The following is a 57384-nucleotide window of genomic DNA, read 5'->3' as shown; positions in this document are numbered from 1 at the left end:
ACGAAGAAGTCGGTTGCCTGGGTGTGCGCTCGATGCTGGCGGCGCTCGAACAACGCCCGCACAAACCGCGCCTGTGCCTGATTGGCGAGCCTACCGAGCTCAAGCCGGTGCTGGGGCACAAGGGCAAGCTGGCGATGCGCTGCCAGGTGCATGGCGCGGCCTGCCACTCGGCGTATGCGCCGTATGGGGTGAATGCCATCGAGTATGCGGCGAAGCTGATCGGCAAGCTGGGCGAGATTGGCCAGGTGCTGGCACAGCCGCAACAGCATGATGAACGTTTCGACCCCCCGTTCTCCACGGTGCAGACCGGCGTGATCAAAGGCGGCAGGGCGCTGAACATCGTACCGGCCGAGTGTGAATTCGATTTTGAAGTGCGCGCCTTGCCAGGGTTCGAGGCACAGACGGTGGCCGACCAGTTACAGACCTACGCCGAGGCCGAATTGCTGCCGCGTATGCGCAAGGTCAATGCAGCCAGCGCCATTCACCTGGAGCCGCTGAGTGCCTACCCGGGGCTGGCCACGCCGGCAGACAGCGAGGCGGCGCGGTTGCTGGCGTTGCTCAGTGGTTCGACTGAGTTCGGCACGGTGGCGTTTGGTACCGAAGGCGGGTTGTTCGACCAGGCCGGGATCCCGACCGTGGTGTGCGGGCCTGGCAGCATGGAGCAGGGCCACAAGCCGGATGAGTTCGTCACTGTCGAGCAGTTGCAGGGCTGTGATGCGATGCTGCTGAGGCTGGTGGATTACCTCAAGCAGGGCTGACTGTGCTGGCTTCTTCGCGGGCTCGCCCGCTCCCACAGGCCTGCGCCAGTCTCAATGTCTGTGCAGTACCTGTGGGAGCGGGCATGCCCGCGAATGGGCCGCGACGCGGCCCCGGCGACTCAGAAGGTAGCCTTGACCTGCAGGCCAACCACCAGCGCGTTGTCGATGTCCTTCCCGGAGAACGCCCCCGGCTCGATGATGTACTGCACATCCGGGCGCAGGTTCAGCCAGGGCGTGGCCTGGTAGCCGTAGCTCAGTTCGATCAACTGCTCGGCGCTGTCGATGTCGGGGAACTGCTGCCCGGCATTGAACGCAGCATCTTCCAGCACATCGCGGCTACGCGGGTTGGGCACGGCGCGGCCATATCCCAGTGCCACGGTATCCTTTGGGCGGCCTTCGAACGGCTTGTACAGCACCACGCCGGCACCATACCACTTGGTGAACGGCGAGGCGGCCTTGCTCGATGCCGAATACTGGCCGAAGGCATGCAGGCTGCGACCCGGCAAGCGCTGGTCGTTCCATACTGCCTGGTCGATCAGCAGGTAATGCCCGCCACGGCCGGACACTTCCTTGTCGCTGCCGATACGTTTGACGTCGGAGCTATCGTAGTAGTAGCCCAGCTTGTACTCGCCTGGCAGCTCACTCTGCAGCTTGTACACCAGTTCCACCGGTACCACGGTGCCGGTGGTGTGCTTGGGGCCCAGGTGCCAGGCGCGGCTGGAATTGCCGTTGCTCTCGGGGTCGACATTGAATGCCGCCACACGCAACTGCCAGGCCGGTGACAGGTCGTACTTCACCCGCATACCCAGATGGGCGTTGGGGTAGTTGGTCCAGCCGCTGCCGCCGGACATGTTCAGCGGGTGGCCGCAGAAGCCGGCGTTCATGAAGTTGCACAGGATGCCGCTGTCCAGGCCGCCAAGGTCGTTGCCCATGGCCATGTAGCCGAGCTTGACGTTGAGCGCCGGGGTGAACAGGGTGCGCTCGTAGCTCAGCTCGGTCAGGCGGGTGTACAGGCCACCGAAGTTTTCCTGGATCGGCAGGCGGTTGCCCACCAGGTCTTCCGAGGCGCTGTTGCCGCGGCGGTCGTTGATGGTCAGCTGGACCTTGCCGCCGTTGTCCAGGCCGTACAGTTTCGACAGGTCGAACTGTACGCCCAGCTTCAGGTTCTGCGAGTAGCGCGCCGAGCGGTGCAGGCCACCGTGGGCGTTGTAGGCGGTTTCGCCGCTGTAGTCGCCGGTGAACTTGACGCCGTCTTCTTCCAGCTGGTGGCGCAGGCCACCCCAGTTTCCGGTCAAGGTGTTGCGGGTCAACAGGTCGTCGTTGGCGAGGGCGGTGGTGCTGGCCAGGGCCAGTAGCAGGGCGGGGGGGATGCGAATTGCGGATGGCATTGCTGAATCTCGGGTTGTCTGTTCGGGCCTCTTCGCGGGTAAACCCGCTCCTACAAAGGGCGGTGTGGGCCCTGTGGGAGCGGGTTTACCCGCGAAGCAGGCGACGCGGTCTTATGGCAAGGCGTAGGAAATCACGTAGTCGCCACGGTCAGTCGACTGGCGCGCACCGCCAGCGGTAATGACCACATACTGCTTGCCGGTCTTCGGCGATACGTAGGTCATCGGGCCGCCCTGGCTGCCCACCGGCAGGCGAGCCTTCCAGATTTCGTTGCCGGTGCTGCTGTCGTAGGCGCGCAGGTAGAAGTCCTGGGTGCCGGCGATGAACACCAGGCCGCCTTGGGTCGACAGGGTGCCGCCGAGGGTGGGCAGACCGATCTTGATCGGCAGGTGCATGCGGATGCCGAGCGGGCCTGTGTCCTCGACGGTGCCGACCGGTACCTGCCAGGCTACCTGGCGGGTCTTCATGTCAATGGCGGTCAGGGTACCGAACGGTGGCGCCTGGCACGGAATGCCGGCTACCGACAGGAAGCGGTTCTTGTTCACGGCATACGGCGTGCCTTTGAGCGGCACTGCACCCATGCCGGTGTTCAGCGCTTCGCCACCGGAAGCGGCGTTGCCTTTGTTCTGCGACGGGATCATCTGGATCCACAGGCCCAGGCGCATGTCGTTGACGAAGATGAAGCCATGCACCGGGTCGGTGGAGATGCTGCCCCAGTTCATGCCACCCAGCGAACCCGGGAAGCTCAGTGACAGGTCGGTGCCCGGCGCAGTGTACAGGCCGTCGTAGCGCATCTTCTTGAAGTCGATACGGCACAGCAGTTGGTCATACGGGGTGGCGCCCCACATGTCCGACTCGGTCAGGGTCTGCGCGCCGATCTGTGGCATGCCCACCGATTTCGGCTGGGTTGGGGAGTACGGCTCGTTGGGGATGTTGCTTGGCTTGACCGGTACTTCATCAACCTGGGTCAGCGGCTTGCCGGTGGCGCGGTCGAGCACGTAGATCTGCCCGGCCTTGGTGCCGATGACTACTGCAGGTACCGTCTGGCCGTCGTCCTTGGTGAAGTCGATCAGGCTCGGCTGCATCGGCAGGTCGAAGTCCCAGAGGTCGTTGTGCACGGTCTGGAACACCCACTTCTGGTTGCCGGTGGTGGCGTCCAGGGCCAGCACCGAAGCGCCATAGGTGTGGTCCAGCTGGCTGCGCTCGACGCCGTAGATGTCGGTGGACGACGAGCCCATCGGCAGGAACACGGTGTTCATCGCTGGGTCGTAGGACATCGGTGCCCAGCTGTTCGGGGTGCTGCGCACATAGGTGCTGTCGCCCTGCGGTGCCTGGCGGTCTTCCGGGTTGCCCGGGTCGAAGGCCCAGCGCATTTCCCCGGTGATCACGTCGAAACCACGGATCACGCCGCCTGGCATGTCGGTCTGGACGTTGTCGGCGACGCGACCGCCGACCACCACGGTAGTACCGGCCATCAACGGCGCGGAGGACAGCTGGTAGTAGGAGTCCGGTACATCGCCCAGGCCAGCCTTGAGGTCGACCTGGCCGTTGTTGCCGAAGCCTTGGCAGAACTCGCCGTTGTCGGCGTCGACGGCGATCAGGCGGCCATCGATGGTGTTGGTCAGCAGGCGACGCTGGCAGTTGGCACCGGCCGCGATGCTACCGCCGGTGACCGGCGAGCTGTGCGGTTGGGTCGGCTGGACGATGGCGGCAGTGGCATCGAAGTAGGCCATGCCACGGCAACGCTGCCAGACTTTGGACTGGGCGTTGATCGCGTTCTTCCACAGCTCTTTGCCGGTGTCGGCATCGAGGGCGATCAGGTTGTTGTGCGGGGTGCAGATGAACACCTTGTTGCCGACCTGCAGCGGGGTCAGCTGGTCTTCGGCACCGTTGCCATCGCTGATGGCCACGTCGCCGGTGCGGTAGGTCCAGGCCACTTTCAGCTTGTTGACGTTGTCGCGGTTGATCTGGTCCAGCGCGGCGAAGCGGCTGCCACCTTCGGTGTTGCCGTAGTGGGCCCAGTCCTTCTGCTGCTTGTCGGCTTCGACCGGGGTCATGCCTGGGCCTTTGCCGGTTGGGGCGACGCTTGGGTGGGCAACGAACATGTTGCCGGCAGCGATCACCAGCAGCACGGCCATTACACCGGCAATGCCGTAGGCACCGCGGCCAGCGCTGGCGCCGTTGGCACGGGCCAGCAGCGGATAGACCAGCGCCACCACCATACCGATCGCGCCGAACATGAACAGGCGCGAGAACAGCGGCCAGAACACCAGGCCGGCATCGACCAATGCCCAGACCACGGTAGCGGCCAGGAACACGGCATACAGCCAGGCCCCGGCTGGCTTGCGGCGGGCAATGAGGGCACCGGCGATGGCCATGGCCAGGCCGCCGATCAGGAAGTACCAGGAACCGCCCAGGCCGGCCAGCTTGACGCCGCCAGCAGCCAGGAGAAGGCCGAGCAGGGCGATGATCACGCCCAGCCCGATCAGGATGATGTTTGTGGCGCCAGAGGCGCGCGGTGTTTCTTTCATGCCAGGGATCTCAGCAGGTGGAATGCGCGCAGTCTAAGCCCTTAGCTTGCTAATTAACAAGTTGGTACATAATTTTGCGAGGCTGATTGTCGCAGGGCTGAACTGGCCAAGGTGTGGCTAAAAGCCTAGATCAGGTAGCGAAAAATGGCGTAAAAAAGATATTCATGCAGGTAGCGGAGACTGCATGAATACTTTGGTCGAATGGGATGTGTGCTGGTTTCACGCTGGCCATGGGTTGGCGCTGCTGTAGAACAGCGCAAGCCAGATGGTGGCCGTGCCGGGGGCTGTCCATTCCACGCGGTGGCGGTGATGCGGCGGTATGTCCAGGCAATCGCCCGGTGCCAGCAGGCGAGTGTGGTTCTCGTGTTCGAAACGCAGGCCGGCGGCGCCACTGAGCAGCACGATCCATTCGCCTTCGGCCTGGTCGTACCAGAAGCCGGGCGGGCTGGCCTGCCCGCTGGAGACGATACGCTCCACACGCACGCCCGGGCGGCTGAGTAGTTGGTCGACACGTTCGGCACTGGCGGGGTCGCAAGGGGGCAGGGTAGTCAGCAGGTTGTTCAGTGTCATGGCATGCCTCATTGGTAGGGGGTGATTCCACTATGGACGCAATTGCTTTGCGGCGCGCTTCTTGACCCGCCCGGCTGTTTGTAAGAACTTTCTGGGTTTTGGAAGACGGCCTGCACATGGACAAATTCCTCGCGATGAAAATGTTCGTGGCCACCGTCGATGCTCAGGGCTTTTCGGCTGCTGCGCGCAGGCTAGGGCTGGCGACATCGTCGGTGACGCGCCTGGTCGATGCCCTGGAAACGGCGTTGGGGGCCACCCTGCTCAACCGTTCGACACGCCAGGTCAGCCTGACGGAGGCGGGTGCCCGCTACTATGAGCGCGCCCGGGGCATCTTCGAGGCGCTGGAGGACGCCGATGCCAGCGTCGCTGATCGCGGCGAGGAGCCAGTAGGCGTATTGCGCCTGTGCCTGCCGGTGGAATTCGGCAGGCGAGTCATTGCCCCGCACCTGGGGCCGTTTCTGGCACGAAACCCGGCGTTGGAGCTGGACATTGACCTCAGCGACCGCCTGGATGACCTGCTTGACGGGCGCTATGACCTGTCGATTCGCCTGGGCGACCCGTCGCCCAACGACGAACTGGTTTGCCGCCAACTGGGTCGCTTCCAGCGCTGGCTGGTGGCCAGCCCGGCCTATCTCGCCGGGCGAGCACCGCTGCTGCATCCTCGACAATTGCTCGAGCATGCCTGCCTGCGCTTTCGCTACGGGCAGAAAGCGCGCTGCTGGCGCCTGACCTGCGGCCAGGAAAGCCTGGAGCTGGACGTAAGCGGGCCTTTACGCAGCGCCAATGCCGACATGTTGCGCGAAACCGCACTGGCGGGCGGTGGCATTGCCCTGCTGGCCGACTGGCTGGTGCGCGAGGATGTGCAAGACGGGCGCCTGCAGCGGCTGTTCCCTGACTGGCAGGCCAACCCTGGGACGGCCAATGACAGCATCAACGCTCTGTACCTGCCCAACCACCGGGGCTCGCGGCGGGTCAATGCCTTCATCGAGTTTTGCGAAAATGTGCTCAAGCGCAGCGCCTAGCGTTGCGCAGTACGCAAAGCCGCATTGCGCCAGCGTCCGATTCTCGGCGGTGATGCTCACAGGTAAGGTGGCCGACATATTCCACCCTTGTCGAGGAACCTCGCATGAATCCTTCCCTTGCCGCGACCCAACCGGCAGCCGCGGGCCTGAGCCGGGCCCTGGTCGCGCTGCTAGCGTTCTGCTGCGGCGCAATCGTCGCCAACATCTACTATGCCCAGCCCATCGTCGGCCTGATCGCTCCGGATCTGGGGTTGTCTACCGAGCATGCCAGCCTGATCGTCTCCCTCACCCAGTTGGGCTATGCCTTGGGCCTGTTGCTGCTGGTACCGCTGGCCGACCTGCTGGAGAACCGCCGCCTGATGGTGGCCACTGCTGTTCTGGCTTGCATCAGCTTGTTACTGGCAGGCACCAGCAGTAGCGGCCAGGGCCAGCTGTTCCTGGTTTACGCACTGTTGATCGGTTTCAGTTCGGTGGCAGTGCAGATGCTGATTCCGCTGGCGGCACATCTGGCGCCCGAGCAGCAGCGCGGCCGGGTAGTCGGCAACATCATGGGTGGCCTGTTGCTGGGCATTCTGCTGGCGCGGCCTCTGTCGAGCCTGGTGGCCGACCACTTCGGCTGGCGTGCAGTGTTCATTGGCGCTGCCGGGGTCATGCTGGCGATCATCTTGCTGCTGGTGCTGACCCTGCCGCAGCGTCGGCCCGAGCACAAGGCCAGCTATGCCGGGCTGATGCTGTCGCTGTTCACCCTGCTGCGTCGGTATCCGCTACTGCGCCAGCGGTCGCTGTACCAGGCTTTGATGTTCGCTGCATTCAGCCTCTACTGGACGGCGGTGCCAATGGCCTTGGCCGGCGCACATGGTCTTTCGCAAAGCCAGATCGCCGTGTTCGCCCTAGTCGGGGCGGTGGGGGCGGTTGCCGCGCCCATGGCCGGCCGCCTGGCGGATGCCGGGCATGCACGGGCGGGTTCGCTGTTGGCACTGCTGCTGGCGCCGGTGGCCTTGCTGTTGGGGCTGACGGTTCCGGGTTACAGCGTGATTGGCCTGGGCCTGACGGGTGTGTTGCTGGACTTTGCGGTGCAGATGAACATGGTGATCGGCCAGCGTGAAGTGTACGCGCTCGACCCGGCCAGCCGCGGGCGGCTGAATGCGGTATACATGTCCAGCATCTTTCTTGGCGGGGCCTTGGGTTCGTCGGTGGCCAGTGCGCTGTTCAACCAGTTTGGCTGGCAGGGGGTGGCGCTGGCGGGGGCCGCATTGCCGGGTATTGCCTTGATCATCTTCCTGGCCAAAGCACGCCGTGGCTGAGGGGATGCGGCCTTGTAGGTGCGGCCTGCTGCAAATGTCATCGGCTTAGCGGCAAGGCCACGCCAATCAGGGCAAACAAGCTGCCGCAGCAGCGGTTGAAGCCCTTGCCCCCCTTGGCCAGCCAGGGCCGGACGCGGAACGCCAGTCGTGCCAGCAGGTATTCCACCAGAAACTCGACACTGGCAAAGGTCGCCGCCATCACCACGAACTGCAGCAACAGCCCACGCTGCGGGTCGATGAATTGGGGCAGGAAGGCGCCATAGAACAGCAATACCTTGGGGTTGGCCATGGCCGACAGCAGGCCTTGGCGGAACAGGCCGGCGTTGCCAAGCCGTGCGCTACGCTCGGTCAGTTCGAGGTGCAGGCTTGGGCTACGCCACAGCTGGATACCCAGCCAGACCAGATAGGCGCCACCCACCCACTTGAGCACGCTTAGCACCGAAGCCGAGGTCTGCAGCAACGCGCTGAGGCCGAACATGGCCAGGGCGATGAGGGCGCTGAAACCGAACACCCCGCCGACGATGGTGAACAACGTCCGGCGCGCGCCATACAAGGCGCCGTGGGTCAGGGCCAACAGGCTGTTGGGGCCCGGGGTCAGCGACAGGCCGATGCTGGCCAGCAGGTAGATGAGCCAGGTGTCGAGTGCCATATGGGGAAATGCCTTGTTGGTAGGGACGGCGCCAGTCTATGCGGCAACGCTGTGCTTGCCAGGGTATGATCTGGACATTGAACGGTCTTTTCTGGACGCAAATACCATGCTGCCTGACATCCGCCTGCTGATCTTGCCGCTACCGGATTTTGCCTTGCTGCCGTTTGGCGCCTTTCTCGACAAGTTGCGCTTCAGCGCCGACGACGAGGACTACAGCCAGCAGCGCTACTGCAGCTGGACCGTGGCCGGGCTCACCCTCGACCCGGTGCCGTCGAGCAGTGGCGCGGTGCTGCAGGTCGAGGCCGTCGCCGGCCAGCTCGAACTGTCCAGTTTCGACTACCTGGTGGTGTTCGGCGGGCGCAACGCCATGGCCTCTGCTGCGCTGGCGCCGCGCTACCAGGCTTTGCTAAGGCAGGCCGGCAAAGCCGGCGTCAAGCTGGTGGGGGTCGACAACGGTGCTTTCCTGCTGGCCGCATGTGGGCTGCTGAAGGGGCACAAGGTGGTGGTGCACTGGCGTCACGAAGCCGAGTTTCGTGCCGCTTTCCCCCACTTGCAGGTGCTGCGCGAGCAGTTGTATAGCATCGACGGCAGTCGCATCACCTGCGCTGGCGGTACTGCCGCCATCGACCTGGCCGTAGCGCTGCTGTCACGTGCCTGTGGCCGAGCCCGCGCGTTGAAGGGGCTGGCCGACATGCTGGTGGACGAAACCCGCGACAGCCGCCATGCCTTGCGTTCGCTGGAGCTAGGTGCCGGGCAAGGGCGGCAGGTGCAGCGGGCGCAGGCACTGATGCGTCATCACCTGGGCACGCCATTGGCGGTGGAGCAACTGGCCGCCGAGCTGGGCATCAGCCGGCGCCAGCTGGACCGGCAGTTCCAGGCCAGCCACGGCATGAGTGCCAAGGCCTGGTGGCTGGAGATGCGCTTGCAGCAGGCCCGCTGGCGCTTGCTCAACTCCAGCCACAGCCTGGCGCAGATTGCCGACGAAGTGGGTTTGGGCGATGCCAGTTACCTGGGCAAGTGTGTGCGGCGGCGGTTTGGTTGTACCGCGCTGGAACTGCGCACGGGAAGGCACTCAATCTGAAGCCTTGCACAGTTCGCTGTGGGAGCGGCCTTGTGTCGCGATTGGGCCGCAGAGCGGCCCATCGCCGGCAAGCCGGGCTCCCACAGGAACAGTGCAGACCTCAAGCTTTGCGCGGTCCCTGTGGGAGCTGGCTTGCCGGCGATGGGCTGCAAAGCAGCCCCAATGGCTTAACTGACTGGCATTAGGCGCTGTGCGCCCCTTTCGCGACACAAGGCCGCTCCCACAGGCCATTCCCACAGGCGACTTCTAGCCAGGCTTATTGCGGTGTGCCAAACAACCCCGTCCAGTAAATGCCCGCATCACTCTTCGGGTCCACTGCATAGGCGGCGCCTAGCTCACGCAAGTCCGGGTTCATCAGCGTGGCGCAATGCCCTGGGCTGGCCAGCCAGCCGTCGACCACCTTGTGCGCGGTGTCACGCCCGGCGGCGATGTTTTCGCCGATTTGCTGGTACAGGTAACCGGCCAGTTCCGCCCGGTCACCGGGGGTGCGACCGTCCTTGTCGATGTGGTCGAAGAAGTTCTGGTTGGCCATGGCCCGCGTATGGTTGGCCGCCACCCCGGCCAGCACCGTACTCCAGCTTAGCGCGGGGGCGGCAGCGAAGGGCTGGCCACCGCATTGACGCGGCACCTTGCGCGCGGCGTTGATTTCCTGCAACACCTTCTGCCCCTCGGCCTGCCAGTCGCCCAGGCGGCCGCTGAGCAGCGGCCGGGCGAGCACGATGCGCCAGTCGCGGCCTTCCTGGCTGACGCCGATGTCGACGAACTGCGGGTCGAGCACTACCTGGCAGAAGCTTTCTTCGATGGCGTGCATGGCGGCGCGTGCATCGCGTGGCCCCGACAGGCTGATGGCCTGGACGTTGACCATCGGGTAGGCGGCGCGGGTCATGGCCTGCTGCAGGTCGCGGGTGCCCTCCGGCGACAGCGCCAGGCGGGTATCGCTGTTGAGCGGCGGCAGCTCCAGCGACGCCTCGCCACCGCAGGGTTGGGCCTGGCTGCGGTAGACATTGATCGAATCGATCAGTTGCGCCTCTTCGCCGGTGGCAGCCAGTGCCCCGGTCGAGATGACCAGGCCCAGCGACAAGGCGGCAACGGATGACAGGACGCGCATGTGGATCTCCCTATGGCTGGCAGCGTCGTGGTGTGCGCTGCTCATCCTACACAAGCCCGCGGCTTTTGGCCCGGGATCGAGCAAAGCAATGAAAACGCCGGCAATCGTTGCGGGCGGCAAAAGAGGGAGTAGACCACTGGTCGGCGTAAAAGTGCGAGCACTTGGTAATCATTCCTAACATCGACTAGAAACAATACTCAATCGCCAACTGTTCCCAACCTGCCAGGAAGGCCATTACCCCACCATCGGGAGGCTTTCATGGCACGCGTCCGTTCGTATCAATCGACCTTGCTCGCGGTCTGCTGTTCCGTTGCCGTCACGGCCCAGGCGGCTGACGGTGTCATCGAGCTGGATGCTACCGCTGTCAATGCCGAGGCCGCCAAGCCCAAGGGCGAGCCTCCAGAGCCCTTCGCCGGCGGCCAGGTAGCCCGCGGCGGGCAGATGGGCATCCTGGGCAACCAGGACATGATGGACGTGCCGTTCACCATGACCAGTTACACCGCGCAATTGATCGAGGACCAGCAGGCCGAGGATATCGGTGACGTGCTGCTTAACGACCCGTCAGTGCGCCAGTCGTTCGGCTTCGGCAACCAGTCGCAGGTCTTCGTCATTCGCGGGTTGCCGCTTAACGGCGATGATGTGGCGTTCAATGGCCTGTATGGCGTGCTGCCGCGGCAGATGATCGCCACCGATGCCATCGAGCGGGTCGAGGTACTGAAGGGGCCCAATGCCTTCCTCAACGGGGCCAGCCCCACCGGTACTGGCTTGGGCGGCAACGTCAACCTGCAGCCCAAACGCGCCGGTGACACACCCACGCGTCGTTACACCCAGGACATCAGCACAGATGGCAGGCTTGGCGAACACCTGGATCTCGGCCAGCGCTTTGGCGAAGACAACCGTTTCGGCGTGCGTCTGAACCTGGCACAACGTGAGGGTGAAACCGCGGTTGATGACCAGCACCAGCGCAGCAAGCTGTTCATCGTCGGGCTCGATTACCGCGGTGACAATTTCCGCCTGTCCACCGATATTGGCTACCAGAAACAGCGGGTCAACCACATGCGTAACAGCGTGCGCCTGGGGGCCGGCCTGACCGACATCCCGCGGGCGCCGGATGCGGACCACAACTATGGCCAGGATTGGGCGTGGACCGAGACCGAGGACACCTTCGGCATGGTCCGGGGCGATTACGACTTCAACGACAACTGGAGCGCCTACCTGGCTGGTGGGCTCAAGCACACCCACGAGAACGGCTTCTACGGCACGCCGATTCTCACTGATGCGGCCAGCGGCAGTGCTACCATCGGCGGCTCGAAGATTCCCCACAATGAAGACAACAGCACGTTGATGGGCGGCATCAATGGCCGCTTCCAGACCGGCCCGGTCAGCCACCAGCTGAACCTTGGTGCGGCCAGCATCTGGACCCAGCAGGAAAACGCCTTCGTCTTCTACAACTCGCAAAACACCAACATCTACCACACCGAGCCATTGCCCAGGCCGACCACGCCGACCTTCACCGGGGGCAAGCTGGACGACCCCGGGGTTACCGGCAAAACGCGTAACCGCAGCCTTGCGCTGTCCGATACCGTCGGGCTGTTCGACGACACCTTGCTGCTCACCGTGGGCGTACGTCGTCAACAGCTGAGGGTCGAGGGCTATGCCTACGATGGCGAAGGCCCGGACCTTGGGCGCAATGCCTTCTACGACGAATCGGTCACCACCCCTGTGTATGGCATCGTCTACAAGATCAACCCGTCGATCTCGCTGTATGCCAACCGCATCGAAGGCCTGGCCCAGGGCGCGACGGCCTCGGGGCAGGGCATCGTCAACGTCGGCGAAGTCTTCCCGCCGGCCAAGACCAAGCAGGTCGAGGCGGGGGTGAAGCTCGACTACCAGAGCTTCGGCGCCAACCTGGCGGTATTTCGCATCGAGCGGCCCACCGACGGTTTCGTCCAGGGCAATGTGTTCGTCCAGGATGGCGAGCAAGTCAACAAGGGCATCGAGCTGAGCGTATTCGGCGAACCGTTGCAGGGGCTGCGCCTGATGGCTGGCGGCACACGCATGGACACGGAGCTGAAGAACACCCAGAACGGTGCCGACGACGGTAACCATGCCGTCGGGGTGCCGACCTTCCAGCTCAATGCCAGCGTCGACTGGGACGTGCCGGGCTTGCAAGGGCTGGCACTCAACGCCCGCATGCTGCGCACCGGCGGCCAGTATGCCAACCCGGCCAATACCCTCAGCCTGCCCACCTGGAACCGCTTCGATGCAGGCGCGCGTTACCGCTTCAAGGTACAGGACAAGGCCGTAACCTTGCGCATGAATGTAGAGAACCTGACCGACAAGAACTACTGGGCATCGGCCAATGGCGGCTACCTGACCCAGGGCGAACCGCGGCTGGTCAAGTTCTCGGGGACGATCGACTTCTGATTCAACCTAGAACGACACATGACTGATTGACTAGCAGGGCCTCTGTGGTCGATCCCCTATAAAGAGCCCTCATCAATGCGCCAACGCCTGGTTCGGCTTGTAGAACAGAAAGTGCGTGGTCTGGGCTGTCCTGCGGTAGGCCTTGGCCCAGTCCGGGTGCACATTGCGGTCATGGAAGTACAGCGCACCGCCGGTAGGGTCCTTCAACTGCTGGTTGAGCGCCTTGCGCGCGATCTCCTTGGCAATGTCGTAGCGTTGCGCTTCCTCGACCTGGTCGGAGCGCCCGTCGCACCACCAGGAAAACTGGCAGGCCTTGCTCTCCACACCTTGCTTGACCACGGCGCAGATGGTATCGGGGAAGCCATCATGGCCCAGGCGGTTGAGCACCACGCTGGCCACAGCGGTCATGTCTTCGGCGTCGGCACCCTTGGCCTCCCAGTAGATGGTGCGGGCCAGGCAGGTGATGCTGTCGTCCAGCGGTGCCTGGCCGGCCGGGTCCACCGCCTGTGCTTCGCTCGGGGTCAGCGTCTGCGCTTTTTTCGGCGCAGGGGCACCTTCGACCACCTTTTCTTCAAGCACTTCGGCCTTGCCCTCGGCGACTGCGGCCTTGGCTGGGTCGGCCGCGTGCAAGGGGCCTGCGAGCAGGGCCGAGGCCAAGCCGATCACCATCCACGATAGGCGCATGGGCACGCTTCCGAACTGTGGGCTGAACCACAGTCTAGACAAGCGTAAGCATTAATACCAAAGGCAGGGTGGCGGCGGCTGCTACGGTCTGCAGGGCGATGATGGTGGCCATCAGCGGGGCATTGCCGCCCATCTGCCGGGCCATCACATAGGAGGACGAGGCCGTGGGCAGTGCCTGGAACAACACCGCCACCACGGCGGCCTGGCCCCCCAGGCCGAGCATGCGACACAAGCCCCAGGTGGTCAGCGGCATGATCAGGAACTTGAACGCCGAAGCCGCCACCAGCGGACGTACCTGGTGGCCCAGGCTGGCGCCACCCAGGGCCGCACCGACGCACAGCAGGCCCAGCGGCAGGGCCGCCTGGCCCAAAGCCTTGACCGTCGGCTCCAGGCCTGGCGGCAGGCCAAGCCCGGTGGCCCGCAGCGCCAGGCCGCCCACGCAACCGACGATCAAGGGGTTGGCAAAGATGGCTCGCAGCACTGTGGCTGGCGAACTGTGGCGAGCGCTGAAACGGGCGAAAACCAGGACGCAAAGCAGGTTGACCAAAGGCACGATGGCGGCATTGGCCACCGCCGCCAGGGCAATACCGGCGCTGCCGTAGATGCCAGCGGCCAAGGTGGCGCCGATGTAGTTGTTGAAGCGGATACCGCCCTGGAATACCGAAGTGAAGTCGGCGCCATCGTGGTTCATCGCGCCTTGGTACAGCACCAGCAGCACGGCCCCGGCCAAGGTCGAGAGCATCAGCACGCCCACCATGCCCAGCACCGGCACACCGTCCAGGTTGGCGGTGGCCAGGCCGTGGAGGAACAGCGATGGGAGCAGGATGTAATAGCTCAGGCGCTCGGCACCGGGCCAGAAGCCGTCGGCCAAAAAGCCGCGTAGGCGCAGGAAAGTGCCCAAGGCAATCAACAGGATGATCGGTAGCAGGGTGGTCAGCAGCAAGTGGAGCATGGTCGACGTTCCGTGGTCGGGTAGCGGCACAGACTACTGATGAGGACCGATCTGTAAAAACGTTGTTTTCTGCACTGACTGTTGAGAAAAAATGCATGTTTTGGCTGGGGGCGCTTTGCGCCCCTGTGGGAGCTGGCTTGCCGGCGATGAGGCCCGTCCAGGCAATACAAGACAATCAGGTGGCTCTACTTCGCGGTCTGCCACTCAATGGTCATAAAGCTGTAACACAGCTATTGCAAAGTGTGCCGGCCATCACACGGAGCGCTTTTCCATGATACGCCTGATGAAGTCTGCTGCACTCGCCGTTGCCGTTTCCCTCTGCGCCACTTCGGCCTTTGCTGCAGAAAACGTCCGCCTGACCGGTTCCGGCGCCAGTTTCCCTGCACCAATCTACCTGACCTGGTTCAAGGACTTCAGCAAGAACACTGCTGGCGTCACCGTCGACTACCAGTCCAAGGGGAGTGGGGCGGGTGTTCAGGACTTCCTGAACAAGACCGTCGATTTCGCCGCCAGCGACTCGGCCATGAGTGAAGCAGACATCGCCAAGGTTGGCGAAGGCGTGCAGTTGCTGCCAATGACCGCCGGTGAAATCGTGCTGGCTTACCACCTGCCGGGCAACCCGCAAGGGCTGAAGCTGCCTCGCGATGTATATTCCAACATTTTCCTGGGCAAGATCACCAAATGGAACGACCCGCAGATCGTCGCGGCCAACCCTGAACTGCAACTGCCTGACATGCCGATCACCGTGGTTGTGCGTGCCGACTCCAGCGGCACCAACGCGGTGTTCACCAAGCACTTGTCGGCCATCAACCCAGCGTTCAAGCAAGAACTGGGTGAAGGCAACACCGTCAACTGGCCTGCCACCGACAAGTTCATCAAGTCGCCGAAGAACGATGGCGTGACCGCCACCGTGCGCCAGACCCCGGGTGCCATCGGCTACATCGAGTACGGCTTCGCCAAGCTGGCCAAGGTCGACTTCGCTCAACTGCAGAACAAGGCCGGCCAGTACGTGGTGCCGAATGCCGAGAGCGGCGCCGAGGCGCTTGCCGCGGTGAAGATGCCAGAGAACCTGGTGGCGTCGTTGCCTGACCCGGAGGGTGCCAAGTCCTACCCGATCACCTCGTACACCTGGATGATCTTCCGCAAGGACAACGGCAACCCGGCCAAGGCCAAGGCCATGCGTGAAATGGTCGAGTACAGCCTGACCGAAGGCCAGAAGATCGCCGACTCAATGGGCTACATCCCGCTGCCGCCATCGGTTGTCGACCAGGTACGCAAAGCGTCTGCCAACATCCAGTAACACCCAAGCGCTCCCGGCGTGGTCTTGCAGCCATGCCGGGCGTGTTTGCCCTCTGTCCCGGAACTAGCCAATGAACACACCTTTTGCCATACCGGATAACCCCGACTCCGCGTGCCGGCCACCCTCTGCGAAAGATTTCCTGGTCGATCGCACCTTTCGTGCGCTCGCACGCATCGGTGTGGTGCTGGTGCTGGCGCTGGTCTTCGCGCTGGTCTACGAAGTGGGCCGCAAGGCACTACCAGGCATGGAAAAGCACGGTTTCGACGTGCTGTTCGGCAGTGTCTGGGACGTTAACCAAGGCAAGTACGGTATTCTGCCAGCGATCTGGGGCACGCTTTACAGCGCCTTGATCGCGCTGTTGATCGCCGGTTTCTTCGGCGTCAGCATGGCCATTTTCCTGACCCAGGATTTCCTGCCGGCAAAGCTTGCCGCAGTATTTCGCACCATTGTCGAACTGCTCGCCGCCATCCCCAGCGTGGTTTACGGCCTGTGGGGGATCTACGTGGTGATCCCGGCAATCCGGCCGCTGACGGCGTGGTTGAACAGCGAACTGGGTTGGATTCCCTTTTTCGGCACCTCCTTGAGTGGGCCAGGGCTGCTGCCTGCGGCACTGGTACTGGCGATCATGATCCTGCCGACCATTGCCGCCGTTTCGCAGGATGCGCTGACCAGCGTACCGATGAAGACCAAGCAAGCCGCCTACGGCATGGGCACCACGCACTGGGAGGCGATCCTCAAGGTGATGGTGCCTTCCGCCGCCACCGGTATCTTCGGCTCGCTGGTGCTGGGCCTGGGCCGTGCGCTGGGTGAAACCATGGCGCTGGCCATGCTGGTCGGCAACGCCAACACCATTTCCCTTTCCCTGTTCGCCCCGGCCAATACGCTGGCGGCGCTGCTGGCACTGAACTTCCCGGAAGCCGGGCCGAACGAGGTCGAGGTGCTGATGTACGCGGCACTGGTACTGATGTTCATTACGCTGCTGGTGAACGTATTAGGCTCGATGATCATGCTTTACGCCCAGCGGGGTAACAAATAATGACTGACCTCACGACCCCTACGACCGCTTTGCCCAGCCTGCAGCGCAGGCTGGAAGGCCGTGCCCTGCGCAGCCTGGTGTTGACCACGCTGGCATGGTTCGCGGCAATAGTCGCCAGCGTGCCGCTGATTTCCGTGCTGTACATGCTGATTACCCGCGGCGGCGCTCGCCTGAACCTGGAGGTGTTCACCGAACTGCCGCCCACCGGTTTCGAGATGGGTGGTGGCTTTGGCAACGCCATGGCCGGTACCTTCGTCATGGTCGGTATTGCCGCGGCCATCGCGGTGCCGGTCGGTATCCTGGCAGCGGTGTTCCTCGCCGAACTCGGGCCGGACAGCAAGCTGGCCAACGCCGCACGCTTTGCCGCCAAGATGCTCACCGGTTTGCCGTCGATCCTGGCCGGGGTGTTTGCCTACGCCCTGGTGGTCATGACCACGGGTACCTATTCGGCACCGGCAGGTGGCGTGGCGTTGGCGGTACTGATGCTGCCGATCGTCGTGCTGACGGCGGAAGAGTCGATGAAGATGGTGCCCAAGATCATGAAGGATGCAGCCTACGGCATGGGTTGTACCCGTGCGCAGGTGGTCTGGAAGATCGTCTTGCCCACCGGCCTGCCCGCCATCCTGACCGGCGTCATGCTGGCCGTGGCCCGCGCCGCTGGCGAAACCGCGCCGTTGCTGTTCACCGCGCTGTTCAGCAACTACTGGATCTACCATGACGGCAGCCTGGCGGTCATGAACCCTACGGCATCGCTTGCCGTACTGATTTACAACTTCTCCGGCATGCCGTTCGACAACCAGCTCGAGCTCGCCTGGGCGGCCTCGCTGGTATTGGTGATGATCGTGCTGGTAATCAACATTCTGAGCCGAGTTTTCGGCAAGCCCAAGTATTGAGAAAGGGAGCATCCGACCTTGAACGTATCCACTGCGCAAAGAGCCGCTCCCATGGTCAACGACGCGCCCATCGTCATGGACTGCAAGCTGGACAAGATTTTCTACGGTAATTTCATGGCCGTTCGCGACAGCCATGTACCTATCAAGAAAAACGAGATCACCGGCTTCATCGGGCCATCCGGTTGCGGCAAGAGTACCGTGCTACGCAGCCTTAACCGCATGAACGACCTGGTGAAAGGCTTCCGCTTCGAGGGCCATGTGCACTTCCTCGGCCAGGATGTCTATGGCAAGGGCGTCGATCCTGTGGTCGTGCGCCGTTACATCGGCATGGTGTTCCAGCAGCCGAACCCGTTCTCGATGAGCATTTTCGACAACGTCGCGTTCGGCCTGCGCCTGAACCGCTACAAGGGCGACCTGGGTGACCGCGTGAAGCACGCTTTGCAAGGCGCCGCGCTGTGGGATGAAGTGAAGGACAAGCTCAAGGTCAGCGGCCTGTCCCTGTCCGGCGGCCAGCAGCAGCGCTTGTGCATCGCCCGCGCCATCGCCACCGAGCCGGAAGTGCTGCTGTTGGATGAACCGTGCTCGGCGCTCGACCCGATCGCCACCCGCCGGGTGGAAGAGCTGATGGTCGAACTGAAGAAGGACTACACCATCGCACTGGTCACCCACAACATGCAGCAGGCGATTCGTGTGGCTGACACCACGGCGTTCTTCTCGGTCGATATCTCCCAGGGCACCCGCACCGGCTACCTGGTGGAAATGGGCCCGACCACGCAGATTTTCCAGAACCCGCGTGAGCAGCTGACAGCTGACTACATCAGCGGCAAGTTCAGCTGATATGCCTGTAACACGTCGTCTCGATCTGTCAGCGGTAGAACGCGCACTGCGTGAGGTACAGGGCCGCTTTGGCGAGCTCAGCCAGCACTTCACCGAACCGCGTGACCCTTTCACCGATGAGGTGCTGTTGAATGTGCTCGAAGGCTATGCCCTGATCGACGACTATGTCGCACGCGGTATCGACCTTTTCGACCTGCAACAGCTGAACCTGATGCTGGAGATCAATGCCACCGTCCTGTGCGGCCGCGACCCGGCGCGCAGGCGGGAGTTTGCCCAGCACCTGGCGGCGACCGAGGCACACTTTTTCAACAACGTGGAAGGTGGCATCAAGGATCTTTACAACTGGTATTGCTCGTACCGCAGTGATTCGATCTGGAAGCGGGCGGCCGGTGTCTATGTGCGCATTCTCAGCAAGCCGCAACTGTTCATCGAAGGCAACAACCGCACCGGTTCGCTCATCGTCAGCTACTTGCTGATGCGCGCCGGGCTGCCGCCATTCGTGCTGTCACTGGACAACGCCGAGGGCTATTTCAACCCATCCTCGGTCATACGCAACTCCGCCAAACATGGTGTCAAGGCATTGTACGAACTGCCCAAGATCAAGAAAAAGTACGCCGCGTTTCTCGAAGCGAAGGCGCCCGAGCCCGGCAGGTTCTTCCTGAGCGGTACGCCCACGCCTGCCTGCGAGGGTAGCTACTGATGGAAAGGCCTTCAATGCTGGAGCAAGGGCGAGCCGGCAGTCGCCGAGTGTGGCAAGCCATCGAGCGCAAGTTCAGGCGCCCGCAGGTACGTATTTCGTTCGATATCGATGACACGCTGGCCTGCCAGGCCGACCACGCCGCTGCCGAGGACAGCAAGCTGCCGGCGTTCGTCCATCGCTGGTTGGGCGAACCCCTGCGCAGTGGCACGCGTTCGCTGATCCGCGATCTGCGCCGCCAGGGTTGCAGCATCTGGATCTATACCTCGTCGGGGCGGACACCGTCCTACATTCGGCGCTGGCTGATGCTCTACGGCATCCGTGTCGACGGTGTGGTCAACAGTGATCGGCACCAGCAGGTGCTGGCGGTGAATGGGCTTGCGAATGCGCCCTCGAAGTTGCCGTCGGCTTTCGATATCGATTTGCATGTCGATGATTCCGAAGGCGTTCGGCTGGAAGGCGTGAACCACGGTTTTCGCGTGGTGGTCGTATGCCCCAAGGACGAAGGCTGGGCGCAGAAAGTGCTGGATGCAGCGGTCGATGTGCAGGCGCGGCTGGCCTCGCAGCAACCGCACAGGTATGAGATGCCCGCGCGACGACGTGCGCAAGCCCTGCCAGTCAGCTAAGCGATTTGGGGCCGCTATGCGGCCCTTCGCGGGCAAGCCCGCTCCCACAGGGATCGCGCATTTCCATAGCTCAGCGCCAAACCTGTAGGAGCGGGCTTGCCCGCGAAGGGCTGCAGAGCAGCCCCAGTAAAGTCTGTAGAAATTGGCATTAGGGTGAACCCACTTCCACGTGGTGTTACAGGTTTTGTAATAGTTTTGCGCTGTCAGAGAAACCTGCTGTGCTTGTAGGATCGTCTTCCCAATTTGCTATCAAGGTCCATATGAGCACCTTCGCGGAGCCCCCCAGTCTTCGGCCTTCCTGGCCCCACAATCCCTTGCCCTCCGGGCCTTCGTGCCTCCGTCCTCGTGACGCTTCCCTCGTGAGTACCCGCTAATGGAATGGCTAGCCGATCCCACGGCCTGGCTAGGCCTGTTGACGCTTATCGTCCTCGAGCTGGTGCTGGGTATCGACAACCTGGTGTTCATCGCCATCCTCGCCGACAAGTTGCCGCCGCATCAGCGTGACCGCGCGCGGGTCATTGGCCTGAGCCTGGCGTTGATCATGCGCCTGGGCCTGTTGGCCAGCATCTCGTGGATGGTCACCCTTACCGCGCCGCTGTTCGAAGTGTTCGACAAGAGCTTCTCCGGCCGTGACCTGATCATGCTGTTCGGGGGTGTGTTCCTGCTGTTCAAGGCCACCATGGAGTTGCATGAACGCCTGGAAGGCCATGTGACCCAAACCAGCGGCGTGGTGCGCCATGCCGCGTTCTGGCCAATCGTTGCGCAGATCGTGGTGCTCGATGCGGTGTTCTCGCTGGACGCCGTGATCACTGCGGTGGGTATGGTCGAACAGCTGTCGGTGATGATGATCGCGGTGATCTTCTCGATCGGCATCATGATCGTTGCCAGCAAGCCGCTGACCCGCTTCGTCAACGCCCACCCCACGGTGATCATGCTGTGCCTGGGCTTCCTGATGATGATTGGCTTCAGCCTTACCGCCGAAGGCCTGGGCTTCCATATCCCGAAAGGCTACCTGTACGCGGCCATCGGCTTCTCGATCCTCATCGAGCTGTTCAACCAGCTGGCCCGTGCCCGGCGCAAGCGCAGCCTGCAGCAGCACCGGCCGCTGCGTGAGCGTACTGCGCATGCCGTGCTGCGGCTGTTGGGCGGCCGCCGGGTCGAGGCTGACGAGGTGGGCGAGGAAATCGCCGACCTGGTTGCAGGCGGCGAGGAACAAGTACTGTTCGACCGCCGTGAGCGGGTGATGATCAGTGGCGTGCTGAACCTGGCCGAGCGGCCGATCCGTACGGTGATGACTGCACGCACCGAGGTCGATGTGATCGACCTGGCGCAGCCGGCCGATGCCGTTGCCCAGGCCCTGGCCAACTCGCCATACTCGCGCTTGCCGTTGATCCGCGATGGCCGTATCGACGAGCCACTGGGCTTCGTGCACAAGAAGGAACTGCTCAAGGAGTTGCTGTCGGGTAGCCAGCCGGACCTGGAGGGCATGGCCCGGGCACCGTTGAACCTGCTGGAAAGCTTCAGCATCCTCAACGCCCTTGAGCAGATGCGGGGGCAGTCGACGCACATCGCCTTCGTGGTCAACGAGTTCGGTGATTTCACCGGCCTGCTGACCATGACCGACATTCTCGAGTCGATTGCCGGTGAACTGCCGGATGCCAGCGAGGTTGAAGGCCCAGGCATCGTCCAGGAAGGTGAGGGCTTTGTGGTCAGCGGTGCCTTGAACCTGAGCCAGGTGCAGGCGCGTACTGGCTTCAGTGCCCGCGCCACCGAGGACTACCAGACCCTCGCCGGCTTGGTGATGAGCTTGCTGGACCGCCTGCCGATGGTCGGTGACCGCCTGGCCTGGAATGGCTGGACGCTGACCGTGGAAGCGGTCGAGGAACGGCGGGTGCGCCAGGTTCGGCTTACACCGAACGGCGGCGCTGACGCAGCAAGTGCTTGAAGCCCTCGAGAACCAGCACCAGCACCGCGGCCCAGATCGGTAGGTAAGTCAGCCACTGATCCGGGCCGATGGTCTCACCCAGCAGCAATGCCACGCCCACCAGCAGCACGGGCTCGACATAGCTGAGCAGGCCGAACAGGCTGAACGGCAGCAAGCGGCTGGCCAGCACGTAGGCGATCAGGGCCGAGGCGCTGATCGCGCCGAGCACCGGGATCAAGGCGTAGAGGCCTGGGTGGGCTTGCAGGTCGGCCGGCGAAAGCGGACCCTGAATCACGAAGTACAGCGCCCACGGCAACAGCAGGCACATGTCGCACCACAGCCCGCCCAGATGGTCGGTACCGCAGCGTCGGCGCAGGACGAAGTAGATCGGGTAGCCGATCATCACCACCAGGGTTTCCCAGGCGAAACTGCCATGCTGGTACAGTTCGTGGCCGACACCCAGCGCGGCGCAGGCCACGGCCACCTTTTGCAGGCGTGACAGGCGCTCGCCATACACCAGGCGCCCGGTCAGGACCATGGCCAGCGGCAGTAGAAAGTAGCCCATCGACACTTCCAGGCTGCGCCCGTGCAGGGGCGCCCAAAGGAATAGCCACAGCTGCACGCCCATCAGCCACGAAGTGCCAACCATGCCCAGCAACAGCACGGGTGTGCGTTTGACCCGGGCCAGCAGCTCGCCCACCCGTTTCCAGTCCTTCGAGGCGAGCATGAACAAGGTGAGGCAGGGCAGCGTCAACAGGGTGCGCCAGCCAAAGATTTCTTCGCCATCGAGTGGCTTGAGCAGGGAGGTATAGAAGTACATCACAGCGAACAGACAGGACGCCATGACCGACGAAAGAATGCCTTTTGACACGAATGCCTCGAATACGGGAGTTGAGCGGCTGAATCAGCCGCGCATGATCTCAGGGGACGTGCCTTGCGGCAACCGCGTTGCGCCCGGGCGTGTGCCCAGCGCCTCGAGGAACTGGGCGGCCGGCATCGGCCTGGCGAACAGGTAGCCCTGCTGGAAGTCCACACCGTGGCGGGCCAGGTAGTCGCGCTGGGTGTCGGTTTCCACGCCCTCGGCAACGATACCCAGGCCCAGCTTGGCCGACAGCTCGATGATGGTCTCGAGGATATGCACCGACAGCGCGTCGCCGCCGATCATGGCGACGAAGCTCTGGTCGATCTTCAGGTAGTCGACCTTGAACTGGCGCAGGTAGTTGAGGCTCGACTGGCCGGTACCGAAGTCGTCGAGGGCGATCATCACGCCCATGGCATGCAGCTTCTCGAACAGCTCCAGGGTCACCGGCGTGGCCTCGATCAGCTTGCGCTCGGTCAGCTCCAGGGTCAGCACCACCCGGCCGGGCGGGAAGTGCTGGAGGAAGGTGCGGCAGTCGTCCAGCAGGCCCAGGTCGCGGCAATGGTCGGCAGTGATGTTGACCCCGATATGGAAACCGTCCTCCAGCAGCCCGGCATACGGTGCCAGGCTCTGCGCGGTGTGCGTCATCAGCGCCCGGGTCATGGCGACGATCTGCCCGCTGTGTTCGGCATAGGGGATGAACAGGTCAGGCCGTACCAGGCCTTCCTGCGGGTGGTTCCAGCGCATCAGCACTTCGGCACCGGCCCAGCGGTAATCGCCCTTGCGCACCACCGGCTGAAAGTACGGCAGGAACTCGTCGGCTTCCAGCGCCCGGCGCAGTTCGGCGCGGGGCGAGGTGGCGCGGCGAATCTGCCAGCGGCACACCAATGCGGCCATGACCCCGAGCATCAGCAGCAGGCTGAGCAGGGCGGGGTAGTGGCTGCGCCACAGCTGGCCTTGCTTGTCGGCACCATAGCCGCCATGCACGCTGAATGGGTAGCGTGTCGAGCCCAACAGCACGTTGGCGCGGGCAGCGCTGGGTGGCGTGTCCTTGTGCACGACACCGTCCTTGCCCAGCCAGGCATCGCCCACGCGGATTTGCAGCTCTTCGTCGGGGCCGATCAGGCGCAGCGCCGTCAGCAGGTGGTCGCCATCCACCGTGCTGATCGCGCCGCGGTCGCCGTCGCTGGCCCGGTACACCAGCAGCGGGTGGCCCGGTGTGACCGAGTTACCGTCCATCAGCCACAGCTTGCCTTCGGTGTAGTCGCCGGGGTTGACCAGCTCGTCGAATGCGCCGAACAGCGAGGTGCAGTAGAGGCGGTTGTGTCGGAACAGGTTGGTCGAACGTACGAAAGCGTTGCGCGTGACCTGGGCGCGCAGCGTGAGCTGGGCCTCGTCGCAAGGGCTGCTGGCAAGTGGCAGCAGCGCATTGGCCGTGTCGGACAGGTTGTCGAGAATATGCTCGACATGCTCCACCACCTGGCGGGTGGTGGCTTGGCTGCTGGCCTGCATTTCGCGCTCGATCTGCCAGTTCATCACGGCCAGGCCACACACCACCGGCAACGCGCCGACGGCCCAGGGCAGCAGGGTGCGCCAGCCAAGGGCGGCGCGGCGTTTCACGGTAAGGGGCATGTTGAGCTGATCTGTATGAAAAGTACCGAGAGGATAGCCGCTTGCCGGAATGGGCGAACAACTAAAACGCGACAAACCATTTTACGCAATGTAGAATCGGTTTACGAATACAACAATAAGGTCCTTCAACTCCGAAGGATCAAGCCCGCCGAGAATGGGTCCATATGACATACCATGGGTTCAAGCTGATCATAGGTGATTTCCTCGCCCGCAGCGTGCGGGGCATCCCATGCTCACCGCCGTTTTTGTTCGACATCCCACGCAATCAATAATATTTCGCTGCAGATGAGGACACGAACATGGCTGATATCTTCGACAATCCAATGGGCCTGATGGGCTTCGAATTCATCGAACTGGCTTCGCCGACCCCTGGCGTACTCGAGCCGGTATTCCAGATGCTGGGTTTCACCAAGGTGGCTACCCACCGTTCCAAGGATGTGCACCTGTATCGCCAGGGTGGCATCAACCTGATCCTGAACAACGAACCCAAGAGCATCGCCTCGTACTTTGCCGCCGAGCACGGCCCGTCGGTGTGTGGCATGGCGTTTCGCGTGCGTAACGCCCACGAGGCCTATGCCCGCGCCCTGGAGCTGGGCGCCCAGCCGGTGGAAATCGAAACCGGCCCGATGGAGCTGCGGCTGCCAGCGATCAAGGGTATCGGCGGTGCGCCGCTGTACCTGATCGACCGCTTTGAAGAAGGCAGCTCGATCTACGATATCGATTTCAAGTTCATCGAAGGCGTAGACCGCAACCCGGTGGGTGCCGGCCTGAAAATCATCGACCACCTCACCCACAACGTCTATCGCGGGCGCATGTCCTACTGGGCCGGCTTCTACGAGAAGCTGTTCAACTTCCGCGAAATCCGCTATTTCGACATCAAGGGTGAGTATACCGGCCTGACTTCCCGTGCCATGACCGCACCCGACGGCATGATCCGCATCCCGCTCAACGAAGAGTCGTCCAAGGGCGCCGGGCAGATCGAAGAGTTCCTGATGCAGTTCAATGGCGAAGGCATCCAGCACGTGGCGTTCCTGACCGACGACCTGCTCAAGACCTGGGATGCCCTGAAGGGCTTTGGCATGCGCTTCATGACTGCGCCGCCGCAAACCTATTACGAAATGCTCGAAGAACGCCTGCCTGGTCACGGCGAGCCCGTCGATCAACTGCAAGCACGCGGCATCCTGCTCGATGGTGCCTCGCAGCCTGACGACAAGCGCCTGCTGCTGCAGATCTTCTCGGAAACCCTGCTTGGCCCGGTATTCTTCGAATTCATCCAGCGCAAGGGTGACGATGGCTTTGGCGAAGGCAACTTCAAGGCCCTGTTCGAATCCATCGAACGCGACCAGGTGCGCCGTGGTGTGTTGAGCACTGACTGATGCTTTGGTGCCGTCGCCGTCAGGTACGCTCGGCGGCACTACCACGCCCGTTGACACGGGCCCTGAACAGGCCCAGATAGACGATCGAACCAGTCACGATCCCCACCAGCATCAGCGAGGGCAGGACCCGCAGCATCGACTGGCGGATTTCCTGGGCGGTGAAGCCATGCGCGTAACCGCCTTTGACCTTGTATCCATACTTGGCCGACAGAGCGCTTGCAAAGAACTCGGACTGCGGCGGGCGTTGAGCATCACGGCTGTCCCCTTTGCTCCAGATATAGCGGTCGTCGAACTCCAGCAGCAGCGTCAGCCCGTCCTGGAAAGCGGCCAGTTCGTTGCGCAACTGCAGGGCATAGGCGGTCACGATTACGCCGTTGTTCTTGTCGCGCAAGATAACGTTGACCAGCAGCTTGTTGCGCGTATCAGGCGCCTCGTAGGACAGTTCGACCTTCCGGCCAGACAAGGCGAAGGACGACAGATGCTCCAGCGAATCTGAAGTGGTGCTGCAGTACGCCTGATTGTCCTCCAGCAAGGTCAACGACCTGATCATGGAGCGGCTGGCAACCTGGTCTTGTAACGCCTTCGCCACGCTACTGCAGGGTCTGCCTGCAAGAGGCAGGCTATGTAGCGCAGTCTCATGTATTCGATCCAGCGCTTGATCAACGCTGAAGACGGCTTCCTGGACCGAGATGGTCGCGTTTTCCGCAAGTTTCATTTCCAGTTGAAAAACCATTACCAGCAACCCGGAAACCACGGGTACCAGGCCCACGGCGATGAGCAGCAGCAGCTCCAGCAAGCTGCGCCCGGCGTGCATGATTTTCGACATAGGCCTATCGCTCTCCGCTGCGAAGCTGTTCGTGGTGAACAGCTGAACCCTGAGCCTATGTATTCGATGAGCGGCCGGCTGTAGTCCGTGTGCAGCTTATGCGAGAGGAAATCCACAAGGCCGACGTAAGCTTTTACCTGCCCTTGAGTTTCGCCAGCACTTTCTCGGCCAGTAGCGCAGTGGAGGCGGGGTTTTGCCCGGTGATCAGCCGATCATCGGCGACCACGTACGGCTGCCACGGGTCATCATGTTTGCTGTAGCTACCGCCGCGGGCACCCAGTTCGTTTTCCGTCAGGAAGGGTACTACCTTGTCCAGTTCAGCCAGCTTTTCTTCGGTATTGGAAAAGCCGGTCACCTGACGGTCCTTCAGCAGTAGGCTGTTGTCACTGAGCTTGATGTTCAGCAGGCCGACAACGCCGTGGCAGACCGCCGCGACAATGCCCTTGTTTTCGTACACCTTGCGTGCCAGGTCCTGCAGCGGCTGGTTATCGACAAAGTCGTACATCACTCCGTGCCCGCCGGTGTAGTAAATGACGCTGTATTCGTCAGCCTTCACCTGGCCAGGGCTCAAGGTGGTGCCCAGGCGCGTCATGAACTGCTTGTCGTCATACCACCGCCAGTCCAGGTCAGGGGCCATCTGCAGGCTGTGCGGGTCGACCGGTACGTAGCCGCCCAGGGGGCTGACATAGTCGACCGTGTAGCCCGCCTGTTCTACTTTCTCGACAAAATGCACGGCTTCACCCAGCCACAACCCGGTCGCCCGCTTGAGGGTCGGATACTTGGCTGTATTGGTCAGCACCACCAGCATCTTCTTGCTCATGACCACGCTCCCGTCGGCAATGGGCCGTTGCTCCCCGGCCCGGGGGAAAACCTAATGAGCATAGCTGCCATGTGCGAGTACGCCATCGTGCGTGGCGTGTGCTGTATCAAGTTGAACAGAATTCACGGGGGCAAGCATGCCGATACTGGCGCTGCGATCGAGAACGGCCGGTCATGGCTTGCCGAGAATTTGCGTCACCTGCGCCTGCAACTGTTTCAGTTCGAACGGCTTGCAGATCAGGTGCATACCCGTACCCAGGAAGCCTTCGCGGGCCATGGCCGTTTCCGCGTAGCCGGTGATCAACAGCACCGGCAGGTGGGGGCGAAGGCTACGCGCAATTTCGGCCAGTTGCCGGCCATTCATGCCCGGCAGGCCGACATCGCTGACCAGCAGATCCACGGCTTGCTGCGACCGCAGCACCTTCAACCCCTCGTTGGCGTTGGCGGCGCTGTTGCAGGGGAAGCCATCTTCGCGCAGGGCCTGACACAGCAATTGACGTACATGCGGGTCATCCTCGACCACCAGCACGTGGTGGCCTTGATTTGATACCGGCAGTGTGGGCTTGGTCGGGGCCTGAGGATGGGCCTGGTCGACATGACGAGGCAGGTACAGGTCGACCCGGGTACCCTGGCCAATCTGGCTGTGCAGGGTGACATGGCCTCGGGACTGCTTGCTGAAGCCGTACACCATCGACAGGCCCAGACCAATGCCCTGGCCGATCGCCTTGGTACTGAAGAACGGTTCGAAGGCGTGCTCCAGCGTGCTTTGCGCCATGCCCTGGCCGTGGTCGATGATGCTCAGGCGCAGGTAGTCACCGGCGCATAGGGCGCCTCCAGCGAGTTGATCGGGGCCGATGTGCTGGTTACTCGCCTCGATGCGCAGCAGGCCACCACTGGGCATGGCTTCGCAGGCATTCAGCAGCAGGTTGTCCAGGGCTTCCTGCAATTGCTGGCCATCGGCGTCCACGGGCCACAGACCTTTGGCGATATGCACTTGCAGGGTCACGTCCGGGCTCAGGCTGGCCTTCAGGTGCTTTGCCTGAAGCAGGTCGTGCAGGTCGATACGCTGGCTGTGCAGCGATTGCCGGGAAGAGAAGGCCAGCAGGCGGTGGGTCAGGCGGGCGGCGCGCGAAACCGCCTCGCGGCCCATGCGCAGCACCGCGTCCAGGCCGTCGGCGCGCCCCTGCTGCAGGCGTCGGTCGATCAGTTCGAAGCTGCCGCCAATGCTGGTGAGCAGGTTGTTGAAGTCATGGGCGACGCCCCCGGCCAACTGGCCGATGGCGTCCATCTTACGTGCGTGGTAGCGGGCGAACTCGCTGCGCTGCTGTTCCTCGCCGGGCGGAGCGGCTTGGGCGTCCAGACGCTGCTGCAGTTCATGCAACTGATCACGTGCCAGGTATTGCCGGCGCCGGTTGCGCAGGGCGGACTGGGTCATTTGCAGCAGTTGGGCGTTTTCGAACGGGGTGATCAGCAGTACCAGATTGCCCACCGGATGGTTGGCCGAGCCGATGGCCGACCTGGCGCCTTGGGTAAGCAGCACGATGGGCAAGTCCGACCAGCTCGGTTGCTGGTCGATGAACGCCTGCAGCAAGGCGCTCGGGCCCTGGCTGAACACCTGCTCGGCAATGATCGCAAGGCCTGCGCCTTCGGCCAGGCAGGCCTGCAGGTTGGCCAGGTCGACGGCGCAGAGGCTATCGATACCGGCCGATGCGAGCAGGCGAGAGGTATCTGCGGCTAATGGCGAGGGTGCCAGGATCAAGGCACGTTCGTCCAACGCCAACGAACTGGCCAAAATCGACTCTCCTGTAAGGTGGTTCGATACCCACTGGACCCTGGTGCAGGCTCAGGGTTCAACAAAATTCAGGCGCCGCCTACAGGCCCTGTTGCAGCACAGGATCGTCCGGGTTCTGTCGCTCCAGTTCGGCCAGCAGCACCTGCACGTTCTGCAACTGGCCGGTTTCTTTCCAGTATTGGATCAACAACACTCGTGCACGGCGATTGGCCGGCTGCCGGCTGAGCACGGTTTCCAGTTGCTTTTGCGCGGCGTCGAGTTGCTCCAGTTCATGCAGGGTGACCGCCAGCGTATAGCGGTAGTCGGCGTTGTCCGGGTCCAGTTCAACGGCACGGGACAAGGCCAGCAAGGCGTATTCACGCTGTTCATGGCGGTTCAGCCAGAGCCCCAGCTCATACTGCAGAAAGGCTGATTCGGGGCTCAGCGCCAGGGCTTTGGCCAGCACCTGGCGCGAGGCATCGTGGTGGCCCTGGCGTTCCAGCAGGCGTACCTGGGTAGCCAATGCGTCCAGGTTGCCGGGGGCCACCGCCAGGGCCCGTTGCAGGGCCGTGGCGGCCTGGGTGTAGTCATTTTCGTGCAAGTACAGGCGCGCCAGGTGCACCTGGGCGTCGGCATCTTCGGGGTGTTGCTCAAGGGCCTGCTGGTATTGCTCGAGTGCTGCCTGCAGCGGGCCGAAATACAGGCCGATGGCGTCGGGGTCGAGGCCCAGCAGAGCATCCACGGCAGCAAAGCGTACGCTTTGCTCTTCGTCGTCCAGCAGCGGACCAAGTACCAGGCTGCGCTGCGCCGCCGGCAGCAGGAGGCGGATACCGGCAATCGCCGCACGGCGCACCAGCGGGTTGGCATGCTCCAGGTCCTGGCGGGCGAGTTTCAATGCCTGGGGCGAGGGGTAATTGGGCAATTCGGCGTACAGCGCGGCACGGCGGATGGGGGCCAGGTCGTTGCGTTGCAACTGTTGGTACAGCACCCGCGCAGCACCGGGCTGGCCCTCGTGGGCCTGGCGCAGGGCCTTGGCGTAGCTGTGCGCCGGCAGTGTCTGCGGGGTCGGCTGGTCACCACGCCACAGATAGCCGAGCAAGGCCGATACCAGGATCAACAACAGCAAGGCGATCAGGTAGCGGTTGCGTCTGGGCATCGGACGGTCCGTGGCGGCGGGAAGGGCAGAGCTTGGGCCAGCCAGGGGGGAAATGCAACCGAGCAGGCCACATTGCGCCAAAGGCCTGGCTTGGGTATTGAGGTGGTGCATGAATCGAGCGCCGCCCGCGCGGCGCATCGCCGGCAAGCCAGCTCCCACCTCGACCGCATGGGCCTCAAGCCCTGTGCAGTACCTGTGGGAGCTGGCTTGCCGGCGATGAGGCCAGTCCAGGCAATACAAGACAGTTGCTCCCTCATCAGTTTCGGGCCAGTCTCTCCTGTGAATTCACCGCTGCCCGCCTTGTCTGTTCCCTTCGATATTGAAGGTGTCGCCTCTGCCTTTCATCAATATCCAGCCATGCACCAAGGGGTACGCGCGCCAAAGGTGCAGGAGTAATTGGCCCGAAACAGATGTAGGAGCTGGCTTGCCGGCGATGCGCCGCGCGGGCGGCGCTCGATCTCATAGGCGCTGAAGATGCTGAGGCATACACCTTGTAGCCCTGATTTTTCCTTGAGGCATACACTATGGAGACCTAATACTTCCTTGAAGCATGCACCATGGAGCCCTAATACTTCCTTGAAGCATGTACCCAGCGCCAAGCCTCCCTAAACAACATAAAAAAGCCCCGCAGCCCAAGGCCTGCGGGGCAAACGGTTGGGGGAGGAACCAACCAAAGGAGTCGTTGAAACGGGATGGTTCAGCGCGCGCTGGCCACGGTCTCCGGCTGCCAGCCGCCGCCCAGGGCCTTGTAGATCGAGACGATGCCGCGGTACAGCTCGACCTCGCCTTGGGCCTGCGCATCTTCAGCGCTCAGCCGTTCACGCTCGGCATCGAGCAGCACCAGGTAGTCCACCGTGCCCTCGCGATAACGAATCGAGGCCAGTTCTGCTGCCTTGCGGCTGGCGTCGCTCTGGCGCATCAGCGACAACAGCCGCTGCTGGGTCTTGTCGTAACCGCTGAAGGCATTGGCCGATTCTTCCAGGGCCAGCAACACCTGCTGTTCGTAATTGGCCAGCGCCCCTTCGGCATCGGCCTTGGCACCGCGCAGGCGGGCCCGCACACTGCCCAGGTCGAAGGCCGCCCAGGTAATGCTCGGGCCCAGCGCCCAGGCATTGGCTGCCGACGAGCCGATCTGCGAACCGCGGGCGGCGGTAAAGCCGAGGAAGCCGCTGAGGCTGACGCGGGGGAACAGGTCGGCGGTGGCCACGCCAACGTTGGCAGTGGCAGCCGCCAGCTGGCGTTCGGCGCTGCGGATGTCTGGGCGGCGGCGCAGCAGTTCGCCCGGGTCACCTATCGGCAGCGCCTTGGCGATGGCCGGCAGGGCCTTGGGCGACAGGTCTACGCTGAGCGCATCCGGGCGCTGGCCGAGCAGGGTGGCGATGCGGTGCCGTGCCCGTGCCTGTTCGGCCTGCAGTTGCGGCACGGTGGCCTCGACCCCGGCCAGGCGTGCATCGGCACGCACCACGTCGAGGTCGTTGCCCACGCCGGCATCGCGCAGGGTTTCGGTTATGGTGCGCGATTCCTGCTGGGTCTTGAGGTTGGCCAGGGCGATCTTCTCGCGCAATTGCGCACCGCGCAGTTGCCCGTAGGCATCGACCAGCTCGGCGATCAGGCTGACCTGCAACTGCTGCAGGTCGGCCGCAGCCACCGCTTCCTGGGCTTCACTGGCTTCGATCTGGCGCTGGATACGGCCGAACAGGTCCAGCTCCCAGGCCATGTCCAGGCCCAGGTCGTAGCGCTCGCTGTTCACTCGTTGCTCGGTCTGGCCGGGAATCTGGCCCTTGCCGATGTCGCTGCTGGCGCGGCTGGTGACCACCGGGAACTGGTCGTTCTCGGCGTCTTCACGGATCGAGCGGGCCGACTTCAGGCGGGCGAACGCCACGCGCAAGTCACGGTTGCCGTCCAGCGAAGCCTGCACCAGCTGGTTCAGCACCGGGTCGTCGAACTGCCGCCACCACAGGCTTTCGAAGCGGCTACGGTCATAGGCCTTGGCCTGCACATCACTGCTCAGTCGTGCAGGTTCGGTGGCCGGGGCCTGGTAGTCCGGGCCTACCGCACAGGCCGCCAGGGCCAGTGCCAGCAGGCTCGGGGTCAGGGGTTTGAGCGGATTCATGCATGGCTCTCCAGCGCTTGAACGTGCGCGGCCTTGCGGGCCTGGCGACGCTCGACGAAACGGCGAATCAGGAAGAAGAACACCGGGGTCAGGAACAGGCCGAACACGGTCACCCCGATCATCCCCGAGAACACTGCCACACCCATGGCATGGCGCATTTCCGAACCGGCACCAGAGCTGAACACCAGTGGCACCACACCCATGATGAAGGCGATCGAAGTCATCAGGATCGGCCGCAGGCGCAGGCGGCAGGCTTCCAGTACCGCGGCCAGCGGGTCGAGGCCCTTGGCCTGTTCATCCTTGGCGAACTCGACGATCAGGATCGCGTTCTTGCACGCCAGTCCGACCAGTACGATCAGGCCGATCTGGGTGAAGATGTTGTTATCGCCACCCGAGACGATCACCCCGGTGATGGCCGACAGCAGGGTCATCGGCACGATCAGGATCACCGCCAGCGGCAGGCTCCAGCTTTCGTACTGGGCGGCCAGCACCAGGAAGGCCAGCAGCACGCACAGCGGGAACACGAACAACGCAGTGTTGCCCGAGAGGATCTGTTGATAGGTCAGGTCGGTCCACTCGAAGGTCATGCCATTGGGCAATTCCTCTTTCAGCAGCTTCTCGATCGCCGCCTCGGCCTGGCCAGAGCTGTAGCCAGGGGCTGCGGCACCGTTGATTTCAGCAGTGATGAAGCCGTTGTAATGCATCACCCGGTCCGGCCCGGAGGTGTCGCTGACCTTGAGGAAGGTCGCCAGCGGTATCATCTCGCCGAGGTTGTTGCGCACCTTCAACTGGCCGATCTGCTCGGCATCGAGGCGGAACTGCTGCTCGGCCTGGACGTTGACCTGGTAGGTGCGGCCAAAGCGGTTGAAGTCGTTGGTATACAGCGAGCCCAGGTAAACCTGCAGGGTGTCGAAGATATCGTTGATCGCCACGCCGTGGGTCTTGGCCTTTTCCCGGTCGATGGCGGCATCGACCTGCGGCACGTTGACCTGGTAGCTGGTGAACAGGCCCGCCAGCTCCGGCACATTGTGGCTCTTGGCGATGATGTTCTGGGTTTCCTTGTACAGCGCTTCGTAGCCCAGGTTGCCGCGGTCCTCGATCTGCAGGCGGAAGCCGCCGATGGTGCCCAGGCCTTGTACCGGCGGTGGCGGGAAGATCGCGATGTAGGCGTCCTGGATGTCGGCGAACTGGGCATTCAGCGCCGCGGCGATGGCCGCGGCCGACTGGCTCGGGTCCTTGCGCTCGTCGAACGGTTTGAGCGGGGTGAACACGATGCCGCTGTTCGGGCTGTTGGTGAAACCGTTGATCGACAGGCCAGGGAAGGCCACCGAGTCGGCCACGCCAGGCTGCTTCAGGGCGATTTCGCTCATGCGCTTGATCACCGCCTCGGTGCGGTCGAGGCTGGCCGCGTCGGGCAACTGGGCGAAGGCTACCAGGTACTGCTTGTCCTGGGCCGGCACGAAACCGGTCGGGGTGGACGAGAAGCCCAGGTAGGTCAGGCCCATCAGGCCGGCATAGACGAACAGGGCGATGCCGCTGGAGCGGATGACCCGGCGCACGCCACCGACATAATTGTGGCTGGCACGCTCGAAGAAGCGGTTGAACGGGGAGAACAGCCAGCTGCCCAGCAGCTTGTCGAGGAACCGCGAGAAACGGTCCTTGGGCGCGTGGTGGTCCTTGAGCAACACGGCGGCCAACGCTGGCGACAGGGTCAGCGAGTTGAATGCCGAAATCACGGTGGAGATGGCGATGGTCAGGGCGAACTGCTTGTAGAACTGCCCGGTAAGGCCGGAAATGAACGCAGCAGGAACGAACACGGCGCACAGTACCAGGGCGGTGGCGATGATTGGCCCGGTCACTTCGCTCATGGCCTTTTGCGTGGCTTCCAGCGGTTTCAGGCCCAGGCCGATATTACGTTCGACGTTCTCCACCACGACGATGGCGTCGTCCACCACGATGCCGATGGCCAATACCAGCCCGAATAACGACAAGGCGTTGAGCGAGAAGCCGAACAGGTGCATCACGGCAAAGGTACCGATCAGCGATACCGGCACGGCCAGCAGCGGAATGATCGAGGCACGCCAGGTCTGCAGGAAAAGGATCACCACCAGCACCACCAGCACCAGCGCTTCGAACAGGGTGTGCACCACCGCTTCGATGGAGCCGCGCACGAAGATGGTCGGGTCGTAGACGATGCTGTAGTCCATCCCTTCCGGGAAGTCCTTTTTCAGCTCGGCCATTTTCGCCCGCACTTCGTCGGAGATCTCGATGGCGTTGGAGCCTGGGCGCTGGAAGATCGGGATGGCCACTGCCGGCTGATTGTTCAGCAGCGAGCGCAGGGCGTACTGGCTGGAGCCGAGTTCGACCCGGGCGATGTCCTTCAGGCGAGTGATTTCGCCATCGGCACCTGCGCGGATGATGATGTTTTCGAACTCTTCCTCGTTGACCAGGCGGCCCTGGGTATTGATCGACAGTTGGAAGCTGGTCGAACCAGGGGCAGGGGGCGCGCCCAGCTGGCCGGCAGCGACCTGGCGGTTCTGCTCGCGAATAGCGGCCACCACATCACTGGCGGTCAGGTTGCGCGAAGCGGTCTTGTTCGGGTCCAGCCACACGCGCAGCGAGTAGTCGCCCATGCCGAACAGTTGCACGTCACCCACGCCACCCAGGCGTGCCAGCTCATCCTTGATGTTGAGGATGGCGTAGTTGGACAGGTAGAGCATGTCGTAGCGGTTGTCCGGCGAGGTCAGGTGCACGACCATGGTCAGGTCGGGCGAGGCCTTGTCGACGGTGATACCGATGCGGGTCACTTCCTCGGGCAGCTTGGGCTGGGTGCGGGTGACGCGGTTCTGCACCTGCACCTGGGCGTTGTCCAGGTCGGTGCCCAGGGCGAAGGTGATGGTCAGGGTCAGCTTGCCGTCGGCGGTGGACTGGGAGGACATGTACAGCATGTTCTCGACACCGGTGATGGCCTGCTCCAGTGGTGCTGCAACGGTTTCGCCGATGACCTTGGGGTTGGCGCCTGGGAAGTTGGCGCGCACCACCACGGTGGGCGGCACCACTTCGGGGTATTCGCTGATCGGCAGTTGGAACAGCGAGATCGAACCCGCGATCAGCAGCACCAGCGACAGCACCGCGGCGAAGATCGGCCGGGTAATGAAGAATTTCGAGAAGTTCATCGGTGTGGTCCCTTAACCGCGTGGCGCCTGGGCGCTGGCGACTTTCACGTTGTTGCCCGCCACCTTCGGCGCCGGGTTGCTGGCCTCCAGGGCCTGGCGCTGCTGGGCGAGGGCGGCGAGGGTCTGCTCGCTGGCCATCGAGGTTTCTTCCGGGGTCACCGGCGAGCCGGGGCGTACACGCTGCAGGCCCTTGACCACGATACGGTCGTCCTTGCCCAGGCCGCTGCGCACGATGCGCAGGCCTTCCAGCTTGGGCCCCAGCTCCACGGCCCGGTAGGCGGCCTTGTTGTCCTTGTCCATGACCAGCACGAACTTCTTGCCAAGGTCGGTGCCGACGGCTTCGTCGTTGATCAGCACGGCGTCGTACTGGGCGCTGCCGACCAGTTTCAGGCGCGCGTACAGGCCCGGGGTGAACTGGCCGTCGCGGTTGTCGAACACCGCACGGCCGCGGATGGTGCCGGTGCGCGGGTTGACCTGGTTGTCGACGAAATTCATCTGGCCCAGGTGCGGGTTGCCGGTTTCGTTGGTCAGGCCCAGGTACACCGGGGTGCTCTGGCCGCGCTGGCCTTCGCGGGCCAGCTGGGTGTACTTGAGGTACACGCGCTCGTCGGCGTCGAAGTAGGCGTAGACCTTGTCGGTGGAGACCACGCTGGTCAGCGGAGTGACATCGGCAGTGACGATGTTGCCGGCGGTGAACTGGGCACGGCTGGCGCGGCCGCTGATGGGCGCGGTGACGCGGGTGAAACTAAGGTTCAGGCGTGCCAGGTCGAGCTGGGCCTGGATCGCATCGACCCCGGCACGGGCTTCGGCGGCAGCACTGCTGCGCGATTCGGCAAGTTCGGCGGAAATGGCGTTGCTGTCACGCAGGCGTTCGCCACGGCGGGCTTCGTTGGCGCTGCGGATGGCGGTGGCCTTGGCCTGTTGCAGCTGGGCTTCGAGGCGGCGGACTTCAGCTTGGAACGGGCGTGGGTCGATCTGGAACAGCAGGTCGCCTTTCTTGACCTGGGCGCCTTCGGTGAAGGCCACCAGGTCGATCTGGCCGGAGACCCGCGGACGCACTTCGACGGTTTCCGGGGCTTCGAGGCGGCCGGTGAACTCGTCCCATTCGTTGATTGGTTGCTCGATCACCTTGGCCACACTGACCTTGGGCGCGGCGGGCGCTTGCACGGCGTCGGGGGTTCGACCGCAAGCGCTGATCACCACCACTGCCAGGGCAGCGAGGGGGAAGCGCAAGGGTTTGAGTGATTGTTCCATGGAGAACTCCGCCAATGTATTAGTAGTGGGCGGAGTGTGAGTGTGTTGCGCGTGAGGCACGAATCGAACGGGCCGAAGGTTAATATCACGCTGAATGATATGTGCGGATCATTCATTGATGCGCGGCATGGTTGGCTCTGACTCGGGAGCTTGCGGCTGCTTTGCAGCCCATCCCGACACAAGGCCGCTCATAGAGCAGCACCTAACTTATTAGCGGGCCCCTGTGGGAGCGGGTTTACCCGCGAACACCGGCGAAGCCGGTGCCATACTCCGCGTTGCCTGCTTCGCGGGTAAACCCGCTCCCACAGGTACTGCACAGGGCTTGAGGCCTATGCGGTCGAGGTGGGAGCGGGCATGCCCGCGAACACCGGCGCAGCCGGTGCCATCCACCGCGCTGGATTCTTCGCGGGCTCGCCCGCTCCCACAGGCACCGGGGAGGTCTCGGGTACACGTTATACCTGTGGCCGCTGCGCGCAGATCGCCCATTCAACATCTACCTCGCGCGAAAACCTGAACCCGGCGATTCAGTGAATACTCGAGGCCAGTTCGAAGATCGGCATGTACATCAAGATCACGATCAGGCCGATCAGCAGGCCGATGAAGGTCATCAGCAGCGGTTCGAACAATTTGACGAACCATTCCACCCAGCGGCCGATTTCCTGGTCATGGAAGTCGGCGCAGCGTTCCAGCATCTCGCCCAGGTTGCCGGACTGCTCGCCGGCCCGCAGCAGGCGAAGCGATACCGGCGTGACCAGGTGCCCAGCCTCCAGGGCATCGGACAGTGGCAGGCCCTCGGCGACGCGCTGGCTAGCCTGCTCCAGGCCTTGGGCTGCCGCGCTACCGAGCAGGCCGCGGGCCATACCCATGGCCGTGAGGATGGGGATACCGCCTTGCAGCAGGATGCCCAGCGAACGGTAGAAGCGCGCCAGTTCGTACATCATCAGGCGTTGGTGCAGCGCCGGCAGGCGCCGCAACTGGCAGGATGCCCAGTGCCGTACCCGTGGGTGCCGGTGCAGCAGCCACAGGGCCGTGACCCCGCCAACGCAGCCCAGCGCCAGTGGCAACTGTTGGGCATGCAGGAACAGGCCAATCTGCATCAATACCTGTGACAGCCAGGGAAGCTCGTTACCCATGCCCTCGAACACTTGGCTGAAACGCGGCACCACATAGCCGAGCAGGAACAGCACCACGCCGCCGCCCACCAGCAACAGCAGCAACGGGTAGACCGATGCGCCCACCAGCTTCTGCCGTACCAGGTCCAGGCGCTGGCGATAGCTGATGTAGCGGGCGAGGGCGTCGCCCAGCGCGCCGGTGCGTTCGCTGGACTGTACCAGCGCCACGTACAGCGGCGGGAACACCCGTGGCTGTTGGCCCAGGGCCTGGGACAGCGAGCGGCCTTCGTAGAGTTGGCGTACCAGCTCGGCCAGCACCTTGCGCGCTGTTGCCGCGGGGGCCTTTTCCGCCAGGCTCTCCAGCGCGTCGATCAGCGGCAGGCCGGCGTTGAGCAGGGTCGACAGTTCCTGGCTGAACAGCACCAGGTCAAAGCCTGCCTCGCGGCGCCAGGCCATGCCGCGCAGGGCAGCGCCGTGGCCACGCAGGCTGAGCACGCGCAGGCCCTGCTCTTCGGCTTGGCGGCGAGCCTGGTCGGCGTCCTCGGCGTCGATCTGCAACTGCACCACCCCTTGTCTGCCCAGGGCCTTGAGGCTGTAGCGCATGGCCGCTCTCCTTACTGCCAACTGGTGATTTCGGCGTTTTCCCCGTCACCACCGGGCTGGCCGTCCTTGCCCAGCGACAGCAGGTCGTATTCACCGCCATTCTCGCCGGGTTGCCGGTAGATGTACGGCCGGCCCCATGGGTCTTGCGGCACGGCCTTCTGCAGGTACGGGCCGCTCCAGCGCGGTTCGCCGCTGGGGGCGACCACCAGGGCCTGCAAGCCTTGCTCACCGTTGGGGTAGTGGCCGACTTCCAGGCGGTACAGGTCCAGCGCCTTGCTCAGCCCTTCTATCTGCGCCCGCGCCACTTTGGCCTCGGAGCGGCCGAGCTGGCTGAAGTACTTGGGCGCGACGATGCCGGCCAACAGGCCGAGCACCACCAGGACCACCAGGAGTTCGAGCAGGGTGAAGCCACGTTGGGGGGTGGATCTGCGCTGCATGGTGAAGCCCTCCGCTGCATGGGGACAAGCTTTTCCAGGCACCATGCAACAGCCGTGCACGTCTGCCTCGGGGCCTTGCGCCATGCGGGGCAGGAAGCGGCACAGTGCTTGCGTCGTGGTGTTCAACCTCGGGTTTTCCGGGGCTTTTCCCCCACATCGGGGGCCACGACGAAGAGGCGACCGACATGCGTGGACTCATCCTCGGATTGATCTGGCTGGCGGCAGGTGCAGCCCAGGCCGATGTGTACATCTCCATCGATGCCAAGGGTGGCTACGTATTGAGCAACGTCCATCGCCCCGGGCGCCACTATGAAAAAGTGATCAGCGAGCCGCTGGCCCAGGCCGGCCCGGCCAACGCGCAGATGATCACTGGCCGCCCCTACGCCGAGCTGGTCGCCGCCGCAGCGCAGGCCCACAACGTACCCCCGGCCTTGTTGCATGCACTGATCAAGGCCGAATCCGGCTACAACCCCAAGGCCCGTTCGCCAGCAGGTGCGGTGGGGCTGATGCAACTGATGCCGGATACCGCTCGCGAGATGGGCGTGGAAAACCGCCTGGACCCGGAAGACAACGTGCAGGGCGGGGCACGTTACCTCAAGCGCATGCTCAACCTGTTCGACAACGACATCACCCTGGCTGTGGCAGCCTACAATGCCGGCCCGGATGCCGTGCTGCGCCGCGGCACGGTGCCGCCGTTCGCCGAGACCCGGCGCTATGTGCCGGCAGTGCTGCAGGAGTACCGCAAGTTGCAGGGGCTGGCGGCTGATTCGCCTTTCTAGAACCGTCTTTGAGCTCATACGATCCCTGTGGGAGCGGGTTTACCCGCGAACACCGGCGGAGCCGGTGCCATGCACCGCGTTGGTTTCTTCGCGGGTAAACCCGCTCCCACAGGGACCGTGTAAAGTCTATGAATTACCCTTCGGCGGATGCCATCAATTTAATACTATGGTTTCCCCAACTCTGGGCTATAACCTTCTGAAGGTGCCCAGATGTGGAGTCCGCCATGGACATCGCCCCTCGTTCCGACGCAATTGAAGTGCCTGCCGGTAACGAGCTGGTTGCGCCACGCAAGCCGTTCAACCTGCTGCGTTGGTACGCCTGGGTCAGCCTGGCCATCATCCTCTCCGTGGCCGTCGGGCTGGGGCTTATTTCCAGCCGTTTCATCATTGACGAAAGCGTCGAGCGCGATGCCTTGCTCACCGCGCAGTTCATCACCTCCATCGCCGACGCCGAAGTGCGCCATGTGTCGATCCCCAATGTGCGTACCATGGGCGAGCTGCTCGACCCACGCACCGACCGCAGCAACTTGCCAGACGTTGACCCGGATGCCCGGCGCAAGGCCCGTGGCGAGTTCCTCGACCATATTTCGCACCTGCCCGACATGCTGCTGGCCAATATCTACGCTCCGGACCGCACGGTGATCTGGTCCAGCAACCCGGCGTTGATCGGCAAGCTGATCGAAGGGGACGACGACCTGGACCGGGCGTTCGAGTACAAGATGCGGGTCTCGGCCAGCTACCACAGCTTCGAACAGGCGCGTTCCGAGCAGAAATTCGTCACCCCGCCCGAGCAGTTGTTCATAGAAAACTACATTCCGCTGTTCGATGCCGAAGGTGAGCACGTCACGGCGATGGTCGAGATCTACAAAGAGCCCCACGACCTGATCGTGCGCATCGAGCATGGCCTGCTGCTGATCTGGCTGGCGATCACCGTCGGGGCCGGGCTGGTCTACGTGGGGCTGTACGGCATCATGCACCGTGCGGCGAGGCTGCTGGCGGTGCAGCAGAAGCGGCTGATCAACAACGAAACCTACGTGGCGCTGGGCGAGGTTTCCTCGGCGGTTGCCCACAGCCTGCGCAACCCACTGGCCAGCATCCGCTCCAGTGCCGAGCTGGCCCAGGCGTTCGACGAAGGCCCGGCGCAGCGCAATGTCAACGACATCATCAGCCAGGTCGACCGCATGTCGCAGTGGATTCGCCAGCTGTTGCAGTCACTGCGCCCGCTCAACGATGAGGCAGCGGCGGTGGACTTGCCGCTGGCGCTGCAGGAAAGCCTACAAACCTTCGGCGTACCGCTGGCGCGTGGCGGGGTGAGCCTGGACCTGCGACCGTTACCGGCAGTGCAGGTATGGGGGCACCCGGCGTTACTGCGGCAGATTTTCAGCAGCTTGGTCGCCAATGCCTTGGAATCGATGGAGCAAGGTGGGCGGCTGCGCGTCGAGGTGGTGCGCCAGGACAGGCGCAGCCTGACCTTGTGCCTGTCCGACAATGGCAAGGGCATGAACGAAGCACAGCAGCGCATGGCCTTCAGGCCCTTTTTCACCACCAAGCAGGGTGGGCTGGGCGTGGGGCTGGTGCTGGTGAAGCGCATCATGGAGCGTTACGGCGGCACGGTCCGGCTCAGTAGCAGTGAAGGCCATGGCACCCGTGTGACGCTGATTTTTCGCTTGGCGAAAACTTGATGGTCGGCGTTAAAAAGATTTTGTATCTATTTGAATATAAAGAATTTTCTTGTTTATGGGTAAAAGTTACCCAAATGTGGGGGCTTATCCTCCAGTTTTTCTTAATAAAATATTGTAAGTTACTGAAAAATAACATTTTAATTTTTTATTGTTGGCTGGCTGAGTTCTTGCAGTGTGTGATGTGCGGCAACACGCGACAAATGGCAGCTGCGGCTGCACAGGTGGGATGCTATCAATTGGCTACTGTGCAAAGCCCTGATGCATTTCTGAACGGACGCCTTGGGCGGGAACCACGCGATGCAGATGCTGGAAAACGAAGTTCCCGACAAGGCCAGCATCCCCCCCGGTGGTATGGCCGTACCCTTGCGCGAATTCAACCTGCTGCGCTGGTTTTCGGTGGTCAGCCTGCTGATCATCGCCTCGGTGGCGGGCGGGCTGGGGTACGTATCGACGCGTTTCGTGGTGCGCGATAGCGTCGAGCGCGATGCCATGCTCACTGCCCAGTTCATCCAGGCCATGGCCCAGGCCGAGGTCCGCCATTCGCAGCTGCCGCCGGGCACCACCATGGGGGAATTGCTTGACCCACGGCTGGACCAGCAGCACCTGCAGGTCTCCGCGCAGCTGAGCGAGTCGACCCGGGTCGAGTTCCTTGACCATGTCGAGCACCTGCCCGATACCTTGCTGGCCAACGTCTATGCCCGCGACCGTACCATCGTCTGGTCGACCAACCCGGAGCTGATCGGCAAGCGCATCGAGGCCGATGGTGACCTCGATCGCGCCTTCCGTTCGCGCAAGGCGGTGTCGGCCAGCTACCACAAGGCCGAAGATGACCGCGAAGAGCAGAAGTTCCTGCGTGAACCCAACTACCTGTTCATCGAGAACTACATCCCCCTGTTCGACAGCCAGGGCGAGCAAGTGCTGGCGATGGTGGAAGTCTACAAGGAACCACAGGACCTGGTCCGGCGCATCCAGCGGGGTTATGTGCTGATCTGGGCCTCGACCCTGGTGGGCGGCGCGCTGATCTACTTCGGCCTGTTCTGGATCGTGCGCCGTGCGGCGCAGATGCTGCACCTGCAGCAGGATCGGCTGGTGGCCAGCGAAACCTACGTGGCGCTGGGCGAGATGTCGTCTGCCGTGGCCCACAGCTTGCGCAACCCGTTGGCCAACATCCGCTCCAGCGCCGAATTGGCCGAGGAAATCGCCAACCCCGCAGCGCAGAAGAATATTACCGACATCATCAGCCAAGTGGACCGCATGTCACGCTGGGTGCGCGACTTGCTGGTGTCACTGCGCCCGGCCAGCGACGAAGCCGAGGCGGTGGACCTGGTAGCGGCCATCGAGGACACCCACCTGGCCTTCGCCCAGCAGATCGAGCGCAACGGTGTGCGCTTCTGCTACGAAGGCCCCAACCTGCAGTGGGTGGCCAGCCAGCCGCTGCAGCTCACGCAGATTCTCAACAGCCTGTTTTCCAATGCCCTGGAAGCCATGCCGGCAGGCGGCACGCTGCGCGCCCAGGTCAGCGTAAAGGACAGCCAGCGTGCCGAACTGCTGCTGAGCGACACTGGCAAGGGCATGAGCCAACAGCAGGAGCGGATGGTGTTCAAGCCGTTCTACACCACCAAGCAGGGCGGTCTCGGCGTAGGCCTGGCCCTGGTCAAACGCATCATGGAACGCTTTGGCGGCTCGGTCAGCCTGAGCAGCCGGGAAGAGGAAGGAACCCGCGTCAGCCTTACATTCAATATCGCAGCGGGAGGGGACCATGGAGCACAGCATCCTGGTAGTCGAGGATGATGAAATCCTTGCCGACAACATTCGCACCTACCTCAGCCTCAAGGGCTTCGAGGTCACCGTGTGTCATAACGCAGAGCTGGCGCTGGAGCAGGTCAAGCGGGCCCGCCCCGACGCGGTGCTGACCGACAACTCACTGCCGGGCATGAGCGGGCACGACCTGTTGCGCACCTTGGTGGCACAGGAGCCGGACCTGAAAGTGATCATGATGACCGGCTACGGCAATGTCGAAGATGCCGTACAGGCAATGAAGGAGGGCGCCTTCCATTACCTGACCAAGCCGGTGGTGCTGGCCGAGCTCAAGCTGACCTTGGACAAGGCCCTGGCTGCCGATCGCATGGAGCGCACACTGTCGTTCTACCAGGAGCGCGAGGCGCAGAAGTCCGGGTTGCAGGCATTGATCGGTGAGTCGCCGGCAATGCTCACCCTCAAGCACACCCTGCGCCAGATACTGGATGCCGAGCGACGCATGGCCAGCGACGACCTGCCACCGGTGCTGATCGAGGGCGAGACCGGTACTGGCAAGGAGCTGGTAGCCCGTGCCCTGCATTTCGACGGCTCGCGCAGCAAGGGGCCGTTCATCGAGTTCAACTGCGCCTCGATCCCTGCCAACCTGCTGGAGGCCGAGCTGTTCGGCCACGAGAAGGGCGCGTTCACCGATGCCAAGGAGCGCCGCGTGGGCCTGGTCGAGGCCGCTGATGGCGGCACACTGTTCCTCGATGAGATCGGCGAGATGGACCTTGTGCTGCAGGCCAAGTTGCTCAAGCTGCTGGAGGATCGCAGCATCCGCCGGATTGGCGCGGTGAAGGAGCGCAAGGTCGACCTGCGGGTGATCAGCGCCACCAACTGCAACCTGGAGCAGATGGTGCAGCAGGGCAAGTTCCGCCGCGACCTGTTCTTCCGCCTGCGCATCATTGCCCTGAAGGTGCCGCGGCTGTATGCGCGCGGGCAGGACGTGCTACTGCTGGCGCGCCATTTCCTGACCCACCATGGCCGGCGTTATGGCAAGCCGAACTTGCGGTTTTCCGCCGAGGCTGAAAGCTTGATGCTCAGCTACAGCTGGCCAGGCAATGTGCGCGAACTGCGCAACATGCTGGAGCAGACCGTGTTGCTGGCGCCGAACGAGGTGGTGCAGGCGCACCAGTTGAACCTGTGCATGACCCTGATCGATGAGCCATTGGTACAGTCGCATGCGCCGGCGATGTTCGAAGTGCCACGGCATGAGCCGGAGCCGGGCACCAGCCTGCCGGACATGGAGCGTGACCTGGTGTGCAAGACCCTGGACCGCACCGACTGGAATGTGACCAAGTCGGCGCGGATGCTTGGCTTGTCGCGGGACATGCTGCGCTACCGGATCGAGAAGCTGGGGTTGACCCGGCCAGACAAGCGCCAGTGGTGACTGTGGTTTTGTCAGGTACTTGTAGGAGCAAATGTCTTGTATTGCCTGGACTGGCCTCATCGCCGGCAAGCCACCACAGGTTCACCACAGGCTTTGAGCCTTGCGCTGTACCTGTGGGAGCGGCCTTGTGTCGCGATAGGGCCGCAAAGCGGCCCCGGCATTCTTTGCGGCGAAGCTGAGAATCTGGGGCTGCTGCGCAGCCCTTTCGCGACGCAAGGCCGCTCCCACAAGGATCCGCGTTCAGGCCGTTTCGGGATAGCTGTACTCGAACACCCGAACCACTTCGGAGGCATGCCACGACGCCGCCTCCATGCCATCGACCGGCCCGGAAAAGCGCCTCAGGCGCTCTACGCACTCGAAAAAGCCGGTACGCGGCAAACGGCTGGCGCCCTGGCTGATCACCAGCGAGCTGCGCAATGGCTGCTCGGCCCGGGCAGCCAGCACCGCTAGGTACTCCAGCGCGGCGGTGAGCGTCTGCATGGCCGGGCTGGGCAATTGCAAGCGCTCGGTCTCACAGGCGCTGAAGATGCCGTGGCGAGCACCTGGCAACCCTGATGCCATTGCCAGAAACCATAGAATCTCCCACAGGTACTGCACAGGGCTTGAGGCCTATGCCGTCGAGGTGGGAGCAACTGTCTTGCTCAAAATTTGATAAGTCTGCGCAGATCCCTGTGGGAGCTGGCTTGCCGGCGATGAGGCCAGTCCAGGCAATACAAGACAGTTGCTCTCACATCAGGGGTTACCGGTGCTCGTGCCGCTATCGCCTTGCCGCCCGCTCCCCTCCGAGCCACTGCCATCCATCCCCGGCAGATCGCGACCATCATTCTGCCGCGCCGGCGGGCTTTCCGGGTCGTTGCCTTGTATCCGCGGGTCGGTATCCCGTGGCATGGGCTTTTCGATCGGGTTGAGGGTGCTGTCCACGCCCGGCGTGGGCGCCGGGTTGTGCGGGTCGTCAGGGTAGGTAGGCCCCGTACCGACCGCAACGGCCAGTGGCGAGGCGAGCAGGGCAATCAACAGGATGCTTGAGCGGGTCATGGCAGGCTCCTTTGCTTCGGGTAGGGCTCATACTTCCCTTCGGCCCTACCCGAAACGTCAAGGTGCCATTACCCCGATCAACGGTCACACCACCAGCGACAGCAACATGATGAAGATGATGCCGACCACCGAGAGGATGGTCTCCATCATGCTCCAGGTCTTGAAGGTTTCTGCCACGGTCATGTTGAAGTACTGTTTCACCAGCCAGAAGCCGGCGTCGTTCACATGCGACAGGATCAGCGAGCCGGCACCGGTGGCCAGCACCAGCAGCTCGCGATTCACCCCCGGTACCAGGTCGATCACCGGTGCGACGATGCCCGCGCCGGTAATGGTGGCGACCGTGGCGGAGCCGGTGGCGATGCGGATCACCGCCGCCACCAGCCAGGCCAGCAGGATCGGTGAAATCTCTGCCTGCACGGCCATCTGCCCGATCACGTTGCCCACGCCGGTGTCCACCAGCATCTGCTTGAAGCCCCCGCCGGCACCGACGATCAATACGATGGCGGCGGTCGGTGCCAGGCTCTGGTCGAGCATCTTCATGATCTGCTGGCGGTTGAAGCCACGGGCCGAGCCGAAGGTGTAGAAGGCCAGCAGGAGGGCGGCGAGCAGGGCGGTGATGGGGTGGCCGATCAGGTCCATCCACTGGCGCACGATGTGTTCGGCAGGCAGTACCACGTCGGCGAAGGTCTTCAGCAGCATCAGCACCACCGGCAGCAGCACGGTGACCAGGGTGATGGTGAAGCTCGGCAGGTTGCCCTGGTCGGACTCCTTGGCGATCTGGTCCATCAGTTCCTGGGACGGGTTGCCCGGGATGTAGCGAGAAATGAAGTTACCGAACAGCGGCCCGGCGATGATCGCGGTGGGCAGCGCTACGATCAGGCCATAGAAGATGGTCTTGCCGATGTCGGCATGGAAGATGCCGATCGCCAGCAACGGGCCCGGGTGCGGGGGAACCAGGCCGTGTACCACCGACAGGCCCGCCAGCAGCGGAATGCCGATCTTGATCAACGACACCCCAGAGCGTCGGGCGACGATGAACACCAACGGAATCAGCAGCACGAAGCCGATTTCGAAAAACAGCGGGATGCCCACCAGGAAGGCGGCGAACATCATGGCCCAATGCACGTTCTTCTTGCCGAAGGCGCGAATGAGGGTTTGTGCGATCTGGTCGGCACCGCCGGAGTCGGCCATCAGCTTGCCGAGCATGGTGCCCAGGGCGAGCACGATGCCGACGAAGCCCAGCACGCCGCCGAAACCGTCCTGGAACGATTTCATGACCTTGGCCACCGGCATGCCGGAGGTCAGCCCGAGGAAGCCGGCCGCGAGGGTGAGGGCGACGAAGGGGTGGACTTTGAAGTGGGTGATCAGCAGGATCAGCCCGACGATGGTAACCAGCGCATCGAGCAGTAGGAAGGTATCAGTAGCCAGTCCGAACATGGTTTTAAGGCCTCGGTCTTATCGTTGTTTTGGGCGTAGCTTGTTTGCAACTTTGCCCGCGTTGGCGGGTCGAGGTAGCGCTGTCTTTGGTGAGACGGAAAAGCCGCCGGGTTCAGGCGGTTTGCGCCAGGCCCCGCTCACCGCAGCGCTTTAGCCAGTTGTCCACCGCTTCGGCAAGTGCCTCGATAGGCAGGGTGGCGTCAAGCGGCAGGGTCAGTGGCTCGCCGTGTGGCGGCTCGAGGGCAGCGAACTGGCTGTCGATGAGGCTTGCTGGCATGAAATGCCCGGGGCGGGCCAGCACGCGCTTTTCGGCCTCGGCGGGCGACAGTTCGAGGAACACGAATACCAGCCCGGGCATGGCATCGCGCAGGGTGTCGCGATAGCGGCGCTTGAGTGCCGAGCAGGTCAGGATCGGGCGTTCTCCAGCCTGGGTCGAGGCTTGCAGCTCCTGGCCCAGGCGCACCAGCCAGCCGGCACGGTCGCTGTCGTCCAGGGGGATGCCAGCGCTCATCTTGCGGATGTTTTCGGCAGGGTGGAAAGCGTCGCCTTCGATCAGGCGGCCGCCACTCTTGGCGGCAATGGCGGCGCCGATGCAGCTTTTGCCGCAACCGGCCACGCCCATCACCACAATGGCGGACAGGGGAGAATTCATCAGTACCTCCTGCGGGGTGAGATAGCGCTGTCTCGTCGCCGACGAACAGCCACCTCCCCGGTGTTATTGGTCTTGTCCTTACGCAGTATGGACGCCTGGCAGCGAGCGTGTGATGGCCGCTACCAAAGATTACATTGCCTGCGTCCTGAGACAGCGCTACCTTAGTGGCCGTTCCCCATCCTTGCAAGTAGTAAAATTACAACATCCATGTCCCGCATCGGCTCCCGCACTACAGGTCGTCCCACCCTGGCAGAAGTTGCCAGGCTCTCCGGGGTTTCCCCGATTACCGCCTCGCGCGCCCTGCGTGGGGTCAGTACGGTTGCGCCGGAGCTGGTGGAAAGGGTCGTCGCTGCGGCAGCGAGCCTCGGCTATGTGGCCAACCCGGCGGCCCGGGCGCTGGCCTCGGCACGCAGCCAGTCGGTGGTGGTGCTGATCCCTTCGCTGTCCAACCAGCTGTTCATCGACACCCTGGAGGCCATTCACGAGGTCATGCGCCCGCGTGGCCTCGAGGTGCTGATCGGCAACTATCACTACGATATTGCCGAAGAAGAGAACTTGATCCGCAATTACCTGGCTTACCAGCCCTGCGGCATGCTTTTGACCGGTTTCGAGCGCAGCGAGGCTTCGCGGCAAATGCTGGCCGCCAGTGGCGTGCCCTGCGTGCACATGATGGAACTCAATGGCGAGGCCGGGGCGTTGTCAGTCGGCTTTTCGCAGCAGCAGGCAGGGCGCGCTGCTGCCAGGCATTTGATCGAGCGTGGGCGCAAGCGCCTGGCGTTCATTGCCGCGCAGCTCGACCCGCGGGTGATGCAGCGTGCCGAAGGGTTCCGTCAGGCGTTGGCCGAGGCCGGTTTGCAAGCCGCCGAGCTGGAGGTGTTGGCGCCGGAGCCTTCTTCCATTGCCCTGGGCAGCGCGCTGTTCAGCCAGCTGTTGCAGCAGGCGCCGGATGTCGACGGCATCTTCTTCTGCAACGACGACCTGGCCCAGGGTGCGGTGCTGCAGGCTTTGCGCCAGGGGGTGGAGGTGCCACGGCAGGTGGCGATGGTCGGTTTCAACGACCTGCCGGCTTCGGCGCACATGGTGCCGCGGCTGACTTCGATTCGCACGCCCAGGGCCGCCGTTGGCCGGGGAGCGGCGCAGGCACTGCTGGCATTGCTCGATGGCAAGCGGGTGCCGACCGCGCAGCAGGACCTGGGCTTCGAGTTGATGGTGCGGGAGAGTTCCTGAGTACGCCTTGAATGATGTTGTGGTTTTGAGATCGAGCGCCGCCCGCGCGGCGCTCGATTTCTCAGGCGCTACAAAAACCACGACTTGCATCTAGCGATCTATGCTCAGGACACCGCGCATACAGGAGCCCGGCGTCATGTTCGATTTCCACCGCAAGTCCGATCTGGTCGAAATCCAGCGCAGCCACGAGGCGTTGGCCCGCGCACAAGCCAAACTGGCAGCAATCAGCCATTCGATGGCAATGATCGAATTCGCCCCCGATGGCACCATTCTCGATGCCAACGAGCGCTTCTGCCAGGCCATGGGTTACAGCGCCGACGAACTGCGGGGCAAGCATCACCGGCTGTTCTGCGAGCCTGGCTATGCGAAAAGCGCCGAATACCAACAACTGTGGCATGAACTGGGGCAGGGCAAGGCCATCAGCGGTACCTTCGAGCGTATCGACAAAGTCGGCCGTGAGGTCTGGCTCGAAGCCAGCTACATGCCAGTACTGGATGAGCAGCGCCAGGTCAGCAGCGTGATCAAAGTGGCGTCCGATATCAGCCAGCGGGTAGTGCTGGAACATGAGAGCGAAAGCTTGCTCAAGGCCATCAGCCGCTCCATGGCGGTGATCGAGTTCACCCCGCAAGGCCGGGTGATCACGGCTAACCAGAACTTCCTCGACACCATGGGCTATCGCCTGGATGAGGTGGTTGGCCACCACCACGGGCTGTTCTGCTTGCCGCATGAGCGCGAGTCGGCCGAATACCGCGAGTTCTGGGCATCGCTCAACCGCGGTGAATACCACTCGCACCGCTTCGAGCGCATCGACAAGCAGGGCCAGATGGTCTACCTGGAGGCCTCCTACAACCCGATCTTCGATAGCAAGGGCCGCTTGTACAAGGTCGTGAAGTTCGCCAGCGACATCACCCGCCAGGTCTGCACCCAGCAAAGCGCCGCCGATGCTGCCCATGCCAGCTCCGTACAGACCGACGCGTGCGCGCGCAAGGGTACCGAGGTGGTGCAGCAGGCGGTGCAGGTAATCGAGCAGATCTCCGCGGAACTCAATGATGCCGCACGCAGCATCGATGCCGTGAGCAAGCAGTCGGACGTGATCGGGCAGATTGTCCTGACCATCCGTGGCATCGCCGACCAGACCAACCTGCTGGCCTTGAACGCGGCCATCGAGGCGGCTCGCGCCGGCGAGCACGGGCGCGGTTTTGCCGTGGTGGCTGATGAGGTGCGCAACCTGGCGGCGCGGACCAGCAAGGCAACCTTGGAAATCGTCGACGTAGTGCGGCAGAACCACGACCTGTCGCTGCTGGCCGTGGCCAGCATGCAGTCGAGCTTGAACCGTACCGGTCATGGTGTTGCGCTGGCCAACGAGGCCGGCACGGTCATCATGGAGATTCAACAGGGTTCACGGCATGTGGTGGATGCCATCAGCCAGATCAGTTCGACGTTGCAATTGCATTGAGCGCATCGCCCAGCTCTTGTAGCAGGGTCTGCAGGCTGGCTTGCAGCTGCAGGCGCAAGTCAGCTGTTGGCAAGCCTTGGCCTTGGGCCTGCTCGATGGCTTCGCAGTCCTTGACCACCGTACGCACCTTGAGCATCTTTGCCCCACCCTTGATGCGGTGAGCCAGGGCGCGCACGGCATCGCAGGGGGCGTCCGGGGCGAGTGCGCGCAAGCTGGCCAGGTCTTCGCTGACGCTTTGTGACAGCTGTTCGAGCAAATGCCGCGTCAGTTGTTCGTCATCCTGGGTCAGGTGGCGCAGTTCGCCCAGGTTGAAGCCGCTGCTGCGCAGCGCCGGGGGCTGTTGCCGGGAGTGCGCCTGGGGCAGGTGGGTCTTGAGCATGCGCAGGCCAATTGGCTTGAACAGGCATTCGTCCATGCCGCTGGCCAGGCAGCGTGTACGTTCTTCGGCCTGCGCATTGGCGGTTACGCCAAGGATCCGGCACGCCGCCAGTGCGCGTTCGCCTTCCAGGCTGCGGATCCGGCGTGTCAGTTCGTGGCCGTCCATGACCGGCATGCTGCAGTCGGTGATCACCAGGTCGAAGCGTGCTGCCTGCCAGTGTGCCAGGGCGATTTCGCCGTTCTCCGCCAAGGTCACGCGGTGCCCCAGGGTGTGGAGTTGGCGCTCCAGTAACAGCAGGTTGGCGGGGTAGTCGTCGACCACCAGGATGTTCAGCGGGCCACTGCTGTTTTCAGCCACCGAGGGGTGCTGTTCGGCTTGCTCCGGTGCTGCGCAGGCGGGCAGTTGCAGGTTGACTTGCACCTTGGTGCCGACGCCTTCGACACTCTGCAGGCACAAGGTGCCGCCCATCAATTCGGCCAGGGTGCGGCTGATGACCAGCCCCAGGCCTGCCCCTTGGCGGGCCCGAGGGCCTTCGGCCTGGACGAAGGCATTGAACAGCCGGGCCTGGTCGGAGGGGCTGATGCCGATGCCGCTGTCGCGCACGCTCAATTCCACTGGCAGGCCACTGTGCTCGGCGGCCGGGGGCAGCAGCAAGCTGGCGTGGACTTCGCCGCGGTCGGTGAACTTGATGGCGTTGCTGATCAGGTTGGACAGGATCTGCTTGAGCCGCAGCGGATCAGCCAGCACCCAGACCGGCGCCGTGGGCAGCTCGCTGTGCAAATGCAGGCCTTTGGCTCGGGCATTGCCTTCGAACACCCGCACTGTGGCGCGTACCAACTCGACCAGGTTGGTGGGTACCGGTTGCAGGGTGATGTGCCCGGATTCGATACGGGAGATATCGAGGATATCGCCAATCAGCTCAAGCAGGCCGATGGCCGAGTCATGGGCGGTCTGCAAGGTCTGGGTGTCGCAACGGCCGCTGCGGCTGTCTTCCAGGGCCAGTTCCAGCAGGCCGATCACGGCATTCATGGGGGTACGGATTTCATGGCTCATGGTGGCCAGGAAGGTGCTTTTGGTCTGGCTGGCCTGTTCGGCGTCGTCCTTGGCCTGGCGCAACTGCTCGAGCAGGCCGCGGCTCAGCGTCAGTTGGGCCTGCAGGGCATGCTGGGCCTCGGTGCGCTGGTTGATCAGTTTGCGCAGGTAGCTGTTCCAGAACACCACGCCGGCCAGCAGCAAGGCCGACAGCACCAGCACCTGCAAGGCCAGGGTGCGGTAATCGCGCCAGGGGCTGTCGCTGACCAGGGTGCTGGTGCGCCAGCGGTTGATCAACTGGTCGAGTTCTTCTGGCGGAATGCTCAGCAGCGCTTTATCGAGAATGGCCTGCAGTTGGGGCTGGTCCGAGGCCACGGCGAAGGCGGCAATGGCCGGGTCATCATCGAGCACGCTGGCGATGCGCAAGCGCTCCTTGAACACATGGCTGATGTAGTAGGCAGCATTGATGTGGCTACTCAGGGCGACGTCGGCAGCACCGTTGGCCACCGCCTCCATCAGCTCGAGCGGGTTGTCCACTTCGACCATCCTGGCCTGCGGGTAACGTTGTTGCAACATTGCCCGCTGCGGCGAGCCGCGGGTCAGGGCGATGCGCTGGCCGTCCAGCGCCATGGCCTGCGCGGGCGATGCCACGTCGCTGCGGGTTACCAGTACCCGTGGGCTGACCAGGTAGGGGCGGGTATAACGCAGTTGCTTCGCGCGGTCCGTGCCATAACCCAGGGCACCTATCATCTGTGCATCACCGCGGACCAGGCGGTCGACCATCGCCTGCGCCGAAGGGCTTTCGACTGGCTTGAAATGCAGCCCCGTGCGCAGCGAAATCTGCTTGAGCAGCTCGAGGGTAATGCCGCTGTGGCGGTGCTGGGTATCGTTGAAGGTCAGCGGTGCCAGCGAGGTATTGACCAGCACGCTGATGGTGGGGTTGGCGGCGATCCAGGCTTCTTCTTCAGCGGTCAAGGCGGTGAGGTGGCGTTGCAGCAGCAGGCTGGTGTTGCCACTGCTCCAGCGGCGCAGAATGTTCAGACGTTCGCTTTCGTTGATGCGGGCCAGCGCTTTGTCTACCAACTGGTGTAAGCGCGGGTTGTCATTGGCCAGGGCAAAGGCAAAAGCCCCGGGCGGAACCTGGCAGAAGTGGTCGATTTTCAGCGTGCCCTGGTAACTCTTGCCAATCAGGAAGTCGGTGCTGATGGCATCGCCCAGGTAGGCGTCGGCCTCGCCCAGTTCGACGGCGGCCAACCCGGCCAGGGTCGAGCGGTACAGGCTCAATTGCGCCTTGGGGTAGAGGGCACGTACGGTACTGGCTGGCAGGTAGTGATCGACCATGGCCAGGCGCAGGCCAGCGAGGTCGGGCGCGTTCTTCAAGCTACGTCCCTCGCGGGTGACGATGACCGGCAGGTCGTCGGCATAGGGGGTGCTGAGGCCCAGCTGGGCATCCGCCGCTTCGAAGGCGTTGGAGCTGCCCAGCAGGTCGATATGGCCTTCACGCAAGGCGGCGATGGCTTCGTGGCGGCTGTCGTAGCGCCGTACCTCGATGGCTATGCCAAGTTGTTCAGCGACAATACCTGCATAATCGGCGCTCAGGCCTTCATAATCATGCGGGCTGATATTTATTTCGAACGGCGGGTAGTCGGGCCGCGAACTGCCCAGTACCAGGTGTTGGCGTTGCTGCAGCCATTGCCGGTCTTCGCTGGACAGCTGCAGCGGGGCTGCGGCGCTGACCGAGCGGGCCAGCAACTGGCGCGGTTCGTTGTTGGCCAGCAGCGCGCTGGAGCCGGCCACACCGACGGCCAGGAGGACGCTTGCCAGCAGAAGCTTCATGGCAGTCGAGCGCTCAGTAGACGCTGTTGCGCTTGGCCAGGTCGACCATTTCCACCAACGATTCGGTCTTGAGCTTTTCCATGATGCGGCCTCGGTAGGTGCTGATGGTCTTGGCACTGAGGTTCATGCGAGTGCCGATATTCTTGTTGTTCTCGCCGCGTGCCAGGCGTCGCAGCACTTCCATTTCCCGGTTGGAAAGGCTGGCCAGGCGAACCGGCTCGCTCTCCAGCGAGTTGCTGTTGACCGACATCTGCGGGAAGGTCGAGTAGCCCTTGACCAGGGCTTTCAGGGCGAACAGCAACGCCTCGTGGTCCTCTTCCTTGGTGACGAAGGCGCCGATCCCGGCATCCAGGCAGCGCCGCACGTACAGGTCCGTGGCCTGCCCGGTCAGCACCATGATCTTGGGCACCGGGTCCAGGGATTGCAGGCGTTTGATCACCTCCATGCCATCCAGGCCGGGCAGGCCGATGTCGAGGATCACCACGTCCGGACGCAGTTCGCGGGCCACCTGCGCCACCTCGCTGCCGTTGCCAACTTCGCCGACGACATGAAAGCGCTCGCGCTCGAGCAGTAGGCGCAAGGACAACCGGACGATGGGGTGGTCGTCGACGATCAGCACGGTAGTCATGAGGAAAACTCCAGTCAGGATGTGGTCCGCTTCCTGGATCACTCAGGAATACGTTTGCAAGCGGGTTAATCGGAAGCGCTGCAAGATACGACCAATCCCGAGGTTTGGTAATGCCGAGTATAGAAGTGTTGATAATCCACGTGCTTGTTGTTGAAAAGTCCTACAAAAAAAGGTTCTTCACGCAATGTTGGGAAAGAAAGGTTGCGATTTGCTTGCCGGGAGTAGGGGGAGAAGGCCACCAAGCGTTCGCCACGACATCTTCAGCGCCTGTGAGACCGAGCGCCGCCCGCGCGGCGCTTCGCGGGCAAGCCCGCTCCCACATCTGTTTCGGGCCAGTCACTTCTGTGAAGCCACCGCTGTCCGCCTTGTCTGCCCGACGCGATAACGAGGTGTGCGCTGCCGCCGCACCATCCCTCTCAAGCCATGCACCAAAGGTGCGCGCGCCTCTGTCACAGGCATAATTGGCCCGAAACAGATGTGGGAGCGGGCTTGCCCGCGATGCGCCGCGAGGGCGGCGCTCGGTCTCATAGGCGCTGAAGCTGTCGTGGCGAACACCCACAACGCGGCTGGCAATGCTCAGTCGCCAGGGCGATACAAGTGGGCGTGCTCCGCGCGGTACAAGGCCGAATCGGCGAACGGCGTTTCGCCCAGCACGTGGCCTACCAGAATCAGCGCCGTACGGCGAAAAGCCTTGGCCGCGACACCCTCGACGATATCGCCGAGGGTGCCTCGCACCCAGTCCTGGTCTGGCCAGCTGGCGCGATGCACCACCGCCACAGGGCAGTGCGCGCCGTAGTGCGGCAGCAATTCATCGACGATGCGCGCCAGGTGCTTGACCCCCAGGTGTATCGCCAAGGTGCTGCCATGGCGTGCCAGGTCGCCCAGTTGCTCGCCGGGTGGCATCGGCGAGCTGTTGCCATAGCGGGTGAGGATCACCGTCTGCGCGACCTGTGGCAGGGTCAGTTCGCAGCCGAGCAGGGCGGCGCTGGCCGCCGTGGCGGTGACCCCGGGGATGATCTGGTAATCGATGCCCAGGGCCTGCAAGTGACGAATCTGCTCGCCGATGGCGCCATACAGGCTAGGGTCGCCACTGTGTACCCGGGCCACATCCCGGCCTTGTTCGTGCGCGCTGCGCATGGCGTCGATGATCTGCTCCAGGTGCAGTTCGGCGCTGTTGATCACGGTCTCGGCCTGGTGGCCTTCGAGCACGGCGGCAGGCACCAGGGAGCCGGCATAGATGATCACTGGGCACTGGTGGATCAGCCGCTGGCCCTTGACCGTGATCAGTTCCGGGTCGCCGGGGCCGGCACCGATGAAGTAGACGGTCATGAAAAGTCCTTGCAGAAAAGAGGGGTGAAACGTTCAGCCGGCCAGGGCGAGGGTCGCCGGGCCTAGCACCTGGCGGGTGAGCAGCAGTCTGGCCGTGCCAAGCCGCTGGTTGGCCAGGGCCAGTGCCGCGCTCTCTGCCACACCCCAGCAGCCACTGTGGGCATGGGCCACGGCGGAACGGTGGCTGAGATGGGCTTCGTAGGGCTGCAGCAATGCGACATCGTACAGCACCAGCGGCACACCGAGGCGCTCGGCCAACTGCCGCAAGCCCGGTTCGTCGGCCTTGAGGGCGATGCTGGCGATGCCTTGCAGGTCGGCCGAAGCCAGGCCCCGGCTATCCAGGGCCTGGCGCAGCAGGATGTGCAGGGTGTCCGCCGGGCAACCCCGGCGGCAGCCGAAACCGGCGTAAAAGGCAGGCATCAAGCCTGGCTGGAGCGGCGGAACAGCCAGGCGCTGAGCAGGCCCAGGGCCAGCCAGAAGGCGGCGTTGGTCAGCCATGAGGCTACCTTGAACTGGGTTTCCAGTGCCTCGGGGGCCAGGCTTTCATGCACGTCGGGTTGCGGCGCGCCGATAACATGGGGGACCACCAGCAGCACGGCGCCAAGTGCTTTGAGCAGCCCGTGGCGAGCGAACACCAGCAGGGCCAGGCCCAGGGCGGTGGCGCTGGCTGTGCCGACCCACCAGGCCTGGCGCTGCCCCAGGTCGGCGGCAGCGGTGCCCGGCAGTTCCGGCGGCAGGCCAAGGGTTGGGGCCAGGCAGAACACGGCGAACCCGGCCAGGCCCCACAGCGCGCCGGTACCGGTGCGTTGCGGCTCGCGCAGGCTGTACAGGGCGGCGAGGATCAGGGCGAAGCCGACCGCGACCACCAGGTTGCCGCCGGTGGTGGATAGCACGCGTTGCCAGCCGTCCTCCGGCGACCAGGCTTCGGCGCTGTGTTCATGGGCGGCCACTTCGTCGCCATGCTCGTGGAGTGCGGCTGGGGCCGAGGACTCGTAGGTTTCCGCTTCGAGGATCAGCGGGGCGACCCAGAAGCTTTGCAGCAAGGTCAGCAACAGGGCCGCAAGCAGCCCACTGAAGCCCGCGGTACGGGCAATGCGCGTAATCATCGGGCGTACTCAGTGGCAGGGGAAGGCGGCGCTGTGGCGGGTGTCGTGGGCGGCGTTATGCACCGCCTCGATGTGCGAGAAACCGGCGAAGTACACCAGGCACAGGCCCAGCAGGCTAGCGCCGACGGCAATCACGACACGCTGGCTGAGGGTGACGGGGGTGGTAATGCTGTGTTGCTTGCTGCTGGTGACGGGCATGACGCGTTCCTCTGCTTTTTGTGGGCAATGGGCAAGCGCGGCAGCCCCGGGCGTGGTCGCCCTGGGGAATGCAACAGCGCCCGCCCACCGCGGGGTGTTCATGAACGTCAGGCCGGTCTCCGGGCTTGCGAGGAAGAGCAGTGCTCCTGGAAAGCGTCACCTTCCCATGCCGGACAACCGGGCACAGTGGTACAGACGCTTCGCTCGCTTACCGTTGCGGGGGCAGCATCGGTCTTGTCCGGCCCTGCTGGAGGGCCTGCGACGCACCGATTTCCCGTTTCACCCCCGAGGGGGCACCTGAACGCGAGATATAAGGAGAGCATGGGGCGGGCTTTGCGTCAATTGCCTGCAGGGGGCCGCCATAGTCGTTGCGGCGCCTGTGAGATCGAGCGCCGCCCGTGGGGCGCTTCGCGGATGTCCGCCATTGCATCTTCAGCGTCTGTGAGATCGAGCGCCGCCCGCGCGGCGCTTCGCGGGACAAGCCCGCTCCCACATTTGTTGC

Annotated in this window: 46 protein-coding genes, 2 pseudogenes and 1 riboswitch (1 of these 49 only partly in view); of the genes and pseudogenes, 20 read left to right on the top strand and 28 right to left on the bottom strand. The window is 63.5% G+C overall.

The genetic code is table 11. The features are described 5' to 3' along the window. Positions 1-758, top strand: partial view of an acetylornithine deacetylase gene (gene argE, locus TZ03_RS12550; RefSeq protein WP_051097952.1) — the 3' portion only. 403 nt of this gene lie to the left of the window's left edge; the window shows 758 of its 1161 coding nt (coding positions 404-1161); the start codon falls outside the window, past its left edge; it ends in the stop codon at positions 756-758. A 119-nt stretch (positions 759-877) separates the two neighbouring features. On the opposite strand, the gene TZ03_RS12545 is transcribed toward argE, so the two are convergent. From TZ03_RS12545 to TZ03_RS12535, 3 genes are all read right to left on the bottom strand, one after another. Further along, the gene (locus tag TZ03_RS12545; RefSeq protein ID WP_051097951.1) at positions 878-2146 is read right to left on the bottom strand and encodes a carbohydrate porin; all 1269 of its coding nucleotides are present in this window, start codon (positions 2144-2146) and stop codon (positions 878-880) included. Between the two features lie 111 nt (positions 2147-2257). Further along, positions 2258-4675 (bottom strand): glucose/quinate/shikimate family membrane-bound PQQ-dependent dehydrogenase, encoded by a 2418-nt coding sequence (locus tag TZ03_RS12540; RefSeq protein WP_051097950.1) that lies wholly within the window; start codon positions 4673-4675, stop codon positions 2258-2260. A gap of 219 nt (positions 4676-4894) precedes the next feature. After that, positions 4895-5245 carry a cupin gene (locus TZ03_RS12535; RefSeq protein ID WP_051097948.1) on the bottom strand — a complete coding sequence of 117 codons (351 nt, stop codon included), beginning with the start codon at positions 5243-5245 and terminating at the stop codon, positions 4895-4897. 116 nt (positions 5246-5361) lie between these two features. Between TZ03_RS12535 and TZ03_RS12530 the strand changes: the two genes are divergently transcribed. Then, the gene (locus TZ03_RS12530; protein ID WP_051097971.1) at positions 5362-6267 is read left to right on the top strand and encodes a LysR family transcriptional regulator; all 906 of its coding nucleotides are present in this window, start codon (positions 5362-5364) and stop codon (positions 6265-6267) included. A gap of 104 nt (positions 6268-6371) precedes the next feature. After that, positions 6372-7571: an MFS transporter gene (locus tag TZ03_RS12525; RefSeq protein WP_051097946.1), complete on the top strand. Its 1200-nt coding sequence runs from the start codon at positions 6372-6374 to the stop codon at positions 7569-7571. 37 nt (positions 7572-7608) lie between these two features. On the opposite strand, the gene TZ03_RS12520 is transcribed toward TZ03_RS12525, so the two are convergent. Continuing rightward, positions 7609-8220: a LysE family translocator gene (locus TZ03_RS12520; RefSeq protein WP_051097944.1), complete on the bottom strand. Its 612-nt coding sequence runs from the start codon at positions 8218-8220 to the stop codon at positions 7609-7611. Positions 8221-8326: 106 nt separating this feature from the next. On the opposite strand from TZ03_RS12520, the gene TZ03_RS12515 reads away from it, so the two are divergent. Continuing rightward, a complete protein-coding gene (locus tag TZ03_RS12515; protein WP_051097942.1) occupies positions 8327-9301 on the top strand; it encodes a GlxA family transcriptional regulator in 975 nt (324 codons plus the stop codon). 256 nt (positions 9302-9557) lie between these two features. Here the strand turns inward: TZ03_RS12515 and TZ03_RS12510 are convergent, their stop codons facing one another. Then, positions 9558-10409, bottom strand: coding sequence for a CAP domain-containing protein (locus tag TZ03_RS12510; protein ID WP_051097940.1), 852 nt, complete (start codon positions 10407-10409; stop codon positions 9558-9560). A 258-nt stretch (positions 10410-10667) separates the two neighbouring features. Between TZ03_RS12510 and TZ03_RS12505 the strand changes: the two genes are divergently transcribed. Beyond that, positions 10668-12836 carry a TonB-dependent receptor gene (locus TZ03_RS12505; protein ID WP_051097938.1) on the top strand — a complete coding sequence of 723 codons (2169 nt, stop codon included), beginning with the start codon at positions 10668-10670 and terminating at the stop codon, positions 12834-12836. Positions 12837-12908: 72 nt separating this feature from the next. Here TZ03_RS12505 and TZ03_RS12500 read toward each other — a convergent pair whose 3' ends face one another. Both TZ03_RS12500 and TZ03_RS12495 read right to left on the bottom strand, forming a co-directional pair. Continuing rightward, entirely contained in the window at positions 12909-13520 is a 612-nt protein-coding gene (locus TZ03_RS12500; RefSeq protein ID WP_051097936.1) for a cell wall hydrolase, read from the bottom strand. 34 nt (positions 13521-13554) lie between these two features. Next, positions 13555-14472: an AEC family transporter gene (locus TZ03_RS12495; protein WP_051097929.1), complete on the bottom strand. Its 918-nt coding sequence runs from the start codon at positions 14470-14472 to the stop codon at positions 13555-13557. Between the two features lie 271 nt (positions 14473-14743). Here TZ03_RS12495 and pstS point away from each other — a divergent pair, with 271 nt between their 5' ends. The 7 genes from pstS (at position 14744) to TZ03_RS12460 (ending at position 21806) form a co-directional block, all read left to right on the top strand. After that, positions 14744-15772, top strand: a complete 1029-nt coding sequence (gene pstS / locus TZ03_RS12490; RefSeq protein ID WP_051097927.1) for a phosphate ABC transporter substrate-binding protein PstS — start codon at positions 14744-14746, stop codon at positions 15770-15772. A 70-nt stretch (positions 15773-15842) separates the two neighbouring features. Further along, entirely contained in the window at positions 15843-16808 is a 966-nt protein-coding gene (gene pstC, locus TZ03_RS12485; RefSeq protein WP_051097924.1) for a phosphate ABC transporter permease subunit PstC, read from the top strand. Further along, positions 16808-17701 carry a phosphate ABC transporter permease PstA gene (pstA, locus tag TZ03_RS12480; RefSeq protein ID WP_051097923.1) on the top strand — a complete coding sequence of 298 codons (894 nt, stop codon included), beginning with the start codon at positions 16808-16810 and terminating at the stop codon, positions 17699-17701. Before pstC ends, pstA begins: the two co-directional genes overlap by 1 nt. 51 nt (positions 17702-17752) lie before the next feature. Beyond that, complete coding sequence (gene pstB / locus TZ03_RS12475; RefSeq protein WP_051097921.1) at positions 17753-18538, top strand: phosphate ABC transporter ATP-binding protein PstB; 786 nt, start codon at positions 17753-17755, stop codon at positions 18536-18538. 1 nt (position 18539) lies between these two features. Then, entirely contained in the window at positions 18540-19238 is a 699-nt protein-coding gene (locus tag TZ03_RS12470; RefSeq protein WP_051097919.1) for a hypothetical protein, read from the top strand. Then, on the top strand, positions 19238-19861 hold the full coding sequence (locus TZ03_RS12465) for a hypothetical protein (RefSeq protein ID WP_051097917.1): 624 nt from the start codon (positions 19238-19240) through the stop codon (positions 19859-19861). Before TZ03_RS12470 ends, TZ03_RS12465 begins: the two co-directional genes overlap by 1 nt. A gap of 373 nt (positions 19862-20234) precedes the next feature. After that, positions 20235-21806 (top strand): TerC family protein, encoded by a 1572-nt coding sequence (locus tag TZ03_RS12460; RefSeq protein ID WP_051097915.1) that lies wholly within the window; start codon positions 20235-20237, stop codon positions 21804-21806. Here the strand turns inward: TZ03_RS12460 and rarD are convergent. Both rarD and TZ03_RS12450 read right to left on the bottom strand, forming a co-directional pair. Further along, positions 21769-22656: an EamA family transporter RarD gene (gene rarD, locus TZ03_RS12455; RefSeq protein WP_051097910.1), complete on the bottom strand. Its 888-nt coding sequence runs from the start codon at positions 22654-22656 to the stop codon at positions 21769-21771. The genes TZ03_RS12460 and rarD overlap by 38 nt on opposite strands. A gap of 33 nt (positions 22657-22689) precedes the next feature. Further along, positions 22690-24276, bottom strand: coding sequence for an EAL domain-containing protein (locus TZ03_RS12450; protein ID WP_051097909.1), 1587 nt, complete (start codon positions 24274-24276; stop codon positions 22690-22692). Between the two features lie 299 nt (positions 24277-24575). On the opposite strand from TZ03_RS12450, the gene hppD reads away from it, so the two are divergent. Continuing rightward, a complete protein-coding gene (hppD, locus tag TZ03_RS12445) occupies positions 24576-25652 on the top strand; it encodes a 4-hydroxyphenylpyruvate dioxygenase (protein ID WP_051097907.1) in 1077 nt (358 codons plus the stop codon). A 19-nt stretch (positions 25653-25671) separates the two neighbouring features. On the opposite strand, the gene TZ03_RS12440 is transcribed toward hppD, so the two are convergent. The 9 genes from TZ03_RS12440 to gspG form a co-directional block, all read right to left on the bottom strand. Further along, entirely contained in the window at positions 25672-26478 is an 807-nt protein-coding gene (locus tag TZ03_RS12440) for a CSS-motif domain-containing protein (protein ID WP_051097906.1), read from the bottom strand. Positions 26479-26611: 133 nt separating this feature from the next. Further along, positions 26612-27298: a type 1 glutamine amidotransferase domain-containing protein gene (locus TZ03_RS12435; protein ID WP_051097905.1), complete on the bottom strand. Its 687-nt coding sequence runs from the start codon at positions 27296-27298 to the stop codon at positions 26612-26614. Between the two features lie 171 nt (positions 27299-27469). Next, on the bottom strand, positions 27470-29089 hold the full coding sequence (locus TZ03_RS12430; protein WP_051097904.1) for a response regulator: 1620 nt from the start codon (positions 29087-29089) through the stop codon (positions 27470-27472). Between the two features lie 79 nt (positions 29090-29168). Next, on the bottom strand, positions 29169-30224 hold the full coding sequence (locus TZ03_RS12425; RefSeq protein WP_051097903.1) for a tetratricopeptide repeat protein: 1056 nt from the start codon (positions 30222-30224) through the stop codon (positions 29169-29171). Positions 30225-30921: 697 nt separating this feature from the next. Then, on the bottom strand, positions 30922-32337 hold the full coding sequence (locus TZ03_RS12420; RefSeq protein ID WP_051097902.1) for an efflux transporter outer membrane subunit: 1416 nt from the start codon (positions 32335-32337) through the stop codon (positions 30922-30924). Then, positions 32334-35513 carry an efflux RND transporter permease subunit gene (locus TZ03_RS12415; protein ID WP_051097901.1) on the bottom strand — a complete coding sequence of 1060 codons (3180 nt, stop codon included), beginning with the start codon at positions 35511-35513 and terminating at the stop codon, positions 32334-32336. The genes TZ03_RS12420 and TZ03_RS12415 overlap by 4 nt, the downstream gene beginning before the upstream one ends. Before the next feature lie 12 nt (positions 35514-35525). Continuing rightward, positions 35526-36767 carry a multidrug efflux RND transporter periplasmic adaptor subunit MexE gene (gene mexE / locus TZ03_RS12410; protein WP_051097900.1) on the bottom strand — a complete coding sequence of 414 codons (1242 nt, stop codon included), beginning with the start codon at positions 36765-36767 and terminating at the stop codon, positions 35526-35528. A 524-nt stretch (positions 36768-37291) separates the two neighbouring features. Further along, a complete protein-coding gene (locus TZ03_RS12405) occupies positions 37292-38482 on the bottom strand; it encodes a type II secretion system F family protein (RefSeq protein ID WP_051097899.1) in 1191 nt (396 codons plus the stop codon). An 11-nt stretch (positions 38483-38493) separates the two neighbouring features. Continuing rightward, positions 38494-38919: a type II secretion system major pseudopilin GspG gene (gspG, locus tag TZ03_RS12400; RefSeq protein ID WP_051097898.1), complete on the bottom strand. Its 426-nt coding sequence runs from the start codon at positions 38917-38919 to the stop codon at positions 38494-38496. A gap of 185 nt (positions 38920-39104) precedes the next feature. Between gspG and TZ03_RS12395 the strand changes: the two genes are divergently transcribed. The 4 genes from TZ03_RS12395 (at position 39105) to TZ03_RS12380 (ending at position 44567) form a co-directional block, all read left to right on the top strand. After that, complete coding sequence (locus tag TZ03_RS12395; RefSeq protein ID WP_051097897.1) at positions 39105-39698, top strand: lytic transglycosylase domain-containing protein; 594 nt, start codon at positions 39105-39107, stop codon at positions 39696-39698. A 224-nt stretch (positions 39699-39922) separates the two neighbouring features. Then, on the top strand, positions 39923-41380 hold the full coding sequence (locus TZ03_RS12390) for a sensor histidine kinase (protein ID WP_051097896.1): 1458 nt from the start codon (positions 39923-39925) through the stop codon (positions 41378-41380). A 297-nt stretch (positions 41381-41677) separates the two neighbouring features. Further along, positions 41678-43171 (top strand): sensor histidine kinase, encoded by a 1494-nt coding sequence (locus TZ03_RS12385; protein ID WP_051097895.1) that lies wholly within the window; start codon positions 41678-41680, stop codon positions 43169-43171. Further along, entirely contained in the window at positions 43140-44567 is a 1428-nt protein-coding gene (locus tag TZ03_RS12380) for a sigma-54-dependent transcriptional regulator (protein ID WP_051097894.1), read from the top strand. Before TZ03_RS12385 ends, TZ03_RS12380 begins: the two co-directional genes overlap by 32 nt. 240 nt (positions 44568-44807) lie before the next feature. On the opposite strand, the pseudogene TZ03_RS12375 reads toward TZ03_RS12380, so the two are convergent. The 4 genes and pseudogenes from TZ03_RS12375 to TZ03_RS12360 all read right to left on the bottom strand — a co-directional run. Further along, a pseudogene (locus TZ03_RS12375) lies at positions 44808-45077 on the bottom strand (hypothetical protein); the annotation flags it as partial. Positions 45078-45299: 222 nt separating this feature from the next. Further along, entirely contained in the window at positions 45300-45602 is a 303-nt protein-coding gene (locus TZ03_RS12370) for a hypothetical protein (protein ID WP_051097892.1), read from the bottom strand. A gap of 84 nt (positions 45603-45686) precedes the next feature. Continuing rightward, a complete protein-coding gene (locus TZ03_RS12365; RefSeq protein WP_051097891.1) occupies positions 45687-47039 on the bottom strand; it encodes a GntP family permease in 1353 nt (450 codons plus the stop codon). 112 nt (positions 47040-47151) lie between these two features. Continuing rightward, positions 47152-47691, bottom strand: coding sequence for a gluconokinase (locus tag TZ03_RS12360; protein WP_051097890.1), 540 nt, complete (start codon positions 47689-47691; stop codon positions 47152-47154). A 207-nt stretch (positions 47692-47898) separates the two neighbouring features. Between TZ03_RS12360 and TZ03_RS12355 the strand changes: the two genes are divergently transcribed. The 3 genes and pseudogenes from TZ03_RS12355 to TZ03_RS31980 all read left to right on the top strand — a co-directional run bounded on the left by TZ03_RS12355 (position 47899) and on the right by TZ03_RS31980 (position 50374). Continuing rightward, positions 47899-48918: a LacI family DNA-binding transcriptional regulator gene (locus TZ03_RS12355; RefSeq protein WP_051097889.1), complete on the top strand. Its 1020-nt coding sequence runs from the start codon at positions 47899-47901 to the stop codon at positions 48916-48918. Positions 48919-49018: 100 nt separating this feature from the next. After that, positions 49019-49837 (top strand): annotated as a pseudogene (locus tag TZ03_RS31985) (PAS domain-containing protein); the annotation flags it as partial. A 78-nt stretch (positions 49838-49915) separates the two neighbouring features. Next, positions 49916-50374: a methyl-accepting chemotaxis protein gene (locus TZ03_RS31980; protein WP_269082550.1), complete on the top strand. Its 459-nt coding sequence runs from the start codon at positions 49916-49918 to the stop codon at positions 50372-50374. Here the strand turns inward: TZ03_RS31980 and TZ03_RS12345 are convergent. From TZ03_RS12345 to TZ03_RS12320, 6 genes are all read right to left on the bottom strand, one after another. Next, positions 50349-53621 carry a transporter substrate-binding domain-containing protein gene (locus TZ03_RS12345; protein ID WP_051097887.1) on the bottom strand — a complete coding sequence of 1091 codons (3273 nt, stop codon included), beginning with the start codon at positions 53619-53621 and terminating at the stop codon, positions 50349-50351. The genes TZ03_RS31980 and TZ03_RS12345 overlap by 26 nt on opposite strands. A gap of 13 nt (positions 53622-53634) precedes the next feature. Next, the gene (locus TZ03_RS12340) at positions 53635-54249 is read right to left on the bottom strand and encodes a response regulator transcription factor (protein ID WP_051097886.1); all 615 of its coding nucleotides are present in this window, start codon (positions 54247-54249) and stop codon (positions 53635-53637) included. Positions 54250-54825: 576 nt separating this feature from the next. Beyond that, positions 54826-55578, bottom strand: coding sequence for a precorrin-4 C(11)-methyltransferase (cobM, locus tag TZ03_RS12335; RefSeq protein ID WP_051097885.1), 753 nt, complete (start codon positions 55576-55578; stop codon positions 54826-54828). Between the two features lie 33 nt (positions 55579-55611). Beyond that, the gene (locus TZ03_RS12330) at positions 55612-55998 is read right to left on the bottom strand and encodes a cobalamin biosynthesis protein (RefSeq protein ID WP_051097884.1); all 387 of its coding nucleotides are present in this window, start codon (positions 55996-55998) and stop codon (positions 55612-55614) included. Continuing rightward, a complete protein-coding gene (locus TZ03_RS12325) occupies positions 55998-56684 on the bottom strand; it encodes a CbtA family protein (protein ID WP_051097883.1) in 687 nt (228 codons plus the stop codon). Before TZ03_RS12325 ends, TZ03_RS12330 begins: the two co-directional genes overlap by 1 nt. A 9-nt stretch (positions 56685-56693) precedes the next feature. Next, positions 56694-56882, bottom strand: coding sequence for a CbtB domain-containing protein (locus TZ03_RS12320; RefSeq protein WP_051097882.1), 189 nt, complete (start codon positions 56880-56882; stop codon positions 56694-56696). A 92-nt stretch (positions 56883-56974) separates the two neighbouring features. Further along, a riboswitch (cobalamin riboswitch) is annotated at positions 56975-57198 on the bottom strand. Between the last annotated feature and the right edge of the window lie 186 nt (positions 57199-57384).

The organism is Pseudomonas sp. 10-1B (assembly GCF_000935045.1).
GTDB lineage: Bacteria > Pseudomonadota > Gammaproteobacteria > Pseudomonadales > Pseudomonadaceae > Aquipseudomonas.
Note: the sequence above shows the minus strand (reverse complement) of the source record. Positions and strands in the feature narration are given on the sequence as shown.

What these genes read in the sequence shown, in the direction of transcription:
- TZ03_RS12545 (WP_051097951.1), bottom strand. Translation starts at nt 2,146, where the DNA reads ATGCCATCCGCAATTCGCATCCCCCCCGCCCTGCTACTGGCCCTGGCC.
- TZ03_RS12540 (WP_051097950.1), bottom strand. Translation starts at nt 4,675, where the DNA reads ATGAAAGAAACACCGCGCGCCTCTGGCGCCACAAACATCATCCTGATC.
- TZ03_RS12535 (WP_051097948.1), bottom strand. Translation starts at nt 5,245, where the DNA reads ATGACACTGAACAACCTGCTGACTACCCTGCCCCCTTGCGACCCCGCC.
- TZ03_RS12530 (WP_051097971.1), top strand. Translation starts at nt 5,362, where the DNA reads ATGGACAAATTCCTCGCGATGAAAATGTTCGTGGCCACCGTCGATGCT.
- TZ03_RS12525 (WP_051097946.1), top strand. Translation starts at nt 6,372, where the DNA reads ATGAATCCTTCCCTTGCCGCGACCCAACCGGCAGCCGCGGGCCTGAGC.
- TZ03_RS12520 (WP_051097944.1), bottom strand. Translation starts at nt 8,220, where the DNA reads ATGGCACTCGACACCTGGCTCATCTACCTGCTGGCCAGCATCGGCCTG.
- TZ03_RS12515 (WP_051097942.1), top strand. Translation starts at nt 8,327, where the DNA reads ATGCTGCCTGACATCCGCCTGCTGATCTTGCCGCTACCGGATTTTGCC.
- TZ03_RS12510 (WP_051097940.1), bottom strand. Translation starts at nt 10,409, where the DNA reads ATGCGCGTCCTGTCATCCGTTGCCGCCTTGTCGCTGGGCCTGGTCATC.
- TZ03_RS12505 (WP_051097938.1), top strand. Translation starts at nt 10,668, where the DNA reads ATGGCACGCGTCCGTTCGTATCAATCGACCTTGCTCGCGGTCTGCTGT.
- TZ03_RS12500 (WP_051097936.1), bottom strand. Translation starts at nt 13,520, where the DNA reads ATGCGCCTATCGTGGATGGTGATCGGCTTGGCCTCGGCCCTGCTCGCA.
- TZ03_RS12495 (WP_051097929.1), bottom strand. Translation starts at nt 14,472, where the DNA reads ATGCTCCACTTGCTGCTGACCACCCTGCTACCGATCATCCTGTTGATT.
- pstS (WP_051097927.1), top strand. Translation starts at nt 14,744, where the DNA reads ATGATACGCCTGATGAAGTCTGCTGCACTCGCCGTTGCCGTTTCCCTC.
- pstC (WP_051097924.1), top strand. Translation starts at nt 15,843, where the DNA reads ATGAACACACCTTTTGCCATACCGGATAACCCCGACTCCGCGTGCCGG.
- pstA (WP_051097923.1), top strand. Translation starts at nt 16,808, where the DNA reads ATGACTGACCTCACGACCCCTACGACCGCTTTGCCCAGCCTGCAGCGC.
- pstB (WP_051097921.1), top strand. Translation starts at nt 17,753, where the DNA reads ATGGTCAACGACGCGCCCATCGTCATGGACTGCAAGCTGGACAAGATT.
- TZ03_RS12470 (WP_051097919.1), top strand. Translation starts at nt 18,540, where the DNA reads ATGCCTGTAACACGTCGTCTCGATCTGTCAGCGGTAGAACGCGCACTG.
- TZ03_RS12465 (WP_051097917.1), top strand. Translation starts at nt 19,238, where the DNA reads ATGGAAAGGCCTTCAATGCTGGAGCAAGGGCGAGCCGGCAGTCGCCGA.
- TZ03_RS12460 (WP_051097915.1), top strand. Translation starts at nt 20,235, where the DNA reads ATGGAATGGCTAGCCGATCCCACGGCCTGGCTAGGCCTGTTGACGCTT.
- TZ03_RS12450 (WP_051097909.1), bottom strand. Translation starts at nt 24,276, where the DNA reads ATGCCCCTTACCGTGAAACGCCGCGCCGCCCTTGGCTGGCGCACCCTG.
- hppD (WP_051097907.1), top strand. Translation starts at nt 24,576, where the DNA reads ATGGCTGATATCTTCGACAATCCAATGGGCCTGATGGGCTTCGAATTC.
- TZ03_RS12440 (WP_051097906.1), bottom strand. Translation starts at nt 26,478, where the DNA reads ATGTCGAAAATCATGCACGCCGGGCGCAGCTTGCTGGAGCTGCTGCTG.
- TZ03_RS12435 (WP_051097905.1), bottom strand. Translation starts at nt 27,298, where the DNA reads ATGAGCAAGAAGATGCTGGTGGTGCTGACCAATACAGCCAAGTATCCG.
- TZ03_RS12425 (WP_051097903.1), bottom strand. Translation starts at nt 30,224, where the DNA reads ATGCCCAGACGCAACCGCTACCTGATCGCCTTGCTGTTGTTGATCCTG.
- TZ03_RS12420 (WP_051097902.1), bottom strand. Translation starts at nt 32,337, where the DNA reads ATGAATCCGCTCAAACCCCTGACCCCGAGCCTGCTGGCACTGGCCCTG.
- TZ03_RS12415 (WP_051097901.1), bottom strand. Translation starts at nt 35,513, where the DNA reads ATGAACTTCTCGAAATTCTTCATTACCCGGCCGATCTTCGCCGCGGTG.
- mexE (WP_051097900.1), bottom strand. Translation starts at nt 36,767, where the DNA reads ATGGAACAATCACTCAAACCCTTGCGCTTCCCCCTCGCTGCCCTGGCA.
- TZ03_RS12405 (WP_051097899.1), bottom strand. Translation starts at nt 38,482, where the DNA reads ATGCGCTACAGCCTCAAGGCCCTGGGCAGACAAGGGGTGGTGCAGTTG.
- gspG (WP_051097898.1), bottom strand. Translation starts at nt 38,919, where the DNA reads ATGCAGCGCAGATCCACCCCCCAACGTGGCTTCACCCTGCTCGAACTC.
- TZ03_RS12395 (WP_051097897.1), top strand. Translation starts at nt 39,105, where the DNA reads ATGCGTGGACTCATCCTCGGATTGATCTGGCTGGCGGCAGGTGCAGCC.
- TZ03_RS12390 (WP_051097896.1), top strand. Translation starts at nt 39,923, where the DNA reads ATGGACATCGCCCCTCGTTCCGACGCAATTGAAGTGCCTGCCGGTAAC.
- TZ03_RS12385 (WP_051097895.1), top strand. Translation starts at nt 41,678, where the DNA reads ATGCAGATGCTGGAAAACGAAGTTCCCGACAAGGCCAGCATCCCCCCC.
- TZ03_RS12380 (WP_051097894.1), top strand. Translation starts at nt 43,140, where the DNA reads ATGGAGCACAGCATCCTGGTAGTCGAGGATGATGAAATCCTTGCCGAC.
- TZ03_RS12370 (WP_051097892.1), bottom strand. Translation starts at nt 45,602, where the DNA reads ATGACCCGCTCAAGCATCCTGTTGATTGCCCTGCTCGCCTCGCCACTG.
- TZ03_RS12365 (WP_051097891.1), bottom strand. Translation starts at nt 47,039, where the DNA reads ATGTTCGGACTGGCTACTGATACCTTCCTACTGCTCGATGCGCTGGTT.
- TZ03_RS12360 (WP_051097890.1), bottom strand. Translation starts at nt 47,691, where the DNA reads ATGAATTCTCCCCTGTCCGCCATTGTGGTGATGGGCGTGGCCGGTTGC.
- TZ03_RS12355 (WP_051097889.1), top strand. Translation starts at nt 47,899, where the DNA reads ATGTCCCGCATCGGCTCCCGCACTACAGGTCGTCCCACCCTGGCAGAA.
- TZ03_RS12345 (WP_051097887.1), bottom strand. Translation starts at nt 53,621, where the DNA reads ATGAAGCTTCTGCTGGCAAGCGTCCTCCTGGCCGTCGGTGTGGCCGGC.
- TZ03_RS12340 (WP_051097886.1), bottom strand. Translation starts at nt 54,249, where the DNA reads ATGACTACCGTGCTGATCGTCGACGACCACCCCATCGTCCGGTTGTCC.
- cobM (WP_051097885.1), bottom strand. Translation starts at nt 55,578, where the DNA reads ATGACCGTCTACTTCATCGGTGCCGGCCCCGGCGACCCGGAACTGATC.
- TZ03_RS12330 (WP_051097884.1), bottom strand. Translation starts at nt 55,998, where the DNA reads ATGCCTGCCTTTTACGCCGGTTTCGGCTGCCGCCGGGGTTGCCCGGCG.
- TZ03_RS12325 (WP_051097883.1), bottom strand. Translation starts at nt 56,684, where the DNA reads ATGATTACGCGCATTGCCCGTACCGCGGGCTTCAGTGGGCTGCTTGCG.
- TZ03_RS12320 (WP_051097882.1), bottom strand. Translation starts at nt 56,882, where the DNA reads ATGCCCGTCACCAGCAGCAAGCAACACAGCATTACCACCCCCGTCACC.